We start from the raw sequence: 56,481 nt of genomic DNA on the forward strand, positions 1-56,481 counted from the left end.
CCGCTTCGAGCCGCTGCTCACCGCACCCGACCCCCGGGCCGCCGCCCTGCGCCGCCTGGCCGTCTTCGCCGACGCGGCGGAGGTCGACCGTGAACGGGCCAGGAGGTGGGCGCAGGCGCGGGCGGTGACGGCGGCGCACTGGGGGATGCGGCACGGGGATCCCGCGTGGGTGGTCAAGGCGACGGAGGCGCTCGCGGAGGCACTGACGTGAGGCGTTCGCCGGGCACGCCGGGGGATTTCGCCGGGGGCGGAACGCTGATCGATGACCGGGGGGTGGGGCGGCTTCTACCCTGAGGGGGTGAGCAGCCAAGAGCGGTACCACGAGCCGGAGCAGGCCGAGTCCCAAGAGCGGGCCCGCGTCATCCCGTTGCGCCCACGGACCGAGCGGACGGCACCGGGTCACAGCGCCCCGATGCGCACAACTCCCGTGACACCGGCGGCGAAAGAGCCCCTGTGGCGGGACGTGGTCGGTGACGTGCTGCGCCGCGAGCGCCTCGCCCAGGAGCGGACGCTCAAGGACGTCGCCGAGGCGGCCCGCATCTCGATGCCGTACCTCTCCGAGCTGGAGCGCGGCCGCAAGGAGGCTTCGTCCGAAGTCCTCGCGGCCGGCGCCCGCGCGCTCGGCCTGAGCCTTGCGGACCTGCTCTCCCTGGCCCAGACCGAGTTGACCCGCTACACGCAGCACTCGAACTACACGCACCACGCACAGCCGACCCGCCCGCGCCAGGGAGACATCCGCCTGGCCGCGTAAGAACGACCGCTAGGCCGCCGCGGCGAGCATCCGCCGGCTGAGCACCTCGTCGGCGAGCCCGTACGCCACCGCGTCCTCGGCGGTGAACACCTTGTCGCGGTCCATGTCCGCGCGCAGCGTGGCGACTTCGTGCCCCGAGTGCCGGGACAGCACCTCCTCCACCTGCGAGCGGATCCGCAGCATCTCCTTGGCCTGGAGGCTGAGGTCGGAGACCGTCCCCTGCTGCCCGCGGCTCGCGGGCTGCCCGAGCAGCACGCGCGAGTGCTCGAGCACGAAACGCCGCCCGGGGTCGCCTCCGGCGAGGAGCACGGCGGCGGTGGAGGCGGCCTGCCCCACGCAGAACGTCGAGATGGGCGCGCTGATGAAGCTCATGGTGTCGTAGATGGCCATGAGCGAAGTGAAGGACCCACCGGGCGAGTTGATGTAGATGGCGACTTCACGCTCGGGGTTCGAGGACTCCAGGTGGAGCAGTTGAGCGATGACGACATTGGCCACGCCGTCGTCGATCTCGGTGCCGAGGAAGATGATCCGCTCCGAGAGCAGCCTGCTGAAGACGTCGTAGGCACGCTCTCCCTGAGGGGTGCGCTCGACGACGGTAGGAATCGTGTACTGGCTCATGTCGGTCAGACCCCCAGTCCCATACGCGGCTTCGACGCGGCGGGCCGCACGTCGGCGAGCGAATCAAGCACCCGGTCGACCATCCCGTACTCCTTGGCCTGCTCGGCGGTGAACCACCGGTCGCGGTCACCGTCACGCGAGATGGTCTCCTCGCTCTGCCCGGTGTGCTCGGCGGTGATCCGCTCGACGGACTTCTTCGTGAACTCCAGGTTCTCGGCCTGGATCGCGATGTCGGCGGTGGTCCCGCCGATGCCGGCCGAGGGCTGGTGCATCATGATCCGCGCGTTGGGCAGGGCGTACCGCTTCCCCGCGGTCCCGACGGTCAACAGGAACTGCCCCATGCTGGCGGCGAACCCCATGGCGAGGGTCGACACGTCGTTCGGGATCAGCCGCATGGTGTCGTAGATGGCGAGCCCGGCGGTGACGGATCCGCCCGGGCTGTTGATGTAGAGACTGATGTCGGTCCGCGGGTCCTCGGCGGACAGCAACAGCATCTGCGCGCACACGCGATTCGCGGAAACCTCGTCGACCTGCGTCCCGAGGAAGATGATCCGCTGGGTCAGCAGTTGCGCGGCCAGATGATCGTCGAACCGCGTCGAGGGTGTCTCGCCCTCGGAGGCTCGCGGGGCACTACCGATGATCGGCATCGTTGGTCCTCCTGACGGTGGGAGCGGCGGCTCACCTGCGGGCCGCTGCCCGGGTCCCACCACCTTCGACCGCCCGCACCCGCCACGTAAGGCTTCTTGGCCCGCAGCAGATTCGCTGACGGCAGAGCCGATGCCCGGCCCGCCCGTCCGCCGATCTGCTGGTGAGCCGCCCCGGTGGGAAAATGAGAGCGGGTGATCCTCACCTGAGGAGGTGGATCATGGGACAGGCACGTGACGTCATGGACCGGCTCACGGATGCGCTCACCACACACCCGGATCTGAAGGCCCTCGGCGAGCTGTATGCCGAGGACGCGGTCGCCCTCACCCCCGACGAGGGGGAGATCCGCGGCCGCGACAACATCGTGGAGTACTGGCGGCAGATGACGGAGGCGGTCCCCGACGCCACGTTCGAGACGGTGCACGCGTACGAGTCCGGCGACACCGCCATCGACGAGGGGATCTTCAGCGGCAGGAACACCGGGCCGCTGCATCTGCCGTCCGGGGAGACCCTCCCCGCGACCCAGAAGGAGATCAGGATCCGCGGGGTGGACATCGCCACCGTGGCGGACGGCCGGATCGTCGACTACCGGCTCTACTTCGACGAGATGGACTTTCTCGGGCAGCTGGGAATGCTGCCCGACGAACCGTCCTGAGAACGCTTGCCCGGCGCCGCTACCCCTGCCGCTGCTACTCCGCCGTGGGAGCGGGAGCGATCCCTGTCGGGCAGGCCCGGCCCCAGTTCGTCTCCGAGGGGCTCTCCAGCTGCAGGCCCGTGCCGCCGATGCCGCAGTAGCCGTCGGGGTTCTTGTCCAGGTACTGCTGGTGGTACCCCTCGGCCGGCCAGAACGGGCGGGGGGCCGCCGGGAGGATGGTGGTCGTGATCGTGCCGTGGCCCGCCTTGGTGAGTACCTGCTGGTACGCGTCCAGGGATGCCACGGCCGCCGCCTCCTGGTCCGCGGAGTGGGTGTAGATCGCCGAGCGGTACTGCGTGCCCACGTCGTTGCCCTGGCGGAAGCCCTGTGTGGGGTTGTGGGACTCCCAGAAGAGCTTCAGGAGCGTGGCGTACGAGACGCGAGCCGGGTCGAAGACCACGCGGACGACCTCCGCGTGGCCGGTCAGGCCCGAGCAGACCTCCTCGTACGAAGGGTTCTCCGTGTAGCCGCCCTGATAGCCGACGTACGTCGTCCAGACGCCCTCCGTCTGCCAGAACTTGCGCTCCGCGCCCCAGAAGCAGCCGAGCCCGAAGTCCGCGATCTCCAGGCCGTCGGGGTACGGGCCCAGGAGCGGGTTGCCGAGGACCGTGTGGCGGGACGGAACCTCGAATTCGGGGGTCGCTCGGCCCTTCAGGGCCTGCTCGGGGGTGGGGAGCTCGGGCGTACGGCCGAAGAGCATCGGGCTGTCCTCCAGGAGGGTGGAGCGGGGGAGCTGGGTGTGCGGCTCCTACGTCAACGTGTGCGGGGCGGGCCGCATTCCGCGGCCGGGCTCAGTGCGGCAGTGTCGCCGGGCTGCCGCCGTTCGCCTCATAGCCCCCCACTGCCAGCGCGCGGTACACCGCGTAGTCCGCGGCCGGGTCGGAAGAGACCGTCCAGGGCAGGGCGCCGACGTGGCCGTCCACGTGGATCAGCTGGTTCATCGCCTCCGCCCAGCGCTCGCTGCGGACCAGGAAGAAGACCAGCAGGTGCCGCACGTGCGCCAGCATCGGGTCGTCAGGGCGTGCCGAGTGCACCGCGTACAGCGCGCCCTCCACCGCCTTCGTGACGGTCTCGCTCTCGTAGAAACCACGGACCAGATTGACCTCGGGCAGGTGCTCGTACACCGCGAAGAGCGGGAGCGCGGAGAGCAGCGAGCCCTTGGGGGCGCGGGCCGCCGCGGCCTCCGCGAAGTTGTTCGCGAGCTCACGCGAGCCGTGCCACTTCTCGCACCAGTAGTGCAGGGCCGCCAGATGCGCCCCCATGTGCGCGGGCGCGCGGTCCAGGATCTTCAGCCACAGCTGCTCGAACTCCTCGCGCGGATACGCGAGGCCGCGCGCGATCGAGAGCTCGATGATGTACGGGACCGGGTCGCCGGGGGAGAGGAGCGCCGCCTGCGCGCAGGCCTCCTTCGCCTCCTCCAGGATGATCCGGAACTCGTCCGTCCCGGACGTGGAGGACCGCCAGGCCTGCTGGACCAGGAACTCGGCGTGCACCGCAGCGCCGCCCGCGTCCTTGGGCGCCTCGGCCCGCCACACCCGCAGCCACTGCCCGCCGGGCTGGTCGCTGACCCCGCCGGGCCGCTCCTGGAGCTCCAGGGAGGCCGCGCCCGCGAACGCCTGTACGCGCTGCCAGCGCACCTCGCCGTGCACCTCCGTGCCCGCGAGCAGCTGCGAGGCCGCCTTCCAGCTCTGCGACTGCTGGACCACGTCAAGGACGTCCAGGAGGTCGCGGTCCGGGCCGGGCATGCGGATGTCCAGCTCCTCCTGCCGCGCGAAGCCGTAGTCCGCCGGGTCCGCGGCGTCCGGTGAACCGGGGGCGACCTGCCGGATTCCGCCGCGCCTGCGCAGCAGGACGGGGCCGAGCACCGCCCCGATCATGATCGCTGCCATCAGCACCCAGAGAATCTCCATGAGTACAAGCGAACCAGACCGGTCTGACACTTGGCGAACCAGTCTCGAACTCGTCGGGCCTTCCCCTGTCCCGGACTAGGCTCTGGCCACATGAGTGACACGTTCAGCAGCCAGAGTTTCGAGACCGTCGCGATCCACGCGGGCAATACCGCCGACCCGCTCACCGGCGCGGTCGTCCCGCCGATCTACCAGGTGTCGACGTACAAGCAGGACGGCGTCGGCGGGCTGCGCGGCGGCTATGAATACAGCCGCAGCGCCAACCCCACCCGCACCGCCCTTGAGGAGAACCTGGCCGCGCTCGAGGGCGGCAGTCGCGGGCTCGCCTTCGCGTCGGGTCTCGCCGCGGAGGACTGCCTCCTGCGTACGCTGCTCGCCCCCGGTGACCACGTGGTCATCCCCAATGACGCGTACGGCGGCACGTTCCGGCTCTTCGCGAAGGTCGTCTCGCGGTGGGGCGTGGAGTGGTCGGTCGCCGACACCTCAGACCCGGCGGCGGTACGGGCCGCGGTGACCGACCGTACGAAGGCGATCTGGGTGGAGACCCCCTCCAACCCGCTGCTCGGCATCACGGACATCGCCGCCGTCGCGCAGGTCGCCAAGGAGACGGGGGCCCGGCTCGTCGTCGACAACACCTTCGCGAGCCCCTACCTCCAGCAGCCGCTCGCGCTCGGCGCTGACGTCGTCGTGCACTCCCTGACGAAGTACATGGGCGGGCACTCGGACGTCGTGGGCGGCGCGCTGGTCGTCAACGACCCGGAGCTGGGCGAGGAGTTGGCGTACCACCAGAACGCGATGGGCGCGGTGGCCGGGCCCTTCGACGCGTGGCTGGTCCTTCGCGGCATCAAGACGCTGGCCGTCCGGATGGATCGGCACAGCGAGAACGCGACGAAGATCGCCGAGATGCTGACGCGGCACGCGCGCGTGACGCGTGTTCTCTACCCCGGGCTTCCGGAGCACCCGGGTCACGAGACCGCCGCCAAGCAGATGAAGGCGTTCGGCGGGATGGTGTCCTTCCAGGTCGCCGGGGGCGAGGAGGCGGCGGTGGCCGTCTGCGACCGCGCGAAGCTGTTCACCCTGGGGGAGTCGCTCGGCGGTGTGGAGTCCCTGATCGAGCACCCTGGGCGGATGACGCACGCCTCTGTGGTGGGCTCGGCGCTTGAGGTCCCCGCGGATCTGGTGCGCCTCTCGGTGGGCATCGAGTCCGCGGACGACCTGCTGGCCGACCTGCAGCAGGCCCTGGGCTAGTCGCCCTCGCGCCCGCTCACCAGCGGGTGAGGGGTGGAGTCGTCTCCGAAGGCGGCTCCACCCACGGCTGCTCGACCGACGCCCAGACCACGAAGACGACCGCCGCCACGAGCAGCAGGAGCCACAGGAACCGGCGCACTGCCCTTCTGCGGCGCAGCATGCGGCCGCCGCGGCGGACCGCCTCCTCGTAGAGCTCGGGCGGGGCCGAGGGGGGCGTGCCGTCGTCCAGGAGCCGGCGGACCTCGCTCGCTTTGCGGTCGTAGTGGCTCATGACGGGGCCGCCTCCCCCAGGGGAACCGGCGGCGCGGGGCCGCGCGGCGGGTGCAGGACCGTCTCCATCGCGCGGACGCAGATCGTCTCCACCCGGTCGGTGGGCAGGCCGAGCAGCGCCGCGGTCTGTTCCTCGGCGACGCCTTCATAGAGCCGCAGTACGAGAATCAGCCGCTCCTGGGGCGTGAGGCGGGCCAGGACGCCGCCGTGCCCTCGGTGCCGGCGCCAGGCCCCGCGTGCGAAGCGGATGGCCAGCTGCTGGCGGGTGCGGTCGTACGGGTCCTCGCCGCGCATCCGGTCCCAGGTCGCGTACGAGTGCGCGAGGGACGCGGTCAGCAGGGCACGCGCGCGTGGGTTGGCGTCCGGCGGTTCGGCGGTGAGCAGCGTCGCGGCATGCAGCAGCCGCCCTGCCGCGCCCGCGACGAACGCCTCGAACTCCCGGGCCCGGCGGGCGTTCAGGAACGCCTGCCGTTCGCGCACCGCGTCTCCCGCCTGGAGGGGACCGGGCCCCCGGTCTCATATGAGGCCAGGCGCATGGCCCAGGTCAAGAGGCAGGCGCCCCGGAGCCGTCGGTGCCTTACGAAGCGGGCGCGTCCGGCGTCGACTGCGAGGTCTGGCGGGCGGAGAGCGCGGAATTGAAGCGCGTGAGGAGCGTGCAGAAGCTCTCGCGCTCCTCCGGGGACCAGTCTTCGGTCAGCTCGGCCATGAGGTCACGCCGTGAGGACCGTACTTCGTTGAGGCGTGCCTCGCCGCGCGGCGACAGCTGGAGCACCACGGCGCGGCCGTCCTCGGGGTGCGATGTGCGCTTGACGAGCCCGGTGTCGACCAGCGGGGCGACCTGCCGGGTGACCGTCGAGGAGTCGATGCCCATGCTCGCCGCGAGCGCTTTGACGCCCATCGGCCCCTCCTTGTCGAGGCGGTTGAGCAGCAGGTACGCGGCGCGGTCCATGGAGTTGCGGACCTGTCCTACGCCGCCGAGGCGCGTCTGCTCCGCACGGCGGGCGAACACGGCCACCTGGTGCTGGAGCGTATCGAGGAGGCCGGGATCGCTGGCGGTCGTCATGTCCGGAGTTGTGGGCATGGCCGGGGGCTCACTTCATGCGAGGGCGATGGGTTGGGGGACAGGGTACGCGGCCGGGACGCGGGGCGTACCAGCGCTGCGCAAACCAGTCTCGGCACGTGGTCACCGCAGGAGGACCCTGGTGTGAACTGGGAGACTGGCTGTCATGAGCTACCGCACGCCTCACTCCTTGCCGACGGTCACCCTCGACGACGTGCGCGGTGCCCAGAAGATGCTCTCGGGCGTGTCAAGAATGACGGCGATGGAGGGCAGCAGGCACCTGTCGCAGCTGGTGGGCGCGCCGGTGCACTTCAAGTGCGAGAACCTCCAGCGGACGGGCTCGTTCAAGCTGCGCGGCGCGTACGTACGGATCGCGGGCCTGCTCCCCGAGGAGCGCGCGGCCGGTGTGGTCGCCGCGAGCGCGGGCAACCACGCGCAGGGTGTGGCCCTCGCGTCCTCCCTGCTCGGTGTGCGGTCCACGGTCTTCATGCCGGTGGGCGCGCCGCTGCCCAAGGTCGCCGCGACCCGCGACTACGGCGCGGAGGTGCGGCTGCACGGCCAGGTGGTCGACGAGACGCTGGCCGCCGCCCAGGAGTACGCCGACGAGACGGGCGCGGTCTTCATCCACCCCTTCGACCACCCCGACATCATCGCGGGGCAGGGCACGGTGGGCCTGGAGATCCTGGAGCAGTGCCCCGAGCTGCGCACCCTGGTCCTGGGCGTCGGCGGCGGCGGGCTCGCCGCGGGCATCGCGGTGGCGGTCAAGTCGCTGCGCCCCGACGTCAAGGTGATCGGCGTGCAGGCGGCGGGCTCCGCGGCGTACCCGCCCTCGCTCGCGGCCGGGCACCCGGTGTCGATAGAGAACCCGGCGACGATGGCCGACGGCATCAAGGTCGGGCGCCCCGGCGACGTGCCGTTCCAGATCATCGACGAGCTGCTCGACGGCATCGTCACCGTCTCCGAGGACGAACTGTCCAGCGCGCTGCTGCTCTGCCTGGAGCGGGCCAAGATGGTCGTCGAGCCGGCGGGCGCGAGCCCCGTCGCGGCGCTCCTGAGCAGGCCGAGGGAGTTCGAGGGCCCGGTGGTCGCGCTCCTGTCGGGCGGCAACGTCGACCCGCTCCTGATGCAGCGGATCCTGCGCCACGGCATGGCGGCGGCGGGCCGCTACCTGTCGCTGCGGCTGCGCCTGACGGACCGGCCGGGGGCGCTGGCCACGCTTCTCGGGGTGTTGTCAGTGGTCGACGCTAACGTCCTTGACGTGGGCCACGTGCGGACCGATCCGCGCCTCGGACTCACGGAGGTGGAGGTGGAGTTGCACCTGGAGACCAAGGGGCCCGAGCACTGCACCGAGGTCGGGGCGGCCCTGCGCGAGGCGGGTTACACCGTCATCGGCTGACGCCGGGGGCTCCCCGAAATTCCCCTGCATCAGGCGCTGTTCCCCGCTATTTTGCGTTATCCACAGGCTTCGCGAACCCCGTTGAGAAAACGCGATGTATCGCGTTATGGTGTGTCTCACGCCACTGGTCGCCGGGCGCGTCATACCCGGCAAATCTAAGCTTTTCCGTAGGAAGTCACCCAAACCACTGGGGGAACTCACATGCCAGGCGCCATCTACGCCGAAGGTCTGGTGAAGACCTTCGGCGACGTAAGGGCTCTGGACGGCGTCGATCTGGATGTCCCGGAAGGCACCGTGCTCGGCCTCCTCGGGCCGAACGGCGCGGGCAAGACCACGGCGGTGCGCTGTCTGACGACGCTTCTGACGCCGGACAGCGGCCGTGCGGTCGTCGCGGGCATCGACGTACTGAAGCATCCGAACGAAGTGCGGCGGTCGATCGGCCTCTCGGGCCAGTTCGCCGCCGTCGACGAGTACCTCACGGGCCGCGAGAACCTCCAAATGGTCGGCCAGCTCTACCAGATGAAGGCGAAGGAGGCGAAGGCCAGGGCGGGCGAGCTGCTCGACCGGTTCAATCTCGCCGACGCTGCGGACCGCCCCTCCAAGACGTATTCGGGAGGCATGCGCCGCCGCCTCGACCTCGCCGCCGCGCTCGTCGTGTCGCCCCCGGTGATGTTCATGGACGAGCCGACCACGGGCCTCGACCCGCGCAACAGGCAGCAGCTCTGGGAGGTCATCCAGGAGCTGGTGTCGGGGGGCACGACCCTGCTGCTCACCACCCAGTACCTCGAAGAGGCCGACCACCTGGCGCACGACATCTGCGTCGTGGACCACGGCCGGGTCATCGCGCGCGGCACGTCCGACCAGCTCAAGGCGCAGACGGGCGGCGAGCGCGTCGAGGTCGTGGTGCACGAGCGCGAGCACATCACCTCGGCCACGGAGGTCCTGCGCGGCTTCGGCAAGGGCGAGGTCGCCGTCGAGAACCACACCCGCAAGCTCACGGTCCCGGTCGCGGGCGGCGCCAAGCTGCTCGCCGAGGTCATCCGCGAGCTGGACGCCCGCGGGGTCGAGATCGACGACATCGGGCTGCGCCGCCCGACCCTGGACGACGTGTTCATCTCGCTGACCGGCCACGTGGCCGAGGTGGCGAACGGCGAGAACGGCGAGATGGGCGAGAACGGCGAGAACGTCAAAGACACGGAGGGCGCGAAGTGAGCGCGACAACCGAAGCGGTCCGGAATGTGGCCCCCAGGCCGCGCGGCGGCGTCGTCCAGTCGGTCAACGACTCCCTCGTCGTCGCCAAGCGCAATCTCATCCGCATGACGCGCATCCCGGAGATGATCATCTTCGGCCTGATCCAGCCGATCATGTTCGTGGTCCTTTTCGCCTACGTCTTCGGCGGCTCGATGAACATCGGGGGCACCACGGACCCCGGTGTCTACCGCGAGTTCCTGATGGCCGGCATCTTCGCCCAGACCGTCACCTTCGCCACCGCGGGCGCCGGCGCGGGCATCGCCGACGACATGCACAAGGGGCTCATCGACCGGTTCCGGTCGCTGCCCATGGCGCGCGGCGCCGTCCTCACCGGCCGGACCATCGCCGACCTCGTGCAGACCGCGCTCACCCTCGTCGTCCTCGCGATCGTCGCGCTCCTGGTCGGCTGGCGGGTCCACGAGGGGATCGGCAAGGCGATCGGCGCCTTCGGCCTGCTCCTCCTGCTCGGCTATGCCTTCACCTGGATCGGGGCGCTCATCGGCCTCTCGGTCCGCACCCCGGAGGCGGCCACATCGGGCGGCCTGATCTGGCTCTTCCCGGTCACGTTCATCTCGAACGCCTTCGTCCCCACGGACAACATGGCCACGTGGATCCAGACCATCGCCGACTGGAACCCCTTCAGCGCCACCGTCCAGGCCTGCCGCGAGCTGTTCGGCAACCCCGGAGTGGTCGACTCCTCGGCCTGGCCCATGCAGCACCCGGTCTGGGCCTCGGTGATCTACTCGATCCTGATCGTCGTGCTCTTCCGGACCCTCGCGGTCCGCAAGTACCGCTCGGCCACCGCCTGAGCCCAGGCACGCGAAAGGTCCCCGGCGCACCGAGCGCCGGGGACCTTTCGCGTCAACCGAAGAAGCCGAGCGGCCTCAGGCCTGGTACGGCTTGGCCTGGAGGATCTTCACCGAGGCGAACTTGCCGTTCGGCAGTTCGTACTGCGCGTCCTCGCCGATCTTCTTGCCGTTCACGCCGCTGCCGAGCGGGGACTGCGGCGAATACGTCTCGATATCGGCGCTCGCGTACTCGCGCGAGGCGAGCAGGAACGTCAGGGTGTCGTCCTCGTCGCCGTCAAAGGCGATCGTCACGACCATGCCGGGCGCGACCACGCCGTCCGCGGCCGGCGCCTCACCGACCTTCGCATGCTCCAGGAGCTGGGTCAGCTGGCGGACGCGGAGCTCCTGCTTGCCCTGCTCCTCCTTGGCCGCGTGGTACCCGCCGTTCTCGCGCAGGTCGCCCTCCTCACGTGCCGCCGCGATCTTCGTAGCGATCTCGGTGCGCGCGGGACCAGACAGGTACTCCAGCTCGGCCTTGAGCTGGTTGTACGCCTCCTGGGTCAGCCAGGTGACGTTCTCGCTGGTCTGGGTCACAGGTGCTCCTCGTAGGTACTGGGAATACAAAGCATCGCCCTACCCAGAAGGATGTTCCCTAACGGGTGGGCGAAACCACGAGCCTAACAATTCAGGCGCGTGAGGGGGAGGACATAAGCCATCAGAAATACGTCAACGCAGGTGAGAGCCGGTACACCGGGGGCGTCGGTCGGTCAGCGTGACGCAAGGGACGCCCCGGAGCGCGGCTCACGGCGGCCGCGGTCAGTCCGAGTGGCAGCCGAGCAGTTCCGCGCTCGTCCCGCGCGCCTTCGTGCGCAGCGTGACGACCTTGTCGATCCGGCCGTCGTTCTGGTCGAAGCGGAAGTCCGCGCGACCCACCTCTTCGCCGTCCTCGGCCTGTGAGCGCACGGTGCAGTAGCCCTTGGCGTCCGCGTCCTTGCGCACCTCAAGGTGCACCTCGACCGCGCCGGCGGAGACGACGTCGAACTTGATCACTTCACCGCTGACCTTCGTGCCGGACACGTAGTCGTATCCGAACCAGCCGATCATCAGGAGGAAGAGCACACCGAGGACGCCGCCGATGATCTTCAGCTTGCGGTCCGCGCGTTCATCGGCCGAGCGTGCGCGGTCGTACCGCCCCTCGGGGAGCTTGTCGCTCACGGCGGCCATGATCTTCCTCCAGGAAAAGGGATGCCGGAATTTTCCGCCCCCCGGTTCCGTCACTATAGAAGCCGCCCATTGCGCCATATCGACCAGGGCGCCGGATCACTGAGGATCGAGTCTTGACTGAGCAGCTGCGACTGATGGCCGTCCACGCCCACCCCGACGACGAGTCGTCGAAGGGCGCGGCCACCATGGCCAAGTACGTGTCCGAGGGGGTGGACGTGCATGTCGTGACCTGCACGGGCGGGGAGCGCGGCGACATCCTCAACCCCAAGCTCCAGGGTGACAAGTACATCCAGGAGAACATCCACGAGGTGCGCAGGAAGGAGATGGACGAGGCCCGCGAGATCCTCGGCGTCAAGCAGGACTGGCTCGGCTTCGTCGATTCGGGTCTGCCCGAGGGCGACCCGCTGCCGCCGCTGCCCGAGGGCTGCTTCGCCCTGGAGGACGTCGACAAGGCGGCCGGTGAGCTCGTCCGGCAGATCCGCTCCTTCCGTCCGCAGGTCATCACGACGTACGACGAGAACGGCGGCTATCCGCACCCCGACCACATCATGACCCACAAGATCACGATGGTGGCCTTCGACGGAGCGGCGGACGCCGAGAAGTACCCGGAGAGCGAGTTCGGCCCGGTCTTCCAGCCACAGAAGCTCTACTACAACCAGGGCTTCAACCGTCCCCGCACCGAGGCGCTGCACAAGGCCATGCTCGACAAGGGCCTGGAGTCGCCCTACGGGGACTGGCTGAAGCGGTGGGACGAGTTCGAGCGGGTCGAGCGCACGCTGACCACGCACGTTCCCTGCGCCGACTTCTACGAGGTCCGCGACCGGGCGCTGATCGCGCACGCCACGCAGATCGACCCCGAGGGCGGCTGGTTCCGCGTGCCGATGGAGCTCCAGAAGGAGGTCTGGCCCACGGAGGAGTACGAGCTCGCGAAGTCGCTCGTCGATACATCCCTCCCCGAGGACGACCTCTTTGCGGGCATCCGCGACAATGCCTAGCGTGAACGCACATCTGGCAATGACGCATCTCGTCCCTCTCGCCAAAGAGGTCGACGATGACAAGGTGACCCCGGGTGTTCTCGGCTTCATCGTCTTCGCGGTGATGGCTCTCGCCGTCTGGGGGCTGATGAAGTCGATGAACAAGCACATGCGGAAGGTCGACTTCAAGGAGCCCGCGGAGGCCGCCTCCAGGCCCTCCGCGGAGGTCTCCTCCAGCTCCTCCAGCTCCTCCACGGAGGGCGAGACCTCCGGGGCCGAGGCCGAGGCCCGCAAGGGCTAGCCCGCTCCCGTCACCGTCACTCCCATCACCTCTCGGGAGTGACGGTTCGGCACCATGCCCAGGCGCCAGGCCTGCCAGCCCGACTCCAGGTCGGCGCCGCGCTCCAGGAGCAGGCCGAACGCCTCCATGTAGTCGTCCAGCTTGCCGTCGCGCGTCGGATGACCGGCGCGGGCCAGCTGGCTGAGCTCCTCGTGGGCGACGGCGGTGCCGATCTCCCAGCCGCCGGGCGACCCGTACGGCAGCAGGGTGCAGCGCAGGAAGCGGGCCCAGTCCTCGCCTCGCCGGTCGCCGTACGACGCGAACAGCGCCGCCGCCTCGTCGCACAGGGCGAGCGCCTGCTGGGCGCGCGTGTTCCCCGCGTCCACGACAGCGAGCTCCAGACACGTCCACGCCTCGCCGTGCGCGACCCCGATGCGCTGGAAGTCGGCGCGGGCGTCCACCAGGAGCTGGCGGGCGAAGCCGGAGTTGCGCAGCGAACCCGTCTGGGCGGCGCGCTGGTCGCGGGTCACGCGAGCCGAGTGGTGCCGCGCGCAGGCCAGGCCGTACACGTCCCGCATCCGCGAGAACATCGTCCGTGAGCGCTCCAGCTCACGCACCGCCTGGTCCAGGCTGCCCGCCTCCTCCAGGGCCTGGCCCAGGTAGTAGGCGCTCCACGCCTCGCCGCGCGCGTCCTCGTTGTCACGGTGCCGGGAGACCGCCTGCCGCAGCCCGTCGACCGCGGCCGAAGCGTCGCCGTCCACCAGGCGGGCCCGCGCCAGCTGCGTCAGGGCCCAGGCCTCGCCGCGGCCGTCACGCGTGCGCCCGTACAGATCGAGGGCGCCCCGCAGCTGCTCCTCCGCGCGCGGTACGTCGCCCATGCGCAGGAAGAGCTGGCCGAGCTGGAAGTGCGCCCAGGCCTCGCCGTGCAGGGAGTCGTTCTCGCGGTGCAGGACGAGCGAGGTCTCCAGGAGGCCGAGGGCCTGGTTGAGGTTGGCGCGGTCACGCTCCACCGCCGCGAGAGCGTGCATCGTCCAGGCGCGGTCACCGGCGAGCTCGTCGGGGGCCTGGAGATCGAGGGCCTCGCGCAGGCGCGCCGACGCCTCCGTCAGATTGCCCTGATGGTGCAGCGTGATCCCCAGGGAGCACAGGGCGAGCGCGGCGCCCGCGTCCTGGTGCGCCTCCATGTACAGGTCGACCACCGACGTCAGGGTCGTCCGCGCCTGGTCGAGCTCGCCGAGCTGACGGGACGCGATGCCCGTGCGCCACCGCACGCTCCGTGAGAGAAGCCCCTGGTCGACGGCCTGCGTCAATTCGCTGATCTCGCCCAGGCGGTAGAGGTCGCCGCGCAGCAGGCAGTAGTCGCACAGTGCGCCCAGGAGATTGAGCACCGCCTCCTGGTCCACGCCCTCCGCGTGCCGCAGTGCCGCCGTGATGAAGCTCGACTCGTCGTCCAGCCAGCGCAGGGCCGCCTCCAGCGAGGAGAAGCCGTGCCGGTCGAACTGGCCGGCCCGCGTCGACATCTTGCCGTCGACCAGGCGGATCACCGATCCGGCGAGCTCGCTGTAGCTGACGATGAGACGTTCCTGCGCGGCCGTGCGCTCGCCGGGCTCCTCCTCGTCGATGAGGCGGGCAAGCGCGAAGGCACGTACGAGATCGTGCAGGCGGTAGCGGCTGCCGCGCACGTGGTCGACGAGACCCGCGCGCGACAGCGCGGTCAGCTGGCGGGCCGCTTCCGCCTCGTCGGCGCCGAGCAGGGCAGCCGCGGCGGCCGTGCCCAGGGACGCGCGCCCCGCGAGCGCGAGCCTGCGCAGAAGGCGCCGCGCGGGCTCGCTCTGGTCGGTGTAGCGCAGCCACAGGACACGCTCGACGGGCTCCACAGGGCCGTACGCGGACAGATCGGCGGCCAGCTGCGTCGCCGTGCGCGAGCCGATCGAGGACCCGGCGACGCGCAGGGCCAGCGGAAGCCCGCCGCACAACTCCCGCACCGCGTCCGCGGATTCGGCGTCGTAGGGCCCGGAGGTGTCCTCGGCCGCCTCGCGCAGCAGCTGCTCGGCGCCCGCCGCGTCGAGCGGCTCCACCGGCAGCTGGTGCACCCAGGCGGGCAGGTCGGCGGGGAGTTCCAGGGGCTTGCGGGTGGTGACGAGGACGAGGCTGTCGGAGCGCTCGGGCACGAGGGTGCGCACCTGCTCCGGGTCGCTCGCGTCGTCGAGTACGACGGTCACCGCGAGCCCGGTCAGATACTGGTGGTACAGCTCGCTGAGCCGTTTGACCTGTTGTTCCTGCGAGGAACGCTCACGGAAGAGGAGCTGCTCGCGCGGGGCGCCCAATCGATTCAGCAGATGCAGGAGCGCGTCCCGCGTCGACAGCGGCTGGGAACTCTCGCCCCGCAGGTCGACGACGCAGGCGCCCCGGAACTGGTCCCGCAGATCGTGCGCGGCCCGCACGGCGAGCGAGGACCGCCCGGAGCCCGGCACGCCGTGCAGCACGACGACGGTGGGCCGGGTCTCGGTGCTCGCCCGCGCGGCGTGCACCCACTGGGCCACACGGGCGAGCTCGGCCCGCCGCCCCGCGAACGGCCCCTCGGGCTCCGGCAGTTGGGCGAACGACTGCTCCAGTACGGTACGCCTGCGTGCCGCCGCGCTCTTGTCCGTGCCCCGCAGCTGCGGCGAGGTCTTCTTCTTGGTGGTGGGCGCCTGAAGCAGCCGCTGCTGGTCGAGGAAGGGCCGGATGCCCCGCACATCGAGGGCCGTCAGCCACTGCAGCCGCAGCTGCTCGGGCCCGCCGGGCTGGCTGATCGCACCGGCGCGGCGGCTGGCCGCGGGCACGTGGGACGCGGTGACCTTCAGGACGGTGGTGGCCGCGCCGACGACGGCGACGGCGGCACCCGCGCCGAGCGCGGTCGACGTCCCGGTCCCGAGCGCGAGGTCGGCGACACACGCACCCACGGCCGCAACGACGGCCACGAGCAGGGGAGTTCCGGCCCCTTCCTTGGCGTAGCGCTGCCCGAAGGAGAGCTGACCGGCCTCCGCCTCGTCGACGGCCTGCGTATAAGCGGCGTACTCCTCGGCGGCGGTCTGCCCCATGTCCTCCAGCGCGCCCCGGGCCCGCGAGAGCAGCACGCCCCCGTCGATACGCCCGCCGGAGCGCCGCACCTCTTCCTCCACCGCCCGCACCAACAGCCGCTCGGCTTCGGCCCGATGGCTGTCCCGCATATGGGTCCCCCTCCGAGAGCAATATCTGAGATCAGCAGTCACCTGCGGTCACAAGTGTCCTGCGTACGGGGCTCCGGCGCGAGGGACTCCGCGGATCACGTGGGCCAGTCCCCGGATCGGCGGGCGGTGTGAGCGAGGATGGGAGGTATGCCGAACCGACTGGCCCATGAGACGTCCCCCTACCTCCTTCAGCACGCCGACAACCCCGTCGACTGGTGGCCTTGGTCGGCAGAGGCCTTCGCCGAGGCGCGGGAGCGGGGCGTGCCCGTACTGCTCAGCGTCGGGTACAGCAGTTGCCACTGGTGTCACGTCATGGCGCACGAGTCCTTCGAGGACGCCGGCACCGCCGCCTTCCTGAACGCGCACTTCGTCAACGTCAAGGTCGACCGCGAGGAGCGGCCCGACATCGACGCCGTCTACATGGAGGCCGTACAGGCCGCGACCGGGCAGGGCGGCTGGCCCATGACGGTCTTCCTGACGCCCGACGCCGAGCCCTTCTACTTCGGCACGTACTTCCCGCCCGAGCCGCGCCACGGCATGCCCTCCTTCCAGCAGGTGGCCGACGGGGTCCGGCGCGCCTGGACGGACCGGCGCGGCGAGGTCGCCGAGGTCGCGGGGAAGATCGTGCGTGACCTCTCCGAACGCCAGCTGGCGTTCGGCTCCGACGAACTGCCCGGCGAGGACGAGCTCGCGCAGGCGCTGCTCGGCCTGACGCGCGACTACGACGCCTCGCGGGGCGGCTTCGGCGGCGCGCCCAAGTTCCCGCCGTCCATGGTCGTCGAGTTCCTGCTGCGGCACTACGCCCGCACCGGCTCCGAGGGCGCCCTCCAGATGGCGGCCGACACCTGCGAGCGGATGGCGCGCGGCGGGATCTACGACCAGCTCGGCGGCGGCTTCGCGCGCTACTCCGTGGACCGGGAGTGGGTCGTGCCCCACTTCGAGAAGATGCTCTACGACAACGCGCTGCTCTGCCGCGTGTACGCCCACCTGTGGCGGGCCACGGGATCGGACCTCGCGCGGCGAGTCGCCCTGGAGACCGCCGACTTCATGGTGCGCGAACTCCGCACGAACGAGGGCGGTTTCGCCTCGGCGCTCGACGCGGACAGCGAGGACGCCGCCAGCGGCAAGCACGTCGAGGGCGCGTACTACGTGTGGACGCCGGAGCAGCTGCGCGAGGTCCTCGGCGACGCGGACGCCGAGCTGGCCGCCACGTACTTCGGCGTGACGGAGGAAGGCACCTTCGAGGAAGGCGCCTCGGTGCTCCAACTCCCCGACACGGGTGGCGTTGTGGCAGATGCCGAGCGGATCTCCTCGATCCGGGAGCGGCTGCTCGCGGCACGCTCGGAGCGGCCCGCGCCCGGCCGTGACGACAAGATCGTCGCCGCCTGGAACGGGCTCGCCGTCGCCGCGCTCGCGGAGGTGGGCGCGTACTTCGACCGGCCGGATCTGGTGGCGGCGGCGGTGGGCGCGGGCGACCTTCTCGTACGCCTGCACATGGACGACAGGGCGCGACTGTCGCGCACCTCGAAGGACGGTCAAGTCGGCGCCAACGCGGGCGTGTTGGAGGACTACGCCGATGTCGCCGAGGGGTTCCTCACGCTGGCCTCCGTGACGGGGGAGGGGGTGTGGCTGGAGTTCGCCGGTTTCCTGCTCGACCACGTGCTCGGCCAGTTCGTGGACGCGGAGTCCGGGTCTCTGTACGACACGGCGGCGGACGCGGAGCAGTTGATCCGCAGGCCACAGGATCCCACGGACAACGCGGTGCCGTCCGGGTGGACGGCGGCGGCCGGGGCGCTGCTGTCGTACGCGGCGCAGACCGGCGCCGAGCCGCATCGCCTCGCGGCGGAGCGGGCGTTGGGGGTGGTGAAGGGGCTCGCGCCGCGTGCTCCGCGGTTCATCGGGCACGGGCTTGCGGTGGCGGAGGCTGCGCTTGACGGACCCCGTGAGGTTGCGGTGATCGGCTCGGTGGGCGGAGAGCTGCATCGCACCGCGCTGCTGGGGACGGCGCCGGGGGCTGTGGTGGCTGTCGGCCCTGCGGGCGGCGATGAGCTTCCGCTGCTCGCGGGGAGGGGGCTGGTCGGGGGGCTTCCGGCGGCTTACGTCTGCCGCCGGTTCGTCTGCGACGCGCCGACTGTGGATGCGGGGGAGCTGGCGGCGAAGCTGTCGGGCTGAGGGCAGGGGCTTCTTTGTCCCCAACCCCGCCCCTTCCCGAAAACCCGCTGCGCGGGGGCGTCCTCAAACGCCGGACGGCTGAAAATTAGCCCCTCCGGCGTTTGAGGAGCGGGGTCTGGGGCGGAGCCCCAGGTAGGTCCGGGGCGCAGGCACGGTTTTCGGGAAAGGGTGGGGTTGGGGAGAATTCCTTCACCGCCCCCGCCACGATCCCCTCCAGCCGATCATGATGCGCTCCCCGCCAGTACACCCGCCCGCACTCCACACACTCCGCGAAAACGTCGTACGACCCCCGCGTTCCCCCTTCCAGGCGGTCCGCCACATCCTCCTTGCTCGCCGCCCTAAGCGAGCCGTTGCACGCCGTGCAGCGGCTCCACGGATGCAGAGAAGGCGCGAACCGCCCCAGCACATCCCGCAGTTGCTCCTCCGGCGCGTCGCTGTAGACGTACCCCCCGGCCCACAACTCCCGCCGCCGCAACAACCCCCGGTCCCGGCTAAGGAGCACCCGCCGCTCCGCGGCCGACCGCGCGGCGAGAGCGGCGTCGCCGATGTCCGTGCTCTCGTACGCCGCGTCGACGCCGAGGAGCCGCAACCGGCGGGCCAGCGTGCCGAGATGGACGTCGAGGAGGAAGCGGAGGGGAGCGCCGGGCACGGGCTGGGGACGGGAGACGGCGCGGACCTCCACCGACTCGTCCGCCGCCGGGACGTGCGACACCGGGACCTCGGCGCCGTCCACGACGAGCGCGCCGACCTCCGTCAGCGGAACCCCGAGCGATTCGACGACGTGCCCGAGCGTGGACACGCCGTCCGTAACGGCCTTGGTGGGGCCGCCCCTTCGCTCGTGCGGGACGAAGACGCCCAGCTCAGGGGCGAAGTCGATGAGGATCTCCGGACCGTTCATGCGGTCAGGATGGCATGGCGGCAGCGGAGGAGGCCGGGGATTTACCGCGCGGGCGCCGAACCGGCGTCAAGCCTAAGCCGCACCCGTCCCGAACCCTGCGATCAGCATGTCCATCGCGCGGTCCACCAACTCGCGCAGATCGTCCCGGTGGCCGTGTTCCGCCCAGTACGCCGTCGTCTCGGTGAGCGCGGCGATCAGGCTCATCGTGAACACCCGGACCTCCAGCTCCCCGGGGTCGCGGCCGCTGCGTTCCGCGACGACGCGGCACAGCATCTGGCTGGTGACCGACATGCTCTCCAGGAGCCGGGACCGCACAGCGGGGACCTCGATCATCAGGCGCGTACGGAGGCGCAGGATCTCCGGCTCCTCGGCGGACCCGAGGCCCACCGCACTGCGCAGCACGTGCCGCAAGGACTCCACGATCGACTCGTCCGCCGGGCGCGCCCGCAGCTCGTCCTCGAGCAGCGGGTCGTACTCGTCGGTGAGGACGATGTCCTCCTTGGTCGGGAAGTACCGGAACACGGTCGACGCCGACACCTCCGCCGCGTCGGCGATCTGCTCGACGGTCGTCGCGTCGTACCCCTGCTCCTCGATCAGCCGGTACGTGGCCTCACGGATCGCGATGCGGGTCTTGAGCTTCTTCCGCTCGCGAAGCCCCAGCTGGGGGCCCTGCGAGGAAGCGGTGGTGCGTGCGGCCGTCATGGCCCTCATTGTCGGGCATCCTCCGTCCGCTGTGCCATGTCGGTGTCCTCCGGCGGCGCGGGATTCGCCTTCGGCAGCAGCGCGGCGACCAGCAGCGCCGTCACAAGGGCCGCGACGCCGCTCACCGGGAGGACCGTCACCATGCCGTCGATGTACGCCTCGTCGGCGGAGTCGATGAGCCGTGGCACCCCGAGCCGTTCACCGATCATGTGGGCCGCCACCACTGATTCCCCGGCAGCGTCCGCCGCCGCGCCGGGAATCCCGCCGGTGTCGAGGCGGTCGACGTACACGCTGGAGAGCAGCGAGCCGAGCAGCGCGATCCCGACGGCACTGCCGACCTGGCGCACGGTCATCATGAGTCCCGTGCCCGATCCCGCCCGCTCCACGGGGAGCGCACCGAGAGCGGAGTCCATGGCCGGCACGATGGCGAAGCCGAAGCCGATCCCGGCGATGGAGAGCCACAGCGCGGTGAATCCGTATCCGGAGTCGACGGTCGTACGGCTGCCGAGGATCGCCGCGAAGGCGAGGACGATGAGCCCGGCGCTGATCGCCGCACGCGCGCCGAAGCGGCGTACGACGGGCTCCGCGCCCCTCGCGGCGATGAGGAGTCCGCCCATCATCGGCAGCATCCGCAGGCCGGTGCCGAAGGCGTCGTGGCCGAGCACCGCCTGCAGATACTGCGGAAGCACGAACATCAGGCCCGAAAGGACGAACATGACGAGCGTCGCCGCGATCGTGTTGAGAAGGAAGCCGCGGTTGCGCAGCAGCGCCATGTCGAGCATCGGGCGCGGCAGCCGCCGTTCACGCAGGACGAGCGCGGCGATCAGGGCGGCGGCGCCGCCGAACATGCCGAGGATCAGCGGGTCCCCCCAGCCGCGTACGGGGGCTTCGATGATCGCGTAGATGAGCGCGCCGAGCCCGGCCGCGGTGAGCGCGGTGGAGGCGGCGTCGACCTTGGGGGCGGACGGGTCGGTCGTCTCCGGGAGCAGGAAGACGCAGGCCGTGATCCCGATCGCGACCATCGGGACGTTGATCAGGAAGATCGAGCCCCACCAGAAGTGGTCGAGGAGCCAGCCGCCCACGATCGGTCCGAGTGGGGCGCCGAGCGCGGAGGCCGCGGAGACGATGCCGACGGCCTTGGTCCGCTCGCCGGGGGCGAAGAGCGCGGGCAGCACGGCGAGGGCGAGGGGCATGACGAGCGCGCCGCCCATGCCCATGACAGCCCGCGCCACGACGACCAGCTCGACGGAGTCGACCAGGGTGCCGATCAACGAGCCCACCAGGAAGATCCCGAGCCCGGTGATCAGCATCCTGCGGCGTCCGAACCGGTCGCCGAGCAGCCCGGCCGGAAGCATCAGGGCCGCGAACACGACGACGTACGCGTCCGCCATCCACTGTTGCTCGCCCGTACTCGCGTCCAGCTGCCCGGCCATCGTGGGCAGGGCGACGTTGAGGATCGTCATGTCGAAACCGAGCACGAGCATGCTCGCGACGAGGGCGGCGAGCGCCCACCAGCGGCGGGGGTCCTGCCGTTGCGCGGCAGACGAGCTTGTGACAGTGGCCATGAATTGAGAGTAACTCTCAAAAGGTAGTCACCGTCAAGATGTGGGACCGTCGAGGCGGGGCCGTCGAGGCACGCAAATGGCCGCGGCTCGAAAGCCGCGGCCATGAGGGAGAAGAGGGGGTAGACCCTCCGTGCTGGGCCTATCCGTGCTGGTAAGCCACCAGCGAGATCCCCACGTAGTGCACCGCGAAGGCGGCCAGCGTCAGGGAGTGGAAGACCTCGTGGAAGCCGAAGAAACGCGGGGACGGGTTGGGGCGCTTGATGCCGTAGATCACGCCGCCCGCGCTGTAGAGCAGCCCGCCCACGATCACCAGGACCAGGACGGCGACGCCGCCCGCCCGCAGGAAGTCGGGCAGGAAGAAGACCGCGGCCCAGCCCATCGCGATGTAACAGGGGGTGTAGAGCCAGCGGGGCGCGCCGACCCAGAAGACCCGGAAGAGGATGCCGGCCACCGCCGCGCCCCAGACGCCCCAGAGCAGCCACTGCCCCTTGGAGTCGGGCAGGAGCAGCATCGTCAGCGGGGTGTACGTGCCCGCGATGATCAGGAAGATGTTCGCGTGGTCGAGTCTGCGCAGCACGCCGTCCGCGCGGGGGCTCCAGGTGCCGCGGTGGTAGATCGCGCTCACTCCGAAGAGCAGGCATGCCGTCAGGACGTAGATCCCGCAGGCGATCCGCGCGCGCGTGGAGTCCGTGAGCGCCAGGAGCGCGATGCCGGAGACGAGCACCGCGGGGAACATGCCCGCGTGCAGCCAGCCGCGCATCTTCGGCTTCATTTCTTCGAGCACGGACGAGTCGGAGCCGGAGGCCGGATCGCGGCTGGCGTCCTGGGTGTTCGTGATCGCGTCAGGGACGGGAGCGGTCATGAGGAGAATCGTACCTACGCAACCGTAAGTTAGGCATCAGTCATGGGGGAACCGTGGCCCACAAGTGGCGATGCTCACGGTGATACCCGAGCGTACAAGTGACGGATTCGTGTACGGAGGGCGGCCGGAGCGAGTGGCGATACTCACGCCGCTCACCTGTGACGTCCTCTGGACATATGCGCGGAAGCGTCGGATGATCAAATGAGTGCGGTCGGCACCGGATGAGCGCCAGAGGGAACAATCACGTGAAGCGTCCGGGTCGCAGCCCCCACGGGGCAACACAAACCTATAAACCCCTCGTATAGGAGCAATCGTGGCGCGCGACATCGCGGCTCCCCTTCTCTCTGAGTCCCTGGGCACCGTTCCCACCAACCACCAGGACCTCGTCTCCTGGGTGAGCGAGATCGCCGAACTGACGCAGCCGGACAGCGTGGTCTGGTGTGACGGATCCGAGGCTGAGTACGAGCGCCTGTGCGAGGAGCTCGTCGCCAAGGGCACCTTCAAGAAGCTCGACCCGATCAAGCGCCCGAACTCGTACTACGCGGCCTCCGACCCGACCGACGTCGCGCGCGTCGAGGACCGCACCTTCATCTGCTCCGAGAAGGAGGAGGACGCGGGCCCGACCAACCACTGGAAGGCCCCCGCCGAGATGCGGGAGATCTTCCAGGGCGAGAAGGGCGTCTTCCGCGGCTCGATGCGCGGCCGCACGATGTACGTCGTGCCGTTCTGCATGGGCCCGGTCGGCTCGCCGCTGTCCGCGATCGGCGTCGAGATCACCGACTCCGCGTACGTCGCCGTCTCCATGCGCACCATGACCCGCATGGGCCAGCAGGTCCTGGACGAGCTCGGCGAGGACGGCTTCTTCGTGAAGGCCGTCCACACGCTCGGCGCGCCCCTTGAGGCGGGCGAGGCCGACGTGCCGTGGCCCTGCAACTCCACGAAGTACATCTCGCACTTCCCCGAGGACCGCGAGATCTGGTCGTACGGCTCGGGCTACGGCGGCAACGCCCTGCTCGGCAAGAAGTGCTACGCCCTGCGCATCGCCTCCGTCATGGCGCGCGACGAGGGCTGGCTGGCCGAGCACATGCTGATCCTGAAGCTGACGCCCCCGCAGGGCGAGAGCAAGTACGTCGCGGCGGCCTTCCCGTCCGCCTGTGGCAAGACCAACCTCGCCATGCTGGAGCCGACGGTCCGCGGCTGGACGGTCGAGACCATCGGTGACGACATCGCCTGGATGCGCTTCGGTGAGGACGGCCGGCTCTACGCGATCAACCCCGAGGCCGGTTTCTTCGGCGTCGCGCCCGGCACCGGCGAGCACACCAACGCCAACGCCATGAAGACCCTGTGGGGCAACTCGGTCTTCACGAACGTCGCGCTCACCGACGACAACGACGTCTGGTGGGAGGGCATGACGGAGGAGACTCCCGCCCACCTCACCGACTGGAAGGGCAACGACTGGACGCCCGAGTCGGGCGTCCCGGCCGCGCACCCCAACGCCCGCTTCACCACGCCCGCTTCGCAGTGCCCGATCATCGCGCCCGAGTGGGAGGACCCCAAGGGCGTGCCGATCTCGGCGATCCTCTTCGGCGGCCGTCGCGCCAGCGCGGTGCCGCTGGTGACGGAGTCCTTCAACTGGCAGCACGGCGTCTTCCTCGGCGCGAACGTGGCGAGCGAGAAGACCGCCGCGGCCGAGGGCAAGGTCGGCGAGCTGCGCCGCGACCCGTTCGCGATGCTGCCGTTCTGCGGCTACAACATGGGCGACTACATGGCCCACTGGGTCAAGGTCGGCGCGGACAAGCCCGACCAGTCCAAGCTGCCGAAGATCTACTACGTGAACTGGTTCCGGAAGAACGCCGAAGGCAAGTTCGTGTGGCCCGGCTTCGGCGAGAACAGCCGCGTCCTGAAGTGGATCGTCGACCGCCTCGACGGCAGGGCCGAGGGCGTCGAGACCCCCATCGGCATCCTGCCGACGGTGGACTCGCTGGACACCGAGGGCCTCGAACTGCCCACCGCCGACCTGGAGTTCCTGCTCACGGTCGACAAGGAGGTCTGGCGCGAGGAGGCCTCGCTGGTCCCCGAGCACCTGAACACCTTCGGTGACCACACGCCCAAGGAGCTGTGGGACGAGTACCGCGCCCTGGTGCAGCGTCTCGGCTGACCTGGCTGACGACGCACATTCCGGATGGGCCCCGCACAACGGCGTGCGGGGCCCATCCGCGTATATCCGCATCTTGCATACGCCGCCTTCACATGCCCCTCACATGTTTCAATGACCCCACACGGGGGCCGCTGATCGTCGCGCGCCCGCCAAAAGAGCCTGTGGGGGGCCAAGTTGAAGCACTCTCAGCGGTTAAGACGTGTGACGGGCGCCGCGCTCGCGGTCGTCCTCGGTTCGGCCGGTCTGGTCGCCCTCGGAACACCCGCCGCGTACGCCGCCACTCCGTCGGACGAGGTGGCGAAGCTGCCGATCTCCTCGTTCGGGGCGATGGTGGTCGACGACGCGCACGAGCGTGTCTACGTCACCGATGGACGCCTGAGCGGCAGTGGGGCCAGCTCCGTCCTGGTCTACAACTTCGAGGGTCAGCGCGTCGGTTCGCTCGCCACCGACCAGCCCGCGTCCGGCATGGCGCTCAGCGCGGACGGCGCGACACTGCACGTGTCGCAGTCCAACCGCATCCTGGCGTTCGATACGGCGACACAGACCAGGACCAGTGCCGCGAGCACGCCCTACGACGTCACCTGCGGACGTGAGGTGGCCGTCGCGGGCGGCAAGACGTGGTTCACGGAGACGCCGTACACCGGCGGTTCGTACTGCGACAGGCCCGACAACCTCGCCCTGCTGTACGGGGTCAGCGGCACCTCATCGGTCAACACCGGCTGGAACAGCGAGGGGCGGCTGAAGCTGGAGACCGGGCCCGGGGCACCGGACCGGCTCGTGATGGGGCAGGCGGGCGCGGGCAGCGCGGCCAACGCCTTCGTCACCACCTTCGACGCGAGCGGCGAGAACCTGGTGCGAGGCCCGCAGCGGCGCTTCGCGGACGCCGAGGGCAAGGGCGCGCTCGACCTGAAGGACATCGCCCAGAGCGCCGACGGCAAGCGGATCGCCATCGCCGACGCGGCCTACGGCACCCGGCTGCTCGACGCCTCCGACCTGGCGGACGCCCCGGTCGGCTACCAGCAACTGCCGGTGGGCTCGAAGGCCTCGGCGGTGGCGTTCAGCGGCGACGGAAAGTACGTGGCGCGCGGTGCGGTCGCCGACGGCAGCGTGTCCGACCTGCTGATCCAGCCCGCCGACCCGGCGGACGGCACCACGGCGATGGAGTTCGCCTTCGAGGGGGAGCTCGACGGCTCACGGGTCGTGCCGCGCGGCCTCGACTGGTCCAAGGATGGCTCGCGGCTCTTCGCGGTGACCTCGGACGGCGGCTACGGCCACTGGCTGCACGTCATCAAGCCGCCGGCCGCCCAGTACGACTCGCGCTTCACGGGCACCCTGAGCACCACGCCCGCCAAGCCCGTGGTCGGTGAACCGCTCGGTATCCGGGGCAAGTTGGAGCTGGACGGGCCCGCGCCCGCGGAGCCGGTGAAGGTCGAGGCGGTCCGCAAGGACGCGGACGGCACGACGGACGTGGCCCCCGCCAAGGTCGCGGCTGACGGCAGCTTCACCGTCCTCGACGTGCCGGACAGGCTCGGAGAGGCGACGTACACGCTGCGGTTCCTCGGCGATCTCACGCACCGCCCCGCCGAGGACGTCACGGTCACCGTCGACGTGGCGAAGGCGCCGACGTCGATCGAGCTGACGGCGCCCGCCGAGGCCACCCGCGCGGGCGGCGTCGAGATCACCGGGAAGCTGACCGCGCAGGGGCGTGCGCTGCCGTCCGGGATCAGCCTGAAGGTGACCCGCACGGACCGGTTCGGCACGACGGGTGAGCTGACGTCGGCGCCGGTCGCGGCCGACGGCACGTTCAAGGTCAAGGACCTGCCGAACAAGCGGGGCAGGACGGTCTACGCGGTGAGCTACGAGGGCGACGCCCTGCACAGCGGCTCGTCCGCCGAGGCGACGGTACGGGTGATCAGCTAGCGGGTTAGATGGCTCCCGGTCCGAACGCCTCGAGGGCGTTCGGACCGGGGCCGTATACGGGCCCCCGAAGGGGCGCGAGGAACTGCGCGACAAGCCACGACGCACCCGCAGCCGCGCAGACGGGGCCAGCGGCAGCTCAGTGGGCGCCAACCAGCCGGGCCGCGCCAGCGTGCGCATCCATACGCCGCGCAGCGAGAATCGCCGCCGCCGTGTCGGCGCGCGAGGCGGCCACCACCAGGGCGCGGCCCGCGAGGGCGTGGGCGCGCTGGTGCAGGGCGGTGAGGTGCGGTTCGTGGATCGCGGTCACCACGGCCGAGCGGACGGGCGGCAGACCCCCGCGCAGCCGGGCCACCTCGGAGGACAGCTGCTCGGCGGCGTCGTCCAGGTCGGCGGCGGGCGCGAGGGCGCGCAGCTCGTCCGTGACGGCGAGGAGCGCCGCCAGATGCGCGGCGAGCTGGATGTCCAGCTCCTCCTCGCGGGAGCGGTGCGGGAAGTCGCCCGGGTCGGCCATGGCATGGACCGACTTGGTGCGGATCGGCTCGTACATGGGATGGCCTCCTGGCGGGTAGCTTGAAAGCCATCCTACATTAGATTCTGTCTAAAGTTGAGCCGGGTAGTCGTCGCGCCGGACGGCGGGGCCTAGGGCTGGCTGTAGCCGTCGAGGAAGTTGCCGATGCGGGTCACGGCCTCGGTCAGGTCCGTCGCCGTGGGCAGCGTGACGACCCGGAAGTGATCGGGTTCGGGCCAGTTGAAGCCCGTGCCGTGGACGACCATGATCTTCTCGGCACGGAGCAGGTCGAGCACCAGCTGGCGGTCGTCCTTGATCTTGAAGACCTTCGGGTCGAGCCGCGGGAAGAGGTAGAGCGACCCCTTGGGCTTCACGCAGCTCACGCCGGGGATCTGCGTCAGCAGGTCGTACGCCGTGTCGCGCTGCTCGACGAGACGCCCGCCCGGAAGCACGAGGTCATTGATGGTCTGCCGCCCGCTGAGCGCGGCGACCACGCCGTGCTGGCCCGGCATGTTCGCGCACAGGCGCATGTTCGCGAGGATCGTCAGGCCCTCGATGTACGAGGACGCGTGCGCCTTCGGGCCCGAGATGGCCACCCAGCCGACGCGGTAACCCGCCACCCGGTACGCCTTCGACATGCCGTTGAAGGTGAGGGTGAGGAGGTCGGGGGCGATGGCGGCGGTGGGGGTGTGGACGGCGTCGTCGTAGAGGATCTTGTCGTAGATCTCGTCCGAGCAGACCAGGAGATTGTGGCGGCGTGCGATGTCGGTCAGGCCGCGCAGCATGTCCTCGCTGTAGACGGCGCCCGTCGGATTGTTCGGGTTGATGATCACGAGCGCCTTGGTGCGGTCGGTCACCTTGCGCTCGATGTCGGCGAGGTCCGGCATCCAGTCCGCCTGCTCGTCGCAGCGGTAGTGCACGGCCGTGCCGCCGGAGAGCGAGACCGCGGCCGTCCACAGCGGATAGTCGGGCGCCGGTACGAGGACCTCGTCGCCGTCGTCGAGCAGGCCCTGCATGGCCATGACGATGAGCTCGGAGACGCCGTTGCCGATGAAGACGTGCTCGACGTCCGTCTCGATGCCCAGGGTCTGGTTGTGCATGACCACCGCGCGGCGGGCGGCGAGCAGGCCCTTCGCGTCGCCGTAGCCGTGCGCGTCGCCGACGTTGCGGAGGATGTCCTCCAGGATCTCGGGCGGGCACTCGAACCCGAAGGCCGCGGGGTTGCCGGTGTTGAGCTTGAGGATGCGGTGACCGGCCGCTTCCAGCCGCATCGCCTCCTCGAGTACCGGGCCCCGGATCTCGTAACAGACGTTGGCGAGCTTCGTCGACTGGATGACCTGCATGTCCGCGAGCTTACGGCCGCGTAACGAGACCCGCCTCGTGTTTTCCGCCACGTAGCCCAGGGGGGAGTGTCCTGTCAGCGGTCAGCTCTGTCCGTTTGCGGTCTTGTCCTCGCGGCCGGGGACCTCAACAATGCGCATGACAAAACCGAAGCAACTTCGGTCACACGGTCATCAGAGGGGACCCCCCACATGAACAAGCCTCTCGTCGGTGCGTGCTTCGCCGTTCTGCTCCTCGGAGCAACGGCGGCGCCCGCGGCGGCAGTCAGTGACGAACGGCCGGTCAAGGCCAAGGCGGTCGATTTCGCGGGCACGGTGGCACTGAGCAACTGTTCCGGTTCCGTCGTCCGCGTGCCGGACTCGAAGCCCGGCGACCCCGCGCTCGTGATGTCCAACGGCCACTGCCTGGAGAGCGGCTTCCCGGCGCCCGGTGAGGTCCTCGTCGACAAGCCGTCGTCGCGCACCTTCACCCTCCTCGACGCCTCCGGCGGTGACGCCGGCACGGTCAAGGCGAGCAAGATCGCTTACGGGACGATGACGGACACCGACCTCTCGCTCTACGAACTCACCAGCACCTACAGCGAGATCGAGAGCAAGTTCGGCATCAAGGCGCTTGAGCTGAACGCGGCGCGCCCGGAGCAGGGGAAGGCGATCACCGTCGCCTCCGGCTACTGGAAGAAGATGTACAAGTGCAGCATCGACGGCTTCGCCCACCGCCTCAAGGAGGGCAACTGGACCTGGAAGGACTCGGTCCGCTACACCCCCGACTGCCAGACGATCGGCGGCACTTCGGGCTCACCGGTGATCGATGACGCGACCGGCAAGGTCGTCGCCGTCAACAACACCGGCAACGAGAGCGGCGAGGAGTGCACGGACAACAACCCGTGCGAGGTCGACGAGAACGGCAAGGTGACGGTCCGCAAGGGCATCAACTACGCCCAGCAGACGTACGGCGTCGTGCCGTGCGTGGCACCCGGCAACAAGATCGACCTGAGCCGCGAGGGCTGCGAGCTCCCCAAGCCGTAAGGGTCCGGCCCGCGGCGGGACCGGTCCTACCCGGACCGGTCCCGCCGAAATGCAAGAGTTCTCACCCCTTGTCCCTTATCCGTGGGCCCCCGAAGAATGCCCATGACAACACCACAGGGCACAGCTACACGTAGCTACAAGGGGGGCACCACACATGAAGAAGGCTCTCGCGGGCGGCTTACTCGCCCTCACCCTCGTAGGCTTCGGCTCCGCGCCGGCCATCGCGGCTCCGGACAGCGCATCGTCGAAACAAGCTGCAGGGGAGGCCGCCAAGGCCAAGGCGGTCGACTTCGCGGGCACGGTGGCGCTGAGCAACTGTTCGGGCTCCGTCGTCCGCATGCCGCAGTCGAAGGCGGACGACCCCGCGCTCGTCCTCTCCAACGGTCACTGTCTGGAGAGCGGCTTCCCGGCGGCGGGCGAGGTCATCGTCGACCAGCCGTCCACCCGCACCTTCAAGCTCCTGGATGCCACGGGCGCGGAGAAGGCGACGCTCAAGGCGAGCAAGATCTCGTACGCGACGATGACCGACACCGACATCTCGCTGTACCAACTCACCACCACCTACGCCGACGTCAAGAAGAAGTACGGCATCAAGGCGCTGGAGATCGAGGACGACCACCCGGTCAAGGGGCGAGCCATCACGGTCGTCTCCGGGTACTGGAAAGAGACGTACACCTGCAAGATCGACGGGTTCGCGTACCGCCTCAAGGAGGGCGAGTGGACCTGGAAGGACTCGGTCCGCTACACCCCCGAGTGCCAGACGATCGGCGGGACTTCGGGCTCACCGGTGATCGACCACAAGACCGGCAAGGTCACCGCCGTCAACAACACGGGGAACGAGGACGGCGAGCGCTGCACCCTCAACAACCCCTGTGAGGTCGACCGGAAAGGCAACGTGACGGTCCGCAAGGGCATCAACTACGCCCAGCAGACGTACGGAATCGTCCCCTGCGTCACCCACGACAGCAAGATCGACCTCACCCGGAAGGGCTGCAAGCTGCCACGCCCGACCCCCTCCGCCAAGCCGTAAGGCATCTGAGCGCTGCCACCCTGCGGTGCACGTCGTGAGGTGGCAGCGGGGCGGCGGGGGCCCGGCCCCGGCCCGGCCCCGCCGCCCTGCTCCCGGCAGCCTTTCGGGGAGTCCGGGCACACCGCAGTCCGTGCACTCCACGAGAACTTGCCGCCGCGCGGCGAGCTGCGGCGGGCGAACGTGCCGGGGGAGTACACCTGTTCCGGCAGCCCAGCGGTAAGGGCGCGCACCAGCGTCTCCGGCGTGGCCCCGCGCGCGAACCACTGTGCGGCAAGCTCTTCGAGCGCGGCGCACTCGGCCGCCGAGAGCGTCAGCCGCTTGTCGGCCGCCCCGAGCCGGGCGAGCGCGTCGTTGGCTATGCCCGGTCCGGCAGCGTATGAGGCATGGAACGCACAACTTCCCCTCTCCCGAGGGAGTTTGGATGGCGGCTGCCGCGAGGCCCGCGCAGTGTCGGCCGGGCGCGCTCGCTGCTCGCCGAGCAGGCGCGGGACTGGAAGGTCCCGGACGACGTGACGGACACCGCCGTACTGCTGCTCAGTGAGCTGATGACCAATGCCGTACGGCACGGGCGGGTTTCGGTGGGGCGGGAGGTCGAGGCGCGGTGCGTGCTGGACGGGGGCGTCCTGCGGGTGGAGGTGGCGGACGCGAGTGATGCGCTGCCGTGTCCGAGGGAGGCGGGGCCGGACGACGAGTCGGGGCGGGGCCTTGCCCTGGTGGAGCTGCTGGCCGACACGTGGGGGTCGTACCCCCGGTCGTACGGGATCGGCAAGACGGTGTGGTTCGAGCTGGCGCTGCCGTGCGTGACGTGAGAAGGCCCCACTGCGTGGGCAATTGATTAGCGTGGTTGCTGTGGGTGGGTGGCTGAGGGAGCCTCCATCCCGTGTGGGCCGGCTCGGGCCGGTGGGGGCTGGCTTTCGTCGCCTGATGTTCGGACGTGGCCACGGGGTTGGACACCGGGGTTTACATGACGGGGCAGGGCTGGCCCCGAGGGCGGTGTGAGTGGCAGCCCGGAAGCACGGCGCCCAGGCCAACAGACAAAGACGCAGCAACAGGGGGGTGTGGGGGTGGGCGCGGTGGGTGGTGGGTGGTGGGGTGCGGGTGGGGACAGAGGGACCGACAGGGGGTGGCGACGGAGGGTGGTGACGGAGGGGACGACGGGGGGTGGCGACGGAGGATGGCGACGGAGGGGGACGACGGGGGGGTGGCGACGGAGGGGGACGACGGGTGGTGGCATCGGAGGGGCGGCAACGGAGGGGTTCGCCGTCTGCCGACCTCCTCGCTTGGCGTCACCGAAGTGTCCAGCTCTACCGCCCAGCTCTCTCGTCGGGCTCTCTCGTCGGGCTGTCCGTCTTTCGGCGTTGATGAGCCGCCATTGCAGAAAAGTCCCACTTGGTTCGGCAGTGAGCTGGGGCTTGCGGGGCAGGAAGTGGAACTTTCCTGCAAATGGGCCCCACGAGGCCCCATCCGCGAGGCCCTCGCCCTACCCGCCGCATGCGCGGCCCTATCCGCGAAACCCTCGCCCCACGCGCTCGCCCTACCCGCCCCATGCGCGGCCTCATCCGTGAAGCCCTCGCCCTACCCGCCGCATGCGCGGCCCTATCCGCGAAACCCTCGCCCCACGCGCTCACCCCACACGCCCTACACGCGGCCCCATCCGTGAAGCCCTCGCCCCGACCCGCCCTACGCGCGGCCCCATCCGCGAAATCCTCGCCCACGCCCTCGCCCCACGCGCACCCCACCCACACCCCGCCCACACCCCACCCGCACCCCACCACCCACCGTGCCCACCCCCCTGTTGCTGCTGTCTGTTGGCCGGCTGGCGGGTGTGGCGGGGTGTTGTCGCTGTGGAGTGGGGGGAGCCGTGCGGGCTGTTGGTTGGGGGTTGTGGAAGAGGGTTGCTGAATCTGGGCCCGTACGTAGATCAGCCGACGAAAGTCAGCCCCCACCGGGGCCGCGCCCGCCCACACGGGATGGAGGCTCCCTCAGCCACCCACCCACAGCAACCACGCTAATCAGTAGGTGATTGCCCCGGCGTGACTGAACGGTTCGTGGCTTCGCGTTGCGTGGTACGCCGGGCTCCCCGCCGCAGAACCGGACGGGACGCAACCCGGTGACGGGGGCCCGCTGCGGTGAGACGTTGCCCGCGCACTCGCCGCCGGACGGCCCGGCGGCGGGACGAAGGGGGCTCCATCATGACCAAGATGATCAATCACGTGGAGTACGCGAACGACGAGGCGGAAGCGACCGAGCTGCTGACCGCGTACAGCGAGTCGATCGGCCTCCCCTGGGGAGTGATCCCGCAGCGCAAGCGGGACGCCTCCGTTCGCATCGCGTGGGTCGAGGACAAGAACAACGGTCTGGTGGCGGCCAAGAAGACCATTGAGGACGACCTGATCGAACAGCGGCGCGCGGAGCGGGTGGCGGAGCGCGCGGCGGCGATCCAGAAGCAGGCCGAATCCCTGGTGAAAACGGTCGGGGTGAAGACCGACGCAGGCCTGCTCCTCGACCAGTGCAAGCACCACTACGAGCAGGCCAATAACCCCGACTTCACCTTCGGATCAGGCATGACGGAGAGCGAATACGCCGCCTTCCAGGAGGAGTGGGAGGAAGCCGCCCAGTTGGCCGCCGAGCGCTACGACCAGTTCACGAACCTCTACTCGACCGAGATCCAGGACAAGGCGGCCCTCGGCAAGGGGCAGGTCGGGGACACGATGGCCACGCGCGGTCGGCAGGGCAACGTGTTCGTGACGATCGTGGGCGCGAAGTTCAACGCCCACATCGACATCAAGGGCAAGAAGAAGTGAGGAAGTAGGGAGGGGACGGGGCTTAGAGGGTGCGGCGCACGGCGCGTCCTGCGAGGACGTCCGTGCGTCGGCCGTCCTCCATCACGAACTTGCCGTCGATCAGGACGTGCGGGATGCCCGTGGGGAGGGTGCGGGGGGCGTCGAAGGTGGAGCCCGCCGCGACCGTCTCCGGGTCGAAGAGGACCAGGTCGGCGCGGTAGCCCTCGCGGACGACGCCCCGGTCGGGGAGGCGCAGGCGAGCGGCCGGGCGCCCGGTGAGGTGGGCGACGCAGTCTTCGAGGGTGAGGACGCCGAGTTCGCGGACGTAGCGGCCGAGGTACTGCGGGAACGTTCCGTACGCGCGCGGGTGCGGCTTGAAGCCCTGGAGGATGCCGTCGCTGCCGCCGGTGTGCACGGGGTGGCGCATGATCGCCTGGACGTTCTCCTCGTGGCCGACGTGCTGGAGGATCGTCGAGCCGAGCTTGTCGTTGATGAGGAGGCGACGGGCGGTGATCCAGGGGTCCTCGCCGCGCTGGGTGGCGGACTCGGCGATCGTCTTGCCCACGCAGGAGGCAAGACCGGGGTCGCTCACACCCGAGATCTCGATCTTGTCCCACTCGATCGGTACGCCGTGACAGCCGTCGGCGCCGATGACCTCCATGTGGTGGCGGATCTTCTCGGCGGTCTCGTCGTCCTGGAGGCGGGTCAGGATCGCGTCGGGGCCGCCTTCGCTTGCCCAACTCGGCAGCATGGCCACGAGAGTTGTGCAGCCGGGAGTGTAGGGGTAGGTGTCGAGGCTGATGTCGGCCCCTTGGGCGAGGGCGTCGTCGAGGAGCGCGAGCAGGTCGGGCGCCTTGCCCTTGTTCACGCCGAAGTTCATGGTGGCGTGGGCGAGGTGGAGGGGGCAGTTCGCGGTGCGGGTGAGGTTGACCATCTCCTCGTACGCCTGGAGGGCGCCGGCGCCGTAACTGCGGTGGTGGGGGCAGTAGTAGCCGTTGTACTGGGCCACGACCTTGCAGAGCTCGGTGAGTTCGGAGTCGTCGGCGTACATGCCGGGGGTGTAGGTGAGCCCGGAGGACATGCCCACGGCACCTTGCTCCATCCCCTCCGCGACGAGCTGCTTCATGCGTTCGACCTCGGCGGGGGTGGCGGGGCGGTCGTCCCAGCCGAGCGCGTACATGCGGACGGTGCCTTGGGGGATGAGGTAGGCGGCGTTCACGGCGATGCCGTGGCCGTCGTGGGAGCGGTCGAGGCGGTCCAGGTACTCGCCGACGGTGCGCCAGTCGAAGTCGATGTCGCTGCCGTCGCCGTTCCAGCCGGTGATGGCCTGGCGGACCTGGGCGAGGGTGCGGTCGTCCACGGGGGCGTAGCTGAGCCCGTCCTGACCGATGACTTCCAGGGTGACGCCCTGGGCGGCTTTCGCGCTGTGGTCCGGGTCGCGGAGGAGGGCGAGGTCGCTGTGGGCGTGCATGTCGATGAAGCCGGGGGCTAGCGCCAGGCCTTGGGCGTCCAGGGTCTTGGCCCCGGTGAGCCGGGGGCCCTCGCCCACCCCTTCCCTGCGGATCTCGGTGATCCTGCCCTCGTGTACGCCGACGTCGGCTCGGTAGGAGGCACCTCCGGTGCCGTCGACGACGCGTACGTCCCGGATGACCAGGTCCATGGCCGTGCCTCTCTTCTCGCTTGGCTGCGGGCTGTGTGTGGTGCACCCGGCCTCCGGCCGGGTTGTCGCTCCCACCCGCACCACCCGTGCGGCTTTCGTCGCCGGGTGCGGGTGGCCCCGGCGGGGGTGGGGCTTCGTTGGCGGGTGCGGGTGGTACTCGTGCGACTGACCCCTGCTGTCTCGTCCGCCCGCCGTCTTGTCAGTCCGCGCCTTCGGCGCGGGGCTTCCCCACCCACCCACCCGTCAACCTGCGGGGTAATCGGGTGGGTGGGTGGGAGGCATCCGCCGCGGAGCGGCGGTTCTGTTTGTTCGGCCACCCGGTACCGCCGGGTGATCGGACGCCCCCCCAAGACCCAGGGGTCAGAAAGGCGCCGCCCAAGACCCAGGGGTCAGAAATAAGTGCGGATGTAGTCCGTGACCGTGCCATCCGCCTCGACCAGAGGGATCAGCTGCCACTTGTCGAACGAAGTGCACGGGTGCGAGAGACCCAGGCCCACCCAGTCGCCGACCGCGAGGTCCGCCTCGGGGGTCGTACGGACCCATCCGTGCTGGTCGGAGAGGCCCGTCACCGTGACCCCCGTCGCGGGCCGGTCCACCCCACCCCGGTGGACGACCTGCGCCTCGGGCAGGTCGATGTCGTACGCCGCATCCCTCTTCCCCGCGTTGGTGAACGCCTGCTCCCGCGTCGGCCGCGAAACCACCTGCGTCCAGAGCCGGAACGCGGGGTGCAGCGCCCCCTCGTCCGGGATGCGGTTGAACGGGGTCAAGTGACGATAGTGGCCGTCGTCATGAGAGACGTACGCCCCCGAGCGAAGCAACTTCAGTACCGGCACCGACAGTTCGGGAATCTCCGCGAAGACATCCGCCACCGCGTCGAACCACGCGCTGCCACCCGCACTGACGACGATCTCGTCCAGATCCGCGAACCGGTTCGCCTTGTCGAACTCGACCGCCAGCGCCGCGAGACGCCCCAGCCAGGCCCGCACCCGCTCGGGCGTCGCGTCGGGCACCTCGCCCTCGTACCCGGCGACACCCACCAGGCGCAGCGTGTCCGCCGCCGCGACCGCGTTGGCGATCTCGACGCACTCGGCCTCCGTACGCACACCCGTGCGCGCCCCGTCACCCGCGCCCAGCTCCACCACGACGTCGACGGGACGCGTCGCACCCGCCTCGCGCAGAGCGGCGTCCATCAGGGCGACGCCGGCCTCGGAATCGACGTAGCAGATGAAGCGGAAGGAGGGGTCCGCGTCCAGCTCGCCCGCGATCCAGCGCAGCGCCGCCGCGTCCACCAGCTCGTTGGCGAGGAAGATCCGCTCGATGCCGTAGGCCCGCGCCACCCGCACCTGGTGCGGCACGGCGAGGGTGATGCCCCACGCGCCCCGCTCGATCTGACGCGCGAAGAGCTGCGGCGCCATGGACGTCTTGCCGTGCGGGGCGAAGGCGAGGCCGTGCCGCTCGGAGTACGTCTCCATCAGCGCGAGGTTGTGCTCCAGTCGCTCGGCGGAGAGGGCGAGGACGGGGGTGGTGAAACCGTCCGTGAAGAGGTTCCGGCGCTGGGCCGCCAGCTCGCCGACCGTCAGACCCTCCGCGTCCGGCGGAAGGCCCTTGAAGCGGTGGTCGACCCGCTCTTCCGCGAGCCTGTCGAGCTCCCGGACAAGACGTCCGCCGGAGTGGTCGGCTGCGTTGTCGGCGGCCATGGCGCCTCCTCGAAAAGGTGCGTTGCATGATATGCAACGGTCATTGCGTATGTCGCTTACTGCTGTCTAACATCCGAGCCAACGCCGGGTCAACGGATCCGGACCGACGGTTGAGGGGCAGGAAGACAGTGACCGCAGAGGCCGCGCAGGCAGCGATGGACGCGCAGGCAACAGTGGACGTCGTCGCGCTCGGCGAGTCCATGGTCACGTTCCTGCCCTCCCGCGCGGGCCGCCTCGCCGACGTCCCCTCCTTCGATCGCGGAATCGGCGGCGCCGAGTCGAACGTCGCCTGCGCGCTCGCCGCGGCCGGACACCGCACCCGCTGGGTCAGCCGGGTCGGCGCCGACGGCTTCGGCGACCACCTCGTCGAGGCGATCGCCCGCTACGGAGTCGACACCGGCTGCGTCGGACGCGACCCGCACCGCCCCACCGGCATCTACTTCCGCACCGCCGATGACCGCGACACCGACGCCCACGAGGTCCTCTACTACCGGGCCGGGTCCGCCGCGTCCGCGATGGCGCCGCGCAGCGTGGACCGCGAGGCCCTGGACGCCGGCCGCATCCTGCACCTCTCCGGCATCACCGCCGCCCTCTCCGCGGACTGCCTCGCCCTCCTGCGAGAGCTGACCGCACCCCGCCCCGGCCGCCCGCTGGTGTCGTTCGACGTGAACTACCGCCCCGGACTGTGGAGCGGGGAAGCGAGCGAAGGACCCCGCGTCCTGCTCGACCTGGCCCGCGGCGCCGACCTCGTCTTCGTCGGCGAGGACGAGGCCGCCGACGCCTGGGGCGTCACCGGCGGCCCCGACGCCATCCGCGCCGCGCTCCCGGAGCCCGCGACCCTGGTCGTCAAGCAGGGCAGCCGCGGCGCCACCATCCATACCCAGGGGGAGCCCGCCGTCTTCCAGGCCGCGCTCGACGTCGACGTCGTCGCCCCCGTGGGCGCCGGAGACGCCTTCGCCGCCGGGTTCCTCTCCGCGACCCTGCGCGGCCTTGACGCCGAGCGGTGCCTGCGCCACGGGCACCTCATGGCGGCCGCCGCCCTCACCGTCCCCGAGGACCTCGCGACCCCTCCCGCGAGGGAGCACACCGATCGTCTTGCCGCACTGGACGCCGACGCCTGGGGGACACTTCGTCTCGGCCCGGGCTGGACGGACGGCGTCCCCGCGAACACTGAGGCCAAGGAGGAGGCACGTACATGAGCCAGACCGTCGACCGCGCCCTGTCCATCCTGCCGCTGCTCGCCGAAGGCCCCGCCGACCTCGGCCAGGTCGCCGAGCGTCTTGAGGTGCACAAGTCCACCGCGCTGCGGCTCCTGCGCACGCTCCACGAACACGGCCTGGTCTACCGCCAGTCCGACCAGCGCTACCGCCTGGGCGCCCGCCTCTTCGCGCTCGCCCAGGAGGCCGTCGAGAACCTCGACGTACGCGAGATCGCGCACCCCCACCTCCTCGCGCTCAACGAGAAGTGTGGCCACACGGTCCACCTCGCGGTCTACGAGGAGCAGGAAGTCCTCTACATCGACAAGGTCGAGAGCCGCTATCCGGTGCGGATGTACTCGCGCATCGGGAAGCCGGTGGCGATCACCGTCGCCGCCGTCGCGAAGCTGCTGCTCTCCGATCTTCCCGAGGCCGAGCGCCGTGCCATCGCGGAAAAGCTCGACTACCCCACGTACACGTCCCGTTCGACGCCCAACGCCGCCGCGTTCCTCAAGGAACTCAGCGCCGTACGCGAACAGGGCTGGGCCACCGACCTCGGTGGTCACGAGGAGTCCATCAACTGCATCGGGGCCCCCATCCGCGGTGCGGACGGCCGGGTCGTCGCCGCCATGTCGGTCTCAGCGCCGAATGTCGTCGTCACCGCCGACGAACTCCTCACGCTGCTCCCGCTGGTGCGCCGTACGGCGGACGCCATCAGCCGGGAGTACTCCGGCAAGTCACCCCTCAAGGAAGCCTGAGCACGTCATGACCACCGAGAAGATCGCTCTCACCCCGGCCACCCACACCACCCCGCCCGCGAAGTTCTCCCACGGCGTCAAGAAGGGCAACATCCTTCAGGTCGCAGGGCAGGTCGGCTTCCTCCCCGCCGAGGAGGGCAAGGCCCCCACCCCCGCGGGCCCCACCCTGCGCGAGCAGACCCTCCAGACCTTCGACAACGTCAAGGCGATCCTCGAAGAGGGCGGCGCGACCTGGGACGACGTGATGATGATGCGCGTCTACCTCACGGACGTGGACCACTTCGCCGAGATGAACGAGATCTACAACGCGTACTTCGAGGAGCAGGGCCTCAAGGCCCCCGCCTCGGCCCGCACCACGGTCTACGTGGGCCTGCCCAAGGGTCTGCTCATCGAGATCGACGCGCTCGCCGTCCTGAGCTGACGCAGCCCGTCCCCTGATCCATCCTCTGAACCACCCTCCGCAAGCCGCAAGTCTTCACGGCGCGGTGCCCAACTCCCCCCTTCGGGCGCCGCGCCGTGATCCCCCCTGCCCTGAAAGCCCCATGCACTTACGAGGTCAAAGATGTCCCCGTCGTCCCCCTTCGCCGCGCTCGCGGCCGCCGCCCCCGCCGCCGAGGAACCACCTCACACCGGCGGAATCCTCACCCTGATCGACGGCACGGCGGGCCTGCTGACCGTCGCCGCGCTCGGCATCGTGCTGCTCCTCTTCCTGATCATCAAGGTCAGGCTTCAGCCCTTCGTGGCGCTGCTCGCGGTCTCCATAGTCGTCGGCCTCTCGGCCGGCCTCTCCGTCACCGAACTCTTCGGCACGGTCCAGAAGTCCGACGCGGTCTCCGTCATCGAGACCGGCATGGGCGGCATCCTCGGCCATGTGGCGATCATCATCGGCCTCGGCACGATGCTCGGCGCGATACTCGAAGTGTCGGGCGGCGCCGAGGTGTTGGCCTCCCGCCTCCTCGGCCTCTTCGGCGAGAAGCGCGCCCCGCTGGCCATGGGTCTGACGGGCCTGATCTTCGGCATCCCGGTCTTCTTCGACGTCGGCATCTTCGTCCTCGCGCCGATCGTGTACGCCGCCGCCAAGCGCAGCGGCAAGTCGATCCTGCTCTACTGCCTGCCCCTGCTCGCGGGTCTTTCCATGACCCACGCGTTCCTGCCCCCGCACCCGGGCCCGGTGGCCGCCGCCGGTCTGCTCCACGTGGACCTCGGCTGGGTCATCCTGATGGGCATCGTCTGCGGCATCCCGGCCGTCATCGCCGCCTGGGTCTACTCGGCCTGGATCGGCAAGCGCATCTTCGTACCCGTCCCGCAGGACATGGTCGAGGCCGCCGACGAGGCGCGCCAGGCGGTCGTCGCCGAGCAGCGTGCGGCAGGCGTCGAGCCGCGCGAGAAGCCGGTGCCGCTGGGCACCGTCTTCGCGATCATCGGAACGCCGCTGTTCCTGATCCTCCTCGCGACCTTCTCGTCGATCGCCTTCGACCCCTCGACCTTCCGCTCGGTGATCGAGTTCTTCGGCAGCCCCTTCGTGGCCCTGACGATCGCCCTGCTCATGGCGTACTACCTGCTCGGCATCCGGCGCGGCTGGTCCCGCAAGTCCCTGGAGACGGTGTCGACCTCGTCCCTCAAGCCGGTCGGCAACATCCTCCTGGTGGTCGGCGCGGGCGGCATCTTCGGCGCGGTCCTCAAGGCGAGCGGCGTGGCCGGCGCCCTCTCGGACACCTTCCAGGACGTGGGCCTGCCGATCATCGTCCTCGCCTACCTGCTCTCCCTGGTCCTTCGCGTCGCCCAGGGCTCGGCGACGGTGGCGATCGTGACGACGGCGGGCATCGTGGCCCCCCTCCTCGCCGAGGGCGACCACTCCCAGGCGTTCGTGGCCCTGGTCATCATGGCGATCTCGGCGGGCTCGATCTTCGCCTCGCACGTGAATGACGGCGGCTTCTGGATGGTGGCGAAGTACTTCGGCATCTCGGAGCGGGACACGCTGAAGACGTGGACGGTCCTGGAGTCGGTGCTGTCCGTGGCGGGATTCGTGGTGGCGGCAGTGGTCAGCTTGTTCGTCTGACGCGAGATCCCCTTCTCGTACGTCACTGAAGGCGCCCCGGGTCATGACGGTCCGGGGCGCCTTCGTCACGACGCGACCGGGGGCGCGCCCGCGGGCTCGAACCCGGCCAGCATCTGCTCCAGCGCCGCCTGGTCAGGGCCCACGAAGGGCGAGGCCCCGGCCGCCGAGCCCAGCGTGTCCATCATCGTCCCGGTGATGCCGAGGGCCGGCGGCAGATGCGTGGAAAGGACGAGCTCGGGCGCCCCGTCCCGCAGCGGCTGGAAGCTGTCCAGGAACTTCCCGGAGTCCACGACCTGCACCCAGGGGCTGTCGACCGTCGCCCAGAGCAGTTGCGCGGCCCGCAGCCCCTCGACGGGCACCTCGCGCACGTCGTCGGCCTGTGCCAGCTCGGCGGTGGCCATCGGCCCTCCGAAGCAGTCGGAGCTGAAGCAGGCCCCCGACCGGTCGTCGAAGAAGCCGACGGTGGCCGGGTTGTCGAAGAGCGGCGGCCTGAACCCCGTGAGGGTGCGGTCGCCGACGTCCAGGCTCTGCCCCGGGTTGAGCAGATGGACGCGGTCGAGGGGCAGCGGGCGCTCACAGGACATGATCCCCGCGCCCCCGAACGTGGTCACGACCCGTGCATGGGGCGCCGCGACCAGCAGATCGAAGATCCCGCCGGTGTGATCACGGTCCGGGTGGGTGAGCCAGATCCAGCGCACGTCGGCGGGATCGAGAACGGTGGCGAGCGCCTCCAGGAAGTTGCGGTCGGACAGCCCGAGGCCGGTGTCGACGACGACGGGCTGGGAGGCGTGCAGCACAAAGGCGTTGACCGGTATGTGCCCGATCCCCGGTACTTCCAGGCTGTCGCTCAGGACGCTGATGTCGGGGCGTACCTTGTGGACGCGCATGACACATCTCCATGCCCCCTCAGGGATGGTGATCGCGTCGCGGCCCTTATGTGTCCCTTTATGTGTCCCCTTATCTGTCCATCGTCGTCCTGTTCAGGCGCCACCGCACGCGGGCGAAGGCTCCCGCGCCCCGTTTCCGCCCTGCGCGTGCCCGGAGTCCGACCGGCGTCAGCGGTGCAATGGAGGACGAGGGGAGAACGGAACGGGCTTGTGAGGGGTGTGACGCCGGTGCGATCCTTGCCGCCATGTCACCGCCTCCTCACATACCCGATCACGGATTGGTGCTCGAGGAGGTGAGGAAGGTGCGGCGGGCGGGCGTCGTCAGACTGCGCGAGACGGACACGCCTGAGCTGATCCGGATCGCCGAGGAACTTCCCACGACCGGCGGCGAGTTGGCCTTCGGTGCCGTCGAGCGGCTGCTGCGGGCCGCCGTCGCCGGAATCGGGGGCGGAAGTCTCCAGACCGCCGCCGAGTACACCCTCGGCCTCGCCCAGGGCACCCGCGACTGGCCGCCGGCTGACCGGCGCCGCAGGGCCGCTCAGGTGTACGGGGTCAGCGTCGAACGCTTCCGCAAGCACCATGAGTTGATGGTGCTCGGGCAGATAGCCGAGCAGGTCGTCGGCATCGCCGTCCGGGCGCCGGGGGAGAGGGGTGGACCGGCGGGCGGACTGCCCGCTGCCCACCGTGAGCTCCGGCTCTTTCTGCACGGGCGCGCCGTGACCGTCACCGTGCACGTCCACTCGGTGGACCTGCTGCGGGACGTGGATGTCGTGGTCTCGCCCTCCAACACGTACTTCGCGCTGCCCGCCGCCTACAAGTCGTCGGTCTCGGCGACCCTGCGGAGGGCCGGTGCGCGCAAGGACCCGACGGGGGGCCTCGTCGAGGACCACGTCCACGACGAGTTACGGGGGTGGGCCGCCCGGCACGGAACTCCGGGCCGGGCGGCCCTGCCGGGAACGGTCGTCGCCACCTCGGCCGGCGCCCTCGCCGTCCAGGGCGTCCGGCGGATCTACCACGTAGCCGTGGCCGTGCCACGGCCCGAGACCAATGACTACGACGTACAGCCGGCCGACGTGACCCGCGGCGTGGCCCGCGCCTTCGCGCTGCTCGCCGAGGAGTCCCGCGCGAGCGATCCGCCCCTCACCTCCATCTGCGTGCCGCTGCTCGGCGCGGGCCGCGGCGGCCTCCCGCCGCTGGAGAGCTTCGGCGCGCTGTGGGCGGCCGTGGAGGCGGAATTCGCCCGTGGCGCCGATTGGGACGTCCACTTCGTCGTCCGCCGCCACGCACGCGCCGACCTCATCGAGAGGCTGCTCGCCGGGTACGCCGAGCCGGGGATCCGCGAAGGCAGGGGGGTCCACGAACACCGGGGGATCCACGAAGACAGGGGGAATCCGTGAATCCGTACGCCGTGCTCGCGGCCGCCGCCGCGCTATGGGACCGCGTCGGCGCCCGTCTCGACCAGCCGCTCCTCGACCGCCTCGCCGCGCTGCTCGGCGTCGTGCGCGGCGGTGACACGGACGAGGCGACCCGCAGGGAAGCGGCCGATCGGGCGGCGGGGCTGCTGCGGGAGCGGCTGCCCGAGGAGTTCGGCGCCGGGGGCGAGGCACGGCTCACCATGGACGCCGAGCTCGAAGGGACGGCCGGAGAGGATCTCAGCTATCAGGGATTCCACGCCGAGGACCTCGCCGTGCTCCTGATCGACGGCCACCGCATGGTCGGTCCCGTGCTCGGCCCGGTCCGCGAACGGCTGCTCGCCGCGCCCGCCCTGGACGCCGACACCGTGCTGCGGCACGGCGGCAATCCCTTCGCGCCCGAGCTGATCCGGCTGCCCGCGGCGGGCGGTCTGCCACGCCTGCCGCGCTTCCAGTTCTCCGAGGACGCGATGCCCTGGCTGGTAGTCCTCGAAGTCAACGCCCTCCTGGCCGCCGACCGCGACCCCTGGGGCGCCGCCGACTGGTGGCTGTCCGCCAACGCCTGGCTCGGCGCCCCGCCCGTCCAGTTCCTCGGGGCCGGACGCGACCGCCAACTCGCGGACACGGCACGCTTCTTGATGGAGGGTGACTAGCCGTGCCCAACTACCGCCCGCCCGACACCATGACCGGCACCCCCGCCAAGGTCACCCTGGAACGGGGCACGGTCCTGCACCGCGTGCACTCCTCACGCCGCGACGCCGCGGCGTTCAACCCGCGCCCCTCGCACTGCCTGTACGGGGGCGGCCGCTTCGACGGCACGGCCTGCGATCCGTACGGCTACCTCTACGCGGGCCTGAGCCCGGCGGCCGCGGTCTGCGAGACGCTGCTGCGCTCCCTGCCGTTCGACCCGGCGGGCGGCCCCCGGCTGCTACCGCGCGTGAGCGTCGAGGGGCGGCGCCTGTCCACGCTCCGGCTCACCACCGATGTCACCGTGGTGTCGCTGATGAGCGCGCAGGACCTGGCCGCCGTCCACCAGGACAGCTGGCTCGTCCAGACCGAGGCGATCGACTACGCCTACACGCGCGACTGGGCGCACTGGATACGCGATCACACCGACCCCTGGGCGCAGGGCTTCGTCTGGTCGTCGAAACGCGAGCCCGCCGACCGCACAGTGCTGCTCTTCGGCGACCGGTGCCCGCAGGGGGCCGTCGCGGCCGTCGCGGCCGTCGAGGGGGACGTCGTGGACTTCGGCACGACGGACGGCGAGCGATGGCTCAACTCCGTTCTCCAGCCCTACCACGCGCGCCTCGCGCCCTGAGTGCCCTCTCCACACGTAAGGCTCACTGTGCTCGACGAGAACAGACAGATGCTCCAGGGCGAGCGCGCCGAGATCCTCGACCACCTCGCGCGGCTGCCGTCCGACGCCCAAGAGGCGCCCGCACTGTGCGCGTACGCGGGCGAACTGAGCTACCGCATCCACCTGTCGGCCGACGGCGACCCGGACGGCGCGGACCTGGAGCTGGCGGCGGAAGCCTTCGCCCTGGCCTTCGCGGCGCCGGGCACCGACGACGACTGGCACGCGTGGCGGATCGTGTACGCGCACGTGCGCGCCCTTCAGTACGACACGGATCCCTCGCGGCAACTTCTCGACGACTGCTGGGAGTTGCTGCTCGCCGGAACCGCGTCGCTGTCCGCCGGCGACTCCGTGTACGACGACACGCGCGTACTGGGCCGCCATCTGCTCGCCCTCTGCGCGAAGGAGCGGTACGTGCGGTGCTCGCCGGACGCGCCCGGCGAGGTGCGGGCCGAGCTGCTCGACGAGGCTCTGCGCCGCTGCGCGGACGCCCACGCCGTCCTGGAGGCGGGCGGCGAGGAGTCCGTCGACCTGTGGGAGGCACAGGGCTTCCTGCGGCTCGAACGCTGCGCGCTGCGCGGCGCCGTCGAGGACGCGGCGGCCGCCGCCGCGCACTACAAGGCGGTGCTCGAAGCGGCGCTGCCCGGTACCGACCTGCCGCTCGTCCGGCACAGCCTGGGTCTGGCCCTGCTCGTGCACGGCCGAGCGACCGCCGACCGGGACGAACTGGAGGAGGCCCGTGAGGCGTTCGGTACGGCGGTCCGTGACGCACGCCGGAGCACCGGCGAAGAGCCGTGGTGGGCAGGGGAGGCGGAGGGCAGGGCCGTCTTCGTCCGCGTCGTGATCTGGTCCACCTGGAAGGACCAGGCACACGGGGCGGCGGGCGAGGTCGAGCTGACCGCGCTGCTTGCCAGGCCCGGCGTGGAGGAACAGCTGTTGCCGCAGTTCCTCGACGGATTCGGGCGGCTGCTCTACGAGCGTGCCGCGGCTCGGGGTGACGCGGCGGGCTGCGACCGGGGCATCGCCCTGATGCGCCGCGCGGTCGCCGAGTGGCAGTCGGAACGGGACGGCACAGTCACGGCGACGGCGATCCTCCTGGCAGGCTTCCAGCAGGCCCGCTACGGGGACGACCCCGATCCGCGGCGCGTGGCGGACGTCGCGGACGCGGCCGGGATCGTCCTCGCGGACGAGCGGGCACACCCGGAAGTACGGAAGATGGCACGCCTCCTCGCCGCCTGGGCCCGGCACGAGGGCGGACAGCAGGCGGACGGCGACGGGACGCCGGTGCGGGACGACGATTTCACGGCGCTGTACGGCGAGTTCATCGACGATGTGGAGGAAGGCCGCAGGTTCCTCGACTTCAGCGGGAGCGACGAGGACTTCCCCGGCCTCTTCGCGGGGTTCGGGCCCGAACGCCTCGCGGATGCCTTCGACAAGGCGTACGTGCAGTGGAGCGCGGAGGAACCCGGCCCCGGCCGGGCGAGGGCCGCCGCCATGCTCCTGTTCCATCTGCGCGTCCTCGACCCGCACGGCGACCACGTTACCGCCGAGCAGAAGGACGAGCTGGTGGCGGCCGCCCTCGACCACGGCAAGGACGACCCGGAGTGGCAGCGCACCGCGCACATGGCGGCCGGTACGGCCCGCATGGTCGACGAGATGGCGGGCTCGGGTGGCGGCATGGACGCGGTCCTCGACCACTTCGCGCAGGCCGAGGCAGCGGGGGCGCGGGCCGGCGGCGGAGCCGGCGGGCACGGGCTCGACCTCGCCAGGATCATGGCCACCAGCCACCGGGGGCAGACCGGCGGCGGCGCGGACGACGTGGAGGCGGCCCGCGCGGGCTGGCGGAAGCTGCGGGACAACCCCCGGCTCTCCCCGCGCACGCGTCGCGTCATGGACGCACAGCAGGCGTCCTTCGACGCCCAGGCCGCGATCCGGCGCGGCGACCTCGCCGACGCCGACCGGAACATCGCCGTCGTCATCGAGGTGCACGCCGGACTCGACCCCGAGGACCCGTCCCGCGCCGAACTGTGGACGCTCATCGAGCTCGACCGGATGATCCGCGACGACTTCGCCGAGCGGACCGGCGAGCCGCCCGCCCCGCCGCTCGCCGGCAGGCCCACCGCCGCCAGGCTGCGCAGGGAAGCAGCCAGGCTGCCCCGGGACCACCGGGCCTGGGTGCTCGGCGACAGCGGCATCGCCCGCTTCGTACGGGCGGGGAAGACCCAGGACGCCGCCGAGCTCGCCGAGGCGATGGAGCTGGTCCAGGAAGCCCATGACATGGTCGACGAGGGCAGCGACAGCAAGCTGCGGTACGCCAACTGCCTCGGCACGGGCAACTGCGCGCTCGCCGAGATCCAGCGCGACCCACGCGCCCGCGACCGCCATCTCGCCCAAGGCATCGCGATGTTGGAGTACTCCTTCGGCGCGGTCGGTGGCCCCGAGCACCGCCTCTACGCGTCCACCGGCCTCGGCCTCGCCCGCGCCTACCGCACCCGCGGCTCGCTGCGCGAGGACGACCGCGCCAACGCCCGCCGCATCGGACTCGACGCCCTGCGCGGCCACACCTGGGCCGCGTTGCTCCAGTCCGGTACCGAGCACGCCACGCAGGCCGCGGCGAAGGCGACCGCCTCGGCGCTCGAAGTCGCGGCGTGGTGCCTGCGCGACAACGTCCCCGAGGAGGCCGTACGGGCGCTCGACGCCTGCCGGGGCCTTGTCCTGCACGCGGCGACCACATCGAGCACCGTGCCTGAACGGCTCGCCGCGGTCGGCCGTGAGGACTTGGCGTCGGAGTGGCGCGGGGTGGGCGCCGAGCCCGACCAGGCATCGGACCCGCTCTCCGCCACGCAGGCCCCCCTGTCCGTCCCCAGCGCCCTGCGCCGCCGCGTGCTGGCCGCGCTCACCGGCGAGGAGGCGCCCCCCGGTGACGGCACCCCGCAGGACCGCCTGCTCGACCCGCCCACGCCCACCGAGATCGCCACCGCCCTGCGCACCCTGGGCAAGGACGCGCTTGTCTACCTCGTGCCCGCGTCCGACGACGGCGGAGGTGCGGCGGTCCTCGTGACCAACGGCGGCGACGTGCACTCCGTGCCGCTGCCCAAGCTGATGGAGGACGCCGGGCCGCTCAGGGCGTACACGCCCGCGGGCGAAGGCTCCCGCGACATGGGCCCTGTGCCGGGCTACGCCGCCGCAACGGCCGCCCCGACACCCCTCCGCGACCGGCTCGACCGGCTCTGCGGCTGGGCTTGGTACGCGGCGATGCGGCCGCTCTTCGACGCGTTCGCCGCGCCCAGGAAGCCCGGCAGGGTGCCACGCCTGGTGCTCGTCCCGATGGGCGCGCTCGGCCTCGTCCCCTGGCATGCGGCGTGGGGCCAGGTGGGCGACGGGCGCCGACGGTACGCGCTGCAGGACGCGGAGATCTCGTACGCGGCATCCGCCCGTCTGCTGTGCGACGTGGCCGCCCGGGCCGCCGTCCCGCACACCGGGCGTGCGCTGGTCGTCGGCAACCCCACGGGGGACCTGCGGTACGCGGGCGAGGAAGCCGACGCGGTGCAGCGCGTCTTCTACCCGTCCGGGCAGTTCCTCGGGGGCCGTTCCGGCGATACGTCCGACGGGCCGGGCACTCCGCAGGAGGTGGTGGCCTGGCTGCGGGCGGGGGAAGAGGACAGCGGCGGGGTGCTGCACCTGGCCTGCCACGCGGCGGTGACGGGACGGTCCGCGGCCCGCGGCAGCGCGTATCTCTCCTTGCACGGGGGCGAGTTGTCGGCGGAGGAGCTGACGGAGGCGCTGAGCGGCGAGGGCCGTGGTCGGCTCGGTCTGGTGCTGCTCGCCGCATGCCGGAGCCACGTGTCCGGGCGTGGCCACAACGAGGCGTACACCCTCTCGACGGCGTTCCTCGTGGCCGGCGCACGGTCGGTGATCGGCTCGCTGTGGCCGGTACCGGACGACGCGACGTCGGTGCTGATGTTCCTCACGCACCACTTTCTGCGGGTGGAGGGGGAGCGACCCGCCAGGGCATTACGAAGGGCCCAGCTGTGGATCCTCGACCCGGACCGCGAACTCCCGCAGGGGCTGCCCCCGTTGCTGGCGGACCGGGCCCGGGGCGTGGACCCCGACGACTTGAGCGGGTGGGCGGGATTCACGCATCTGGGGCAGTAGGGGGCGCCCCCGGCACCACCGTCCGCAACGGAATCGTCCGCGTGGCCCAAAGCCCCGGCGCCCCACCCCCCTCGACCCGCCCCAAGTCCCGTCGCCCGCCCGGCTCCTGGGGGCCGGTGAGCCGCAGGACGCCATCATCGGAGGCGGCGGACCCGGCCGAGCGGGATCCCAGGCCTTGCGGGTCCCACGCGGGCAAATGGAACGGCACGGTGTTCAGCTCCCCCTCCGCCACTATCAGCTTCAGCCAGTCCCGCGTACTCGCGCCGCCCACGGCGGCCCGCCCCACCGGCAGGGAGAGCTGCACAGGCTGGTCGTCGAGCGCGTACCCCGTGTGCCCCGGAGCGATGAAGTGCCCCGGATAGAGCTCCGCGTCACTCCGGTAGCTGTCCGTGAGGTCCAGCAGAACGCACCACAGCGGCCGGTCGGGGGAGCGGTTGTGCAGCCGGATGGAGACCCACGGGTTCTGCGGCCCGCCGGGCCCCGGCACGTAGGGGCAGACGATCTCCCCGCCCCCGTCCGGCAGCAGCTCCGTGCCCCGCTCGTCCCGCGTCTCCCACGGTTTGATCTCCACTCGCACGAGCCCGTCCAGGAGCGAAGGCCGCGACGAGAGGTCCCGGAACTGATGCCAGCGCGTGAGGTGGACGAGGCAGTCCGCGACGCGCCCCGCGTCCGTAAGCGGCAGCGCCTCCACGAAAGGCGATCCGTCCCTCCGCAGCACATGCGCCGACGCGCCCCGCACCTCGACCCGGAAGTGCAGATCCCCCGCCTCCAGAGGAGAGTCGACCACCCGGAGCAACGGGGACGCGGTCAGCGCCTCCCTCAACGTCCGCAGAGCGTCGGTCTGTTCGAGCGGCCCGGTGACGGCGACCGTCGTCGGCGCAAGCGCCAGCGCGGAGAGCGCCACCGGATAGACCCGTGCGGCGGACGGCTCCCACTCCACGGGATCGACGAGCGTGCGATGTCCGTGCACGGCCCGCGCCCGGACGACCCCGCCGTCGCCGACGCTCGGCAGCACCGTGAACTCCGTCCCCGAAGCCCCCGCCCCCTCCCGCAATCCGTGCCCGCTGCCGCAGTCCACCTCCCAGCCCTCGGTCCCGCACCGCAGCAGGTGGGAGCTCGGCGCCCGCGAGACCGCGCCGCCCAGGAACGGCTGATCCGCGACGCCGCCGGGCTCCGGCGGGTAAAGGACCGGCTGCTGGCCACCGCCGGAACGCTGCAGCCGCGCGTCGGCGGCGGCGAGCAGCTCCCGGTACGTCGCGTCCGTGCCCGAGTCCCGTACGGCGCCGAGCAGCGCGTGGGTGAAGGCGCCGTGTCTGCGGCCCGCGAAGTAGCCCTCGTAGGACAGCTGGTTGAGCCTGCTCGCGGCGAGCAGCACATGCCGCGCGGGGCCCTCGGGGGCCACCACGTCCCGTGATCCCACGGCATTTTCCTCCGTGAAGTCCCACCCCGCCCCCGGCGGCGCATAGCGCGCCGTCAGCTCCGAGTCCCGCGTCGCGCCCCCGGAGTAACAGCAGTCGAGCACGGCCGCGGTGTGCGCGCCCCGCGCGGCGACCGCGTCCAGCAGGGTGCCCAGACGCTTGTCCGGCAGCGGGCCGTCCGCGCAGACGAGGGCCTGGTTGCGGCCCGTCGCCTCGATCAGGAGGTCCACGCCGGTCGCCTGCGACTGCGTGCCGTGCCCGGAGAACCAGAGCAGGGCCGTGTCCCCGGGCCCAGCCGCCCCCAGGTGCCGCTCGATCGCGTCCGTGACGGCCGCTGTCGTGGCCTCGGCGTCCAGCAGGATCCGTACGTCAGTCGTCCCGACCGCGCGGTCAGCGAGCAGCCGCCCGGCCTCCGTCATGTCGTTGACGCACCCCGTGAGCGGCGTCGCCGTCTGGCGTGGATAGTCGTTGATGCCCACCAAGAGCGCATAGATCGTCCCCATGGCGGAGAGTCTGACAGTGACCCGGGCCCACCGTCGGCGCCGAACTGGTCGCGAACAGGTCGTCTTCCGGCTGCGGTTGGGCCGAGACGTGCCAATGTGCATGTCAGGTCGCACTATTGATGTGGCGTCACTATTCTTCACGCACCACTCGGCCGGCCCCGTGTCGGCTCACCACCCATGACTCTCGGGGGACACATGGGGCACATCGAGAGACCACGGCGGATCGTGCAGACCGGACAGCAGCTCACACCCGGCCAACAGCTCACGCCCGGCCTGGGCAAGGACCAGCGCACCACGCAGACTCCCGGCACGGCGGGGCCGCACCGCCGCGAGCTGTACCTGGCGCGGGCGCGGCCCCTCCTGGACGCCGTGACCCGGCTGGACGCGGGACTCGACGAGGAAGCCCGCCGGCAGCTCGCGGAGTGGATCGGCGACGAGTACCGGACGGCGTACGCGGACGTGCCGCTCGGGCTCGTCGCCCGCTGCCACCTGGGCCCGCCCTACATCGACCACGTGCTCAACCTCTTCCACGTCATCCTGCGGCACTTCGCCCCGTCCGAACCGATGCCGGAGCCGTTCGCACAGGCCCGGATGCTGGCCAGGTCCGGCGGATACGCGTACATCGAGGTCTACGACGGCGGCCTGATCCTCCCCGTGCTCGAGGACGGAACCGTCGTACGCCCCTGAGCGCGACCTCCCCACAGCCCCAACCACAGATCAGTGTGATCGGAGACCCGTATGTCCGAGGTGGACTACACGCTGCGCCGCCAGGTGCAGGAAGTCAGCAACCTCGTGGTCCGGCTCGGCGAGCACGTGAGCTCGGTGTCCGGCCAGGTGGCGACTGTCGAACACAATCAGCAGCAGACCCGCACCGAACTGCAGCAACTGCGCGACGAGTTTCTCGCCTTCGTCAAGCAGGCGGAGTTCACCGCCAACGTGCAGCGAGCCGAGACCCGGATCGGTGTCATCCAGGACCAGGTGGACCACGAGTTCGGCCACCACAAGACCGTGCGGCGCACCGCGGTCGGCATGCTCCAGGCCTTCGACGTGGGCCTGGTGTCCGAGGACAACGTCCGTATGGTCAGCGACCAGTTGATGATTCAGACGCCCCGCTACTGGCTCGCGCCCGCCCTTGTCGCGCTCGCCTCCTGGTCGGCGGACGACCGGCTGCTGTGTGAGCGCGGCGTGGAAGAGGCCTTCAGGCGCTCCCCGGACCGCACCGCGCTCTTCTTCGCGCTCGTGCTGCGCCGCCAGGGCCGCAAGGACTCCGCAGTGCGCTGGCTGCGGCACTACCTCCTCGCGCAGGACCCGACGGCGCTCGGCCGGGAGTTCGCGGTCATCCTGGAGTCGATCGCGCAGGGGGCCTTCGGTCTCGTCGGCCGTGAGCTGCTCACCGAAACGCTGGCTGGATGGCGCGAACATCTGGCCGACGACGCCCAGTCGCTGACGCGGCAGGTCACGCGGTGGCGCGAAGAGATCGATTCGCTGCGCCAGCCGTCCGCCAAGGCCGAGTTCCCGCGCCTCGCCATGGTCTCCCCGCAGTGGCACCACCTCGACTCGGCCTACAGCTCCGCCCGCGCGCAGCAGGCCGTACTCGACAAGTACCGCGCCATCATGGAACGGGAGTTCGCGCCATCGGACCGTCTCGAGGACGCCGTGGACGACATCCTCGACCGGCTCGTCTCCGAGTACGACTACGAAGAGCTGCCCCTGCGCCGCGACCTCGCCTTCAACCATGCGGTCGTCGGCCACGACGGCGATGTCCTGGCGGCCCGCAAGGCCTCCGACGCCGACTCCGCCTCGTACGAGGAGACGCTCGACTACCTGACGGTGCAGACCACGGCCGCGCTGAACCCGGCGGCGATCGGCACGTCGGCCGCCACCCAGCGCTTCGCCGTCGCCGCCTGCAACGAGTGGTTCCTCCAGGCACACGCGGGCTTCACGCGCGACTACCGAGCCTCCGTCCCGCAGGACGTGGTGGCGCAGTTCGGCACGGCGCACACCGTCGGTGCACAGACCTTCCACCTGCCGCCGTGGATCGGGTCGTTCACGCAGCCCCTCGCCAACCTGGAGAAGTCCCTCTCGGGCCACTGGGACCAGCACATGGCACCGTTCATCGCCTCGCTCGCCTACCCGATGGGCCGCAAGGTGGCGCCGCTGATCGCCGTGCTCACGGGGATCCTGCTCCTCATCGGGGCGATCAACATCGGCTTCGCGCTCGTGGCCGCGGCGGTCACCGGCGCCGTGTGGGGGCTCTTCCTCTACAACGGCGCGCAGGCGGCCAAGCGCAACCAGGACAACGCGCGCCAGCTCCTGGAGCGTGCCAAGACCGACTCCCTGCATCAGCTACGGGGCGCCTCAGCGGAGTTGACCGACTGGTACGAGAAGTACCGGACCGCCGACCTGGTGGAGGCGGACAACCGCGAACTGATCACGTCTCTTGCCACCGCGACCCAGGGTGGCTCGCCCTTCGAGGGCCGCACCGTCGTCAAGGAGAAGCAGTGATGAGCGTTCCCCCGCAGCCCCGGCAATCCGCGCGGACCCAGGAGCCCCCGGCCTCCCAGAAGCCCCCGTCTCCGTGGGCCTCCACCGGCCGTCCCCAGGGCGAGCGCGTCACCAGCCGGCTCCGCCGGATCGCCGAAGAGCTGCCCGACTGGGAGCCGCTGCCGCCCGGCGAGACCTTGGTGCGGCGCCCCGGCAGCTCCGCGTGAGCGGAATGTGGGGCGACGGCGGGGCCTATCAGGCCTGGGTCCAATTCCTCCGGCGCTGGGCGGAGTTCGAGGACGTCGACCCGGCCGTGCTGCCCGCGATCGCCGAGGAGCAGTACGACGGCGCGACGGTCCAGAGGCTCACGGACCACCTCGGGGGCGCGCTCGACCGGAGGCTCAAGGCCTGGGCCGAGAAGCTGGTCATGGCGATGGCGTCGACACGTGACCCGTTCTCCTACGGCCGTGAGCTGGCCCAGGCCAGGGCCGGACTCCAGACCGTACGCGCCATGGCGGGCCACCCCGGACTCCCGCAGAAACTGCACACGGCCATGACGGAGCTGGTCGACCGGCAGATCCCACAGCTCCAGGAACAGCTGGAAGGGTTTCTCGACGACCAGCTGCGGCGGGGCGGGGATCCGCGCCACATCGAGGAGCTCCGCCGCACCCTGCGCGACAACGCGCTCACCGGCGTCCTCGCGCAAGGGCCACCGCCCCCCGCCACGAGCGCCGCCCCGGACCCCTGGGCGTACGACCCGGCGGCCGCACCACGGCGCCGGGTGATCCCCGACTGACGAGCGCCCCACCCCGACCGCTCCGGACCACCCCGCCCACTCCCGCGAAGGCCCGAATCCGCATGTCGAACTACGCCGAGAGCCTGCACCACCTCGACAGCTACATCTCCGCCCGCGTGCCGGTGATCGGCATGCGCACCATCGAGCAGCAGCGTGCCCTGCGCCTGCTGCGCGAGTCCGCCACGCAGCCGCGCCGCAGCAGCATGCCGTTCTGGATCTACACCAGGGCAACAGGCCTGCGCGACCTGCGGACCAACTCGCCGGTGATGGACGACCGTTCGCTCACCGGAGCCATGGAGTTCGCCGCCACCCAGTTCACCAGCAGGGCCAACGCGACGGTGGTGTTCGTCGACCCCGACGGTCTGGAGGCGGACACCCCGATCACTCGGCACGTGGCCGAGCTCGCCCGGCTCGCCGACAGCAACATGGGCAGCATCGTCCTCATCACGGACACCCCCATCTGGAGCGGTCTCCAACGGCTCGGCATGAGCCTCCACCTCGATCTGCCGGACGCTGACGAGATGTACGGCATCCTCAGCAGCTTTCTCGGTGACCACAAGGGGCACATCCCCATCGAGTGGAGCGAGGAGGACGCACGGCGCGCGGCGGAGTTCCTGCGGGGCGTCACCGAGGCCGAGTGCGTCAATCTGATGGCGACAATCGCGGCCAAGGGCTCCATCAAGGAGGCGGACGTCCTCGGGCTCGCCCAGGCCAAGGACCGGATCTTCAGCGATCTCACAGGTCTCGAACGGGTTGCGCTGCGGGAGAGCGACTACTCGATCGGAGGCCTGAGCAGCCTGCGCGAATGGCTGCGCCGCAAGCACGAGCTGATGCATGCCGACCTGCGCGGCACCGAACTGCGGCCGCCGCGCGGTGTGCTCCTCGTCGGGGTGCCCGGCTGCGGCAAGTCGCTCTCCGCGAAGGCCATCGCCCACGAGTGGAGACTCCCGCTCTACCGCCTCGACATGGGCAGCATCCACGGCAAGTACCTCGGCGAGTCGGAGGGGCGCTTCCGGGAGGCCCTCGCGATGGCCGACCGGGTGGCACCCTGCATCCTGTGGATCGACGAGATCGAGAAGGGCCTCGCGGGACGCGACGACGGCACGGGAGTGCCGCAGCGGATCATCGGCCAGTTCCTTTTCTGGCTCCAGGAGTCCCAGTCGCGGGCCTTCGTCGTCGCCACCGCCAACGACGTCCGCAGCCTGCCGCCCGAGCTCCTGCGCAAGGGGCGCTTCGACGAGCTGTTCTTCGTGGACCTGCCCGATGCCGAGGAGCGCAAGGAGATCATCTCCATGTACCACCAGCGCTACCTGAAGACCCCTCCCGAGCAGGAGCAGGTGGACCGCCTCGTCGACCTTTCCGAGGGCTTCGCGGGCTCCGACATCGAGTCCGCCCTCCACGACGTGGGTGCGGAGGCACTCCTGAACGGTGGCGCCGCCAACCTGAAGCCCTCGCTGCTCCTGGACACCTTCGCCAACACCGTCCCGATGAGCAGGGTCAACCCGGAGCAGATCGAGGAGATCAGGGCCTGGGGCAGGGAACGCGCCGTTCCCGCAGGGCGGGCGTCGGGCAGCACGGCTCCGGGCGCGGTGAAGCCGGCGCGGCGGATCGTGTTCATGGACGACTGACGGGCCGATGGCGAAGGGCCGCCGCCGGACGGCGACGGCCCTTCACTGACCCGGTCCGCTCACCCGGTGCAGTACTGCTGCTCCTTGCCGATCGAGCGGTACATGCAGTCCGAGTTCTCCAGGAGCTGCAGGACCGCGTCCCTGTTGCGGTTCGTCTCCCGCTCGATCACCTCGTCGGGCGGGTAGAAACCGCCGCCGCCCGCGGACGACGGGTACATCTCGAAGGTGTAGCTGAAGATCTTCTGGTTGCCCCAGAGCCAGTCGTTGATCGACCCGTCCGTGATGTAGAGGTCGCTGGACTGCTGCGGCGTGTAGCCGTTGCTCGCGGCCATCTTCCGGCCGACGGTGGCGTGCGCGTCGCGGTCGTCCTGGGTGAGGCCGGGGCCCGTGTCGCTGTACGTGTAGCCGTACGGCCACAGGACCAGCTCGCTGTACGTATGGAAGTCGATGGAGGCCTTGATCTGCTGCTTGCCGCCGACGATGCGGCTGCGCACGAAGTTGGAGACGACCTTCACCTCGGGTGCCGACTCGGCGCTCGGGCCGCGGTAGGTCTCGGATCCGGTGGAGCCGGACGAGCCGCCGCAGCAGCCCCACCGGTAGGCCCAGTTGCGGTTCATGTCGGTGCCGACGTTCGACGAACCGCTGTTGGGCTGGCGGTTCTTGCGCCAGCTGCGGTAGGAGCCGGTCGCGATGTCGTACTCGCCGCCGTCCGGGTTCAGGTCCGGCACGATCCAGATCTCGCGCTCGTCGACCATCTTCTTGATGCGCGCGTCCGTGCCGTAGTCGTCGCCCAGTTCGCGCAGCAGGTACAGCGCCATCTCGACGGTCAGGTGCTCGCGGGCGTGCTGGTGGTGGGTGAAGAGGACCTCGGGCTCGGCCTCGTCCGTGCCGACGTTGTCGCTGATCTTGATGGCGACGATGTCCCGGCCCGAGTAGGACTTGCCGATGACCCTCTTGCTCATCAGGGTCGGGTGGGCGGCGATGCGCTGGTTGATCTCCGCGTTCATCTCCGCGTAGTTGTGGTACCTCGCGTCGGCGGGCGGGAAGTCCTTGGCCTCCACGGGTTCGCCGTTCGTACGCTTCGGGGGTCCGGCCAGGGCCTTGAGCTCGTAGCCCGCGTCCCGGAGCCGGGCCGCCTCGCGGCCGTCGGCCGAGACGACCACCGCGCGGGCGTCGACCTCGTCGATGGCGA

The 56,481-nt window shown here is 70.7% G+C and carries 50 protein-coding genes (2 of these 50 only partly in view); 29 read left to right on the forward strand and 21 right to left on the reverse strand.

Translation table 11 applies throughout. The features are described from left to right. Both ACWGI2_RS18010 and ACWGI2_RS18015 read left to right on the forward strand, forming a co-directional pair. Nucleotides 1-211, forward strand: partial view of an aminoglycoside phosphotransferase family protein gene (locus tag ACWGI2_RS18010; protein WP_453696229.1) — the 3' portion only. The gene continues 710 nt to the left of window position 1, outside the view; the window shows 211 of its 921 coding nt (coding positions 711-921); its start codon lies beyond the left edge, outside the window; its stop codon occupies nt 209-211. An 87-nt stretch (nt 212-298) separates the two neighbouring features. Continuing rightward, the gene (locus tag ACWGI2_RS18015; protein ID WP_453696231.1) at nt 299-751 is read left to right on the forward strand and encodes a helix-turn-helix domain-containing protein; all 453 of its coding nucleotides are present in this window, start codon (nt 299-301) and stop codon (nt 749-751) included. Between the two features lie 9 nt (nt 752-760). Here the strand turns inward: ACWGI2_RS18015 and ACWGI2_RS18020 are convergent, their stop codons facing one another. Beyond that, nucleotides 761-1,369 carry a ClpP family protease gene (locus ACWGI2_RS18020; protein ID WP_453397243.1) on the reverse strand — a complete coding sequence of 203 codons (609 nt, stop codon included), beginning with the start codon at nt 1,367-1,369 and terminating at the stop codon, nt 761-763. Nucleotides 1,370-1,374: 5 nt separating this feature from the next. Further along, a complete protein-coding gene (locus tag ACWGI2_RS18025; protein WP_453696232.1) occupies nt 1,375-2,016 on the reverse strand; it encodes a ClpP family protease in 642 nt (213 codons plus the stop codon). Between the two features lie 218 nt (nt 2,017-2,234). On the opposite strand from ACWGI2_RS18025, the gene ACWGI2_RS18030 reads away from it, so the two are divergent. Further along, a complete protein-coding gene (locus ACWGI2_RS18030) occupies nt 2,235-2,669 on the forward strand; it encodes an ester cyclase (RefSeq protein ID WP_453397241.1) in 435 nt (144 codons plus the stop codon). Nucleotides 2,670-2,703: 34 nt separating this feature from the next. Here the strand turns inward: ACWGI2_RS18030 and msrA are convergent, their stop codons facing one another. Then, on the reverse strand, nt 2,704-3,408 hold the full coding sequence (gene msrA, locus ACWGI2_RS18035) for a peptide-methionine (S)-S-oxide reductase MsrA (protein ID WP_453696234.1): 705 nt from the start codon (nt 3,406-3,408) through the stop codon (nt 2,704-2,706). A 91-nt stretch (nt 3,409-3,499) separates the two neighbouring features. Beyond that, complete coding sequence (locus ACWGI2_RS18040) at nt 3,500-4,618, reverse strand: hypothetical protein (RefSeq protein WP_453397239.1); 1,119 nt, start codon at nt 4,616-4,618, stop codon at nt 3,500-3,502. A gap of 90 nt (nt 4,619-4,708) precedes the next feature. On the opposite strand from ACWGI2_RS18040, the gene ACWGI2_RS18045 reads away from it, so the two are divergent. Beyond that, nucleotides 4,709-5,863, forward strand: coding sequence for a cystathionine gamma-synthase (locus ACWGI2_RS18045; protein ID WP_453397238.1), 1,155 nt, complete (start codon nt 4,709-4,711; stop codon nt 5,861-5,863). Between the two features lie 16 nt (nt 5,864-5,879). Here the strand turns inward: ACWGI2_RS18045 and ACWGI2_RS18050 are convergent, their stop codons facing one another. The 3 genes from ACWGI2_RS18050 to ACWGI2_RS18060 all read right to left on the reverse strand — a co-directional run bounded on the left by ACWGI2_RS18050 (nt 5,880) and on the right by ACWGI2_RS18060 (nt 7,214). Beyond that, nucleotides 5,880-6,134 carry a hypothetical protein gene (locus ACWGI2_RS18050; protein WP_453397237.1) on the reverse strand — a complete coding sequence of 85 codons (255 nt, stop codon included), beginning with the start codon at nt 6,132-6,134 and terminating at the stop codon, nt 5,880-5,882. After that, nucleotides 6,131-6,613 carry a sigma factor-like helix-turn-helix DNA-binding protein gene (locus tag ACWGI2_RS18055; RefSeq protein ID WP_453696235.1) on the reverse strand — a complete coding sequence of 161 codons (483 nt, stop codon included), beginning with the start codon at nt 6,611-6,613 and terminating at the stop codon, nt 6,131-6,133. The genes ACWGI2_RS18050 and ACWGI2_RS18055 overlap by 4 nt, the downstream gene beginning before the upstream one ends. A 97-nt stretch (nt 6,614-6,710) precedes the next feature. Then, complete coding sequence (locus ACWGI2_RS18060; protein WP_453397235.1) at nt 6,711-7,214, reverse strand: MarR family winged helix-turn-helix transcriptional regulator; 504 nt, start codon at nt 7,212-7,214, stop codon at nt 6,711-6,713. Between the two features lie 145 nt (nt 7,215-7,359). Between ACWGI2_RS18060 and ilvA the strand changes: the two genes are divergently transcribed. From ilvA to ACWGI2_RS18075, 3 genes are all read left to right on the forward strand, one after another. Continuing rightward, entirely contained in the window at nt 7,360-8,589 is a 1,230-nt protein-coding gene (gene ilvA, locus ACWGI2_RS18065; protein ID WP_453696236.1) for a threonine ammonia-lyase, read from the forward strand. A 201-nt stretch (nt 8,590-8,790) separates the two neighbouring features. Further along, nucleotides 8,791-9,801, forward strand: coding sequence for an ATP-binding cassette domain-containing protein (locus ACWGI2_RS18070; protein WP_453696238.1), 1,011 nt, complete (start codon nt 8,791-8,793; stop codon nt 9,799-9,801). Further along, a complete protein-coding gene (locus tag ACWGI2_RS18075; RefSeq protein ID WP_453397233.1) occupies nt 9,798-10,649 on the forward strand; it encodes an ABC transporter permease in 852 nt (283 codons plus the stop codon). Before ACWGI2_RS18070 ends, ACWGI2_RS18075 begins: the two co-directional genes overlap by 4 nt. A 75-nt stretch (nt 10,650-10,724) precedes the next feature. Here ACWGI2_RS18075 and greA read toward each other — a convergent pair whose 3' ends face one another. Beyond that, nucleotides 10,725-11,222 carry a transcription elongation factor GreA gene (greA, locus tag ACWGI2_RS18080; protein ID WP_453397232.1) on the reverse strand — a complete coding sequence of 166 codons (498 nt, stop codon included), beginning with the start codon at nt 11,220-11,222 and terminating at the stop codon, nt 10,725-10,727. A gap of 222 nt (nt 11,223-11,444) precedes the next feature. Beyond that, nucleotides 11,445-11,852 (reverse strand): DUF4307 domain-containing protein, encoded by a 408-nt coding sequence (locus ACWGI2_RS18085; protein WP_453696240.1) that lies wholly within the window; start codon nt 11,850-11,852, stop codon nt 11,445-11,447. 113 nt (nt 11,853-11,965) lie between these two features. On the opposite strand from ACWGI2_RS18085, the gene mca reads away from it, so the two are divergent. Then, a complete protein-coding gene (gene mca / locus ACWGI2_RS18090) occupies nt 11,966-12,847 on the forward strand; it encodes a mycothiol conjugate amidase Mca (protein WP_367044597.1) in 882 nt (293 codons plus the stop codon). A 19-nt stretch (nt 12,848-12,866) separates the two neighbouring features. After that, nucleotides 12,867-13,127, forward strand: coding sequence for a hypothetical protein (locus ACWGI2_RS18095; protein WP_453696760.1), 261 nt, complete (start codon nt 12,867-12,869; stop codon nt 13,125-13,127). On the opposite strand, the gene ACWGI2_RS18100 is transcribed toward ACWGI2_RS18095, so the two are convergent. Continuing rightward, nucleotides 13,124-16,318, reverse strand: a complete 3,195-nt coding sequence (locus ACWGI2_RS18100) for a tetratricopeptide repeat protein (RefSeq protein WP_453696241.1) — start codon at nt 16,316-16,318, stop codon at nt 13,124-13,126. The two genes, ACWGI2_RS18095 and ACWGI2_RS18100, sit on opposite strands and share 4 nt — an antisense overlap. Nucleotides 16,319-16,465: 147 nt before the next feature. Between ACWGI2_RS18100 and ACWGI2_RS18105 the strand changes: the two genes are divergently transcribed. Further along, a complete protein-coding gene (locus ACWGI2_RS18105) occupies nt 16,466-18,490 on the forward strand; it encodes a thioredoxin domain-containing protein (RefSeq protein WP_453696243.1) in 2,025 nt (674 codons plus the stop codon). A gap of 85 nt (nt 18,491-18,575) precedes the next feature. On the opposite strand, the gene ACWGI2_RS18110 is transcribed toward ACWGI2_RS18105, so the two are convergent. The 4 genes from ACWGI2_RS18110 to trhA all read right to left on the reverse strand — a co-directional run bounded on the left by ACWGI2_RS18110 (nt 18,576) and on the right by trhA (nt 22,517). Continuing rightward, nucleotides 18,576-19,388: a Mut7-C RNAse domain-containing protein gene (locus ACWGI2_RS18110; RefSeq protein ID WP_453696244.1), complete on the reverse strand. Its 813-nt coding sequence runs from the start codon at nt 19,386-19,388 to the stop codon at nt 18,576-18,578. A 72-nt stretch (nt 19,389-19,460) separates the two neighbouring features. Then, on the reverse strand, nt 19,461-20,090 hold the full coding sequence (locus ACWGI2_RS18115; protein WP_453397227.1) for a TetR/AcrR family transcriptional regulator: 630 nt from the start codon (nt 20,088-20,090) through the stop codon (nt 19,461-19,463). Nucleotides 20,091-20,095: 5 nt separating this feature from the next. Then, complete coding sequence (locus tag ACWGI2_RS18120; RefSeq protein ID WP_453696246.1) at nt 20,096-21,655, reverse strand: MFS transporter; 1,560 nt, start codon at nt 21,653-21,655, stop codon at nt 20,096-20,098. Nucleotides 21,656-21,794: 139 nt separating this feature from the next. Continuing rightward, the gene (gene trhA / locus ACWGI2_RS18125; protein ID WP_453696247.1) at nt 21,795-22,517 is read right to left on the reverse strand and encodes a PAQR family membrane homeostasis protein TrhA; all 723 of its coding nucleotides are present in this window, start codon (nt 22,515-22,517) and stop codon (nt 21,795-21,797) included. 313 nt (nt 22,518-22,830) lie between these two features. Here trhA and ACWGI2_RS18130 point away from each other — a divergent pair, with 313 nt between their 5' ends. Together ACWGI2_RS18130 and ACWGI2_RS18135 are read left to right on the forward strand one after the other, a co-directional pair. Further along, the gene (locus ACWGI2_RS18130; RefSeq protein WP_453696249.1) at nt 22,831-24,675 is read left to right on the forward strand and encodes a phosphoenolpyruvate carboxykinase (GTP); all 1,845 of its coding nucleotides are present in this window, start codon (nt 22,831-22,833) and stop codon (nt 24,673-24,675) included. Between the two features lie 201 nt (nt 24,676-24,876). Beyond that, on the forward strand, nt 24,877-26,595 hold the full coding sequence (locus ACWGI2_RS18135) for an Ig-like domain repeat protein (RefSeq protein ID WP_453696251.1): 1,719 nt from the start codon (nt 24,877-24,879) through the stop codon (nt 26,593-26,595). Nucleotides 26,596-26,731: 136 nt separating this feature from the next. On the opposite strand, the gene ACWGI2_RS18140 is transcribed toward ACWGI2_RS18135, so the two are convergent. Both ACWGI2_RS18140 and ACWGI2_RS18145 read right to left on the reverse strand, forming a co-directional pair. Next, nucleotides 26,732-27,142: an SCO4983 family protein gene (locus tag ACWGI2_RS18140; protein WP_453397222.1), complete on the reverse strand. Its 411-nt coding sequence runs from the start codon at nt 27,140-27,142 to the stop codon at nt 26,732-26,734. A 92-nt stretch (nt 27,143-27,234) separates the two neighbouring features. After that, a complete protein-coding gene (locus ACWGI2_RS18145; RefSeq protein WP_453397221.1) occupies nt 27,235-28,446 on the reverse strand; it encodes a pyridoxal phosphate-dependent aminotransferase in 1,212 nt (403 codons plus the stop codon). A gap of 189 nt (nt 28,447-28,635) precedes the next feature. Between ACWGI2_RS18145 and ACWGI2_RS18150 the strand changes: the two genes are divergently transcribed. The 4 genes from ACWGI2_RS18150 to ACWGI2_RS18165 all read left to right on the forward strand — a co-directional run bounded on the left by ACWGI2_RS18150 (nt 28,636) and on the right by ACWGI2_RS18165 (nt 33,303). Beyond that, complete coding sequence (locus ACWGI2_RS18150) at nt 28,636-29,469, forward strand: trypsin-like serine peptidase (protein WP_453696252.1); 834 nt, start codon at nt 28,636-28,638, stop codon at nt 29,467-29,469. A gap of 154 nt (nt 29,470-29,623) precedes the next feature. Beyond that, on the forward strand, nt 29,624-30,499 hold the full coding sequence (locus ACWGI2_RS18155; protein ID WP_453696254.1) for a trypsin-like peptidase domain-containing protein: 876 nt from the start codon (nt 29,624-29,626) through the stop codon (nt 30,497-30,499). Nucleotides 30,500-30,882: 383 nt separating this feature from the next. Then, on the forward strand, nt 30,883-31,308 hold the full coding sequence (locus ACWGI2_RS18160) for an ATP-binding protein (protein ID WP_453696255.1): 426 nt from the start codon (nt 30,883-30,885) through the stop codon (nt 31,306-31,308). Between the two features lie 1,383 nt (nt 31,309-32,691). Then, the gene (locus tag ACWGI2_RS18165) at nt 32,692-33,303 is read left to right on the forward strand and encodes a hypothetical protein (protein ID WP_453696257.1); all 612 of its coding nucleotides are present in this window, start codon (nt 32,692-32,694) and stop codon (nt 33,301-33,303) included. A gap of 22 nt (nt 33,304-33,325) precedes the next feature. Here the strand turns inward: ACWGI2_RS18165 and ACWGI2_RS18170 are convergent, their stop codons facing one another. Together ACWGI2_RS18170 and ACWGI2_RS18175 are read right to left on the reverse strand one after the other, a co-directional pair. Continuing rightward, nucleotides 33,326-34,942: an N-acyl-D-amino-acid deacylase family protein gene (locus tag ACWGI2_RS18170; protein ID WP_453696258.1), complete on the reverse strand. Its 1,617-nt coding sequence runs from the start codon at nt 34,940-34,942 to the stop codon at nt 33,326-33,328. Between the two features lie 389 nt (nt 34,943-35,331). Next, nucleotides 35,332-36,639: an amino acid deaminase gene (locus ACWGI2_RS18175; RefSeq protein WP_453696259.1), complete on the reverse strand. Its 1,308-nt coding sequence runs from the start codon at nt 36,637-36,639 to the stop codon at nt 35,332-35,334. Nucleotides 36,640-36,794: 155 nt separating this feature from the next. Between ACWGI2_RS18175 and ACWGI2_RS18180 the strand changes: the two genes are divergently transcribed. From ACWGI2_RS18180 to ACWGI2_RS18195, 4 genes are all read left to right on the forward strand, one after another. Further along, the gene (locus ACWGI2_RS18180; RefSeq protein ID WP_453696761.1) at nt 36,795-37,838 is read left to right on the forward strand and encodes a sugar kinase; all 1,044 of its coding nucleotides are present in this window, start codon (nt 36,795-36,797) and stop codon (nt 37,836-37,838) included. Next, nucleotides 37,835-38,593, forward strand: a complete 759-nt coding sequence (locus tag ACWGI2_RS18185) for an IclR family transcriptional regulator (RefSeq protein WP_453696260.1) — start codon at nt 37,835-37,837, stop codon at nt 38,591-38,593. The genes ACWGI2_RS18180 and ACWGI2_RS18185 overlap by 4 nt, the downstream gene beginning before the upstream one ends. A 7-nt stretch (nt 38,594-38,600) precedes the next feature. Further along, complete coding sequence (locus ACWGI2_RS18190; RefSeq protein ID WP_453696261.1) at nt 38,601-39,014, forward strand: RidA family protein; 414 nt, start codon at nt 38,601-38,603, stop codon at nt 39,012-39,014. 141 nt (nt 39,015-39,155) lie between these two features. Next, on the forward strand, nt 39,156-40,652 hold the full coding sequence (locus ACWGI2_RS18195; protein ID WP_453696263.1) for a GntP family permease: 1,497 nt from the start codon (nt 39,156-39,158) through the stop codon (nt 40,650-40,652). 65 nt (nt 40,653-40,717) lie between these two features. On the opposite strand, the gene ACWGI2_RS18200 is transcribed toward ACWGI2_RS18195, so the two are convergent. Beyond that, on the reverse strand, nt 40,718-41,539 hold the full coding sequence (locus tag ACWGI2_RS18200) for an MBL fold metallo-hydrolase (RefSeq protein ID WP_453696265.1): 822 nt from the start codon (nt 41,537-41,539) through the stop codon (nt 40,718-40,720). A 245-nt stretch (nt 41,540-41,784) separates the two neighbouring features. Between ACWGI2_RS18200 and ACWGI2_RS18205 the strand changes: the two genes are divergently transcribed. The 4 genes from ACWGI2_RS18205 to ACWGI2_RS18220 are packed head-to-tail and all read left to right on the forward strand — an operon-like array spanning nt 41,785 to nt 48,460. Continuing rightward, nucleotides 41,785-42,936, forward strand: a complete 1,152-nt coding sequence (locus tag ACWGI2_RS18205; protein ID WP_453696267.1) for a hypothetical protein — start codon at nt 41,785-41,787, stop codon at nt 42,934-42,936. Further along, complete coding sequence (locus tag ACWGI2_RS18210; RefSeq protein WP_453696269.1) at nt 42,933-43,604, forward strand: hypothetical protein; 672 nt, start codon at nt 42,933-42,935, stop codon at nt 43,602-43,604. Before ACWGI2_RS18205 ends, ACWGI2_RS18210 begins: the two co-directional genes overlap by 4 nt. Before the next feature lie 2 nt (nt 43,605-43,606). Beyond that, entirely contained in the window at nt 43,607-44,269 is a 663-nt protein-coding gene (locus ACWGI2_RS18215; protein ID WP_453696271.1) for an RES family NAD+ phosphorylase, read from the forward strand. A gap of 48 nt (nt 44,270-44,317) precedes the next feature. Beyond that, nucleotides 44,318-48,460, forward strand: a complete 4,143-nt coding sequence (locus ACWGI2_RS18220; RefSeq protein WP_453696273.1) for a CHAT domain-containing protein — start codon at nt 44,318-44,320, stop codon at nt 48,458-48,460. Here ACWGI2_RS18220 and ACWGI2_RS18225 read toward each other — a convergent pair. Continuing rightward, complete coding sequence (locus tag ACWGI2_RS18225) at nt 48,441-50,381, reverse strand: caspase family protein (protein WP_453696275.1); 1,941 nt, start codon at nt 50,379-50,381, stop codon at nt 48,441-48,443. The genes ACWGI2_RS18220 and ACWGI2_RS18225 overlap by 20 nt on opposite strands. 195 nt (nt 50,382-50,576) lie before the next feature. Between ACWGI2_RS18225 and ACWGI2_RS18230 the strand changes: the two genes are divergently transcribed. From ACWGI2_RS18230 to ACWGI2_RS18250, 5 genes are all read left to right on the forward strand, one after another. Beyond that, nucleotides 50,577-51,068 carry a hypothetical protein gene (locus tag ACWGI2_RS18230; RefSeq protein ID WP_453696277.1) on the forward strand — a complete coding sequence of 164 codons (492 nt, stop codon included), beginning with the start codon at nt 50,577-50,579 and terminating at the stop codon, nt 51,066-51,068. Between the two features lie 51 nt (nt 51,069-51,119). Further along, nucleotides 51,120-52,886: a hypothetical protein gene (locus tag ACWGI2_RS18235; RefSeq protein WP_453397202.1), complete on the forward strand. Its 1,767-nt coding sequence runs from the start codon at nt 51,120-51,122 to the stop codon at nt 52,884-52,886. Then, complete coding sequence (locus tag ACWGI2_RS18240) at nt 52,886-53,092, forward strand: hypothetical protein (protein WP_453397201.1); 207 nt, start codon at nt 52,886-52,888, stop codon at nt 53,090-53,092. The genes ACWGI2_RS18235 and ACWGI2_RS18240 overlap by 1 nt, the downstream gene beginning before the upstream one ends. 5 nt (nt 53,093-53,097) lie before the next feature. Then, the gene (locus ACWGI2_RS18245; RefSeq protein WP_453397639.1) at nt 53,098-53,661 is read left to right on the forward strand and encodes a hypothetical protein; all 564 of its coding nucleotides are present in this window, start codon (nt 53,098-53,100) and stop codon (nt 53,659-53,661) included. Between the two features lie 62 nt (nt 53,662-53,723). After that, nucleotides 53,724-55,289: an AAA family ATPase gene (locus tag ACWGI2_RS18250; protein WP_453397200.1), complete on the forward strand. Its 1,566-nt coding sequence runs from the start codon at nt 53,724-53,726 to the stop codon at nt 55,287-55,289. A 59-nt stretch (nt 55,290-55,348) separates the two neighbouring features. On the opposite strand, the gene ACWGI2_RS18255 is transcribed toward ACWGI2_RS18250, so the two are convergent. Further along, nucleotides 55,349-56,481, reverse strand: the 3' portion of a protein-coding gene (locus ACWGI2_RS18255) for a M14 family metallopeptidase (protein ID WP_453696278.1). It continues 208 nt past the right edge of the window; the window shows 1,133 of its 1,341 coding nt (coding positions 209-1,341); the start codon falls outside the window, past its right edge; it ends in the stop codon at nt 55,349-55,351.

The organism is Streptomyces sp. NPDC054866 (genome assembly GCF_053610745.1).

Coding starts and splice junctions, on each gene's coding strand:
- ACWGI2_RS18045 (WP_453397238.1), top strand. CDS start 4,709: ATGAGTGACACGTTCAGCAGCCAGAGTTTCGAGACCGTCGCGATCCAC.
- ACWGI2_RS18120 (WP_453696246.1), bottom strand. CDS start 21,655: ATGGCCACTGTCACAAGCTCGTCTGCCGCGCAACGGCAGGACCCCCGC.
- ACWGI2_RS18105 (WP_453696243.1), top strand. CDS start 16,466: ATGCCGAACCGACTGGCCCATGAGACGTCCCCCTACCTCCTTCAGCAC.
- ACWGI2_RS18180 (WP_453696761.1), top strand. CDS start 36,795: ATGGACGCGCAGGCAACAGTGGACGTCGTCGCGCTCGGCGAGTCCATG.
- ACWGI2_RS18155 (WP_453696254.1), top strand. CDS start 29,624: ATGAAGAAGGCTCTCGCGGGCGGCTTACTCGCCCTCACCCTCGTAGGC.
- ACWGI2_RS18140 (WP_453397222.1), bottom strand. CDS start 27,142: ATGTACGAGCCGATCCGCACCAAGTCGGTCCATGCCATGGCCGACCCG.
- ACWGI2_RS18070 (WP_453696238.1), top strand. CDS start 8,791: ATGCCAGGCGCCATCTACGCCGAAGGTCTGGTGAAGACCTTCGGCGAC.
- ACWGI2_RS18200 (WP_453696265.1), bottom strand. CDS start 41,539: ATGCGCGTCCACAAGGTACGCCCCGACATCAGCGTCCTGAGCGACAGC.
- ACWGI2_RS18050 (WP_453397237.1), bottom strand. CDS start 6,134: ATGAGCCACTACGACCGCAAAGCGAGCGAGGTCCGCCGGCTCCTGGAC.
- ACWGI2_RS18040 (WP_453397239.1), bottom strand. CDS start 4,618: ATGGAGATTCTCTGGGTGCTGATGGCAGCGATCATGATCGGGGCGGTG.
- ACWGI2_RS18175 (WP_453696259.1), bottom strand. CDS start 36,639: ATGGCCGCCGACAACGCAGCCGACCACTCCGGCGGACGTCTTGTCCGG.
- ACWGI2_RS18185 (WP_453696260.1), top strand. CDS start 37,835: ATGAGCCAGACCGTCGACCGCGCCCTGTCCATCCTGCCGCTGCTCGCC.
- ACWGI2_RS18060 (WP_453397235.1), bottom strand. CDS start 7,214: ATGCCCACAACTCCGGACATGACGACCGCCAGCGATCCCGGCCTCCTC.
- ACWGI2_RS18195 (WP_453696263.1), top strand. CDS start 39,156: ATGTCCCCGTCGTCCCCCTTCGCCGCGCTCGCGGCCGCCGCCCCCGCC.
- ACWGI2_RS18020 (WP_453397243.1), bottom strand. CDS start 1,369: ATGAGCCAGTACACGATTCCTACCGTCGTCGAGCGCACCCCTCAGGGA.
- ACWGI2_RS18030 (WP_453397241.1), top strand. CDS start 2,235: ATGGGACAGGCACGTGACGTCATGGACCGGCTCACGGATGCGCTCACC.
- ACWGI2_RS18160 (WP_453696255.1), top strand. CDS start 30,883: ATGGAACGCACAACTTCCCCTCTCCCGAGGGAGTTTGGATGGCGGCTG.
- ACWGI2_RS18095 (WP_453696760.1), top strand. CDS start 12,867: ATGACGCATCTCGTCCCTCTCGCCAAAGAGGTCGACGATGACAAGGTG.
- ACWGI2_RS18170 (WP_453696258.1), bottom strand. CDS start 34,942: ATGGACCTGGTCATCCGGGACGTACGCGTCGTCGACGGCACCGGAGGT.
- ACWGI2_RS18205 (WP_453696267.1), top strand. CDS start 41,785: ATGTCACCGCCTCCTCACATACCCGATCACGGATTGGTGCTCGAGGAG.
- ilvA (WP_453696236.1), top strand. CDS start 7,360: ATGAGCTACCGCACGCCTCACTCCTTGCCGACGGTCACCCTCGACGAC.
- ACWGI2_RS18245 (WP_453397639.1), top strand. CDS start 53,098: ATGTGGGGCGACGGCGGGGCCTATCAGGCCTGGGTCCAATTCCTCCGG.
- ACWGI2_RS18110 (WP_453696244.1), bottom strand. CDS start 19,388: ATGAACGGTCCGGAGATCCTCATCGACTTCGCCCCTGAGCTGGGCGTC.
- ACWGI2_RS18025 (WP_453696232.1), bottom strand. CDS start 2,016: ATGCCGATCATCGGTAGTGCCCCGCGAGCCTCCGAGGGCGAGACACCC.
- ACWGI2_RS18250 (WP_453397200.1), top strand. CDS start 53,724: ATGTCGAACTACGCCGAGAGCCTGCACCACCTCGACAGCTACATCTCC.
- trhA (WP_453696247.1), bottom strand. CDS start 22,517: ATGACCGCTCCCGTCCCTGACGCGATCACGAACACCCAGGACGCCAGC.
- ACWGI2_RS18145 (WP_453397221.1), bottom strand. CDS start 28,446: ATGCAGGTCATCCAGTCGACGAAGCTCGCCAACGTCTGTTACGAGATC.
- ACWGI2_RS18165 (WP_453696257.1), top strand. CDS start 32,692: ATGACCAAGATGATCAATCACGTGGAGTACGCGAACGACGAGGCGGAA.
- ACWGI2_RS18115 (WP_453397227.1), bottom strand. CDS start 20,090: ATGACGGCCGCACGCACCACCGCTTCCTCGCAGGGCCCCCAGCTGGGG.
- ACWGI2_RS18225 (WP_453696275.1), bottom strand. CDS start 50,381: ATGGGGACGATCTATGCGCTCTTGGTGGGCATCAACGACTATCCACGC.
- ACWGI2_RS18240 (WP_453397201.1), top strand. CDS start 52,886: ATGAGCGTTCCCCCGCAGCCCCGGCAATCCGCGCGGACCCAGGAGCCC.
- ACWGI2_RS18235 (WP_453397202.1), top strand. CDS start 51,120: ATGTCCGAGGTGGACTACACGCTGCGCCGCCAGGTGCAGGAAGTCAGC.
- ACWGI2_RS18190 (WP_453696261.1), top strand. CDS start 38,601: ATGACCACCGAGAAGATCGCTCTCACCCCGGCCACCCACACCACCCCG.
- ACWGI2_RS18230 (WP_453696277.1), top strand. CDS start 50,577: ATGGGGCACATCGAGAGACCACGGCGGATCGTGCAGACCGGACAGCAG.
- msrA (WP_453696234.1), bottom strand. CDS start 3,408: ATGCTCTTCGGCCGTACGCCCGAGCTCCCCACCCCCGAGCAGGCCCTG.
- ACWGI2_RS18150 (WP_453696252.1), top strand. CDS start 28,636: ATGAACAAGCCTCTCGTCGGTGCGTGCTTCGCCGTTCTGCTCCTCGGA.
- ACWGI2_RS18085 (WP_453696240.1), bottom strand. CDS start 11,852: ATGGCCGCCGTGAGCGACAAGCTCCCCGAGGGGCGGTACGACCGCGCA.
- ACWGI2_RS18220 (WP_453696273.1), top strand. CDS start 44,318: ATGCTCCAGGGCGAGCGCGCCGAGATCCTCGACCACCTCGCGCGGCTG.
- ACWGI2_RS18100 (WP_453696241.1), bottom strand. CDS start 16,318: ATGCGGGACAGCCATCGGGCCGAAGCCGAGCGGCTGTTGGTGCGGGCG.